General features: G+C 65.8%; 53 protein-coding genes (2 of these 53 running past the window's edge). 31 read left to right on the top strand and 22 right to left on the bottom strand.

Annotation, left to right across the window (positions count from 1 at the left end):
* The 5 genes from CH273_RS16350 to CH273_RS16330 all read left to right on the top strand — a co-directional run.
* Nucleotides 1-855, top strand: partial view of a PPE domain-containing protein gene (locus CH273_RS16350; protein WP_052049947.1) — the 3' portion only. Its footprint begins 528 nt before the window's first position; 855 of the gene's 1,383 nt are visible here — the last part of the coding sequence; its start codon lies off the left edge, out of view; its stop codon occupies nt 853-855.
* Nucleotides 856-857: 2 nt separating this feature from the next.
* Nucleotides 858-1,604: an ESX secretion-associated protein EspG gene (locus CH273_RS16345; RefSeq protein WP_032396934.1), complete on the top strand. Its 747-nt coding sequence runs from the start codon at nt 858-860 to the stop codon at nt 1,602-1,604.
* An 81-nt stretch (nt 1,605-1,685) separates the two neighbouring features.
* Nucleotides 1,686-2,285 carry a hypothetical protein gene (locus CH273_RS16340; RefSeq protein ID WP_230596950.1) on the top strand — a complete coding sequence of 200 codons (600 nt, stop codon included), beginning with the start codon at nt 1,686-1,688 and terminating at the stop codon, nt 2,283-2,285.
* Nucleotides 2,285-2,512 (top strand): helix-turn-helix domain-containing protein, encoded by a 228-nt coding sequence (locus tag CH273_RS16335; RefSeq protein WP_032396935.1) that lies wholly within the window; start codon nt 2,285-2,287, stop codon nt 2,510-2,512. The genes CH273_RS16340 and CH273_RS16335 overlap by 1 nt, the downstream gene beginning before the upstream one ends.
* 90 nt (nt 2,513-2,602) lie before the next feature.
* Complete coding sequence (locus tag CH273_RS16330) at nt 2,603-3,826, top strand: TerD family protein (protein WP_230596952.1); 1,224 nt, start codon at nt 2,603-2,605, stop codon at nt 3,824-3,826.
* On the opposite strand, the gene CH273_RS16325 is transcribed toward CH273_RS16330, so the two are convergent.
* The 3 genes from CH273_RS16325 to CH273_RS16310 all read right to left on the bottom strand — a co-directional run bounded on the left by CH273_RS16325 (nt 3,801) and on the right by CH273_RS16310 (nt 8,620).
* On the bottom strand, nt 3,801-5,264 hold the full coding sequence (locus tag CH273_RS16325) for a glycosyltransferase family 87 protein (protein WP_052050053.1): 1,464 nt from the start codon (nt 5,262-5,264) through the stop codon (nt 3,801-3,803). The genes CH273_RS16330 and CH273_RS16325 overlap by 26 nt on opposite strands.
* 113 nt (nt 5,265-5,377) lie before the next feature.
* The gene (locus CH273_RS16320; protein ID WP_371828386.1) at nt 5,378-7,873 is read right to left on the bottom strand and encodes a transglycosylase domain-containing protein; all 2,496 of its coding nucleotides are present in this window, start codon (nt 7,871-7,873) and stop codon (nt 5,378-5,380) included.
* A 315-nt stretch (nt 7,874-8,188) separates the two neighbouring features.
* Complete coding sequence (locus CH273_RS16310) at nt 8,189-8,620, bottom strand: DUF5318 domain-containing protein (RefSeq protein ID WP_179273674.1); 432 nt, start codon at nt 8,618-8,620, stop codon at nt 8,189-8,191.
* Between the two features lie 189 nt (nt 8,621-8,809).
* Here CH273_RS16310 and CH273_RS16305 point away from each other — a divergent pair, with 189 nt between their 5' ends.
* Nucleotides 8,810-9,340, top strand: a complete 531-nt coding sequence (locus CH273_RS16305; RefSeq protein ID WP_082322595.1) for a GNAT family N-acetyltransferase — start codon at nt 8,810-8,812, stop codon at nt 9,338-9,340.
* Between the two features lie 34 nt (nt 9,341-9,374).
* Here CH273_RS16305 and CH273_RS16300 read toward each other — a convergent pair whose 3' ends face one another.
* Nucleotides 9,375-9,782, bottom strand: a complete 408-nt coding sequence (locus CH273_RS16300; protein ID WP_032396937.1) for a hypothetical protein — start codon at nt 9,780-9,782, stop codon at nt 9,375-9,377.
* A 121-nt stretch (nt 9,783-9,903) separates the two neighbouring features.
* On the opposite strand from CH273_RS16300, the gene CH273_RS16295 reads away from it, so the two are divergent.
* Together CH273_RS16295 and CH273_RS16290 are read left to right on the top strand one after the other, a co-directional pair.
* Nucleotides 9,904-10,494 (top strand): PadR family transcriptional regulator, encoded by a 591-nt coding sequence (locus tag CH273_RS16295; protein ID WP_032396938.1) that lies wholly within the window; start codon nt 9,904-9,906, stop codon nt 10,492-10,494.
* Nucleotides 10,487-11,569, top strand: coding sequence for an inositol-3-phosphate synthase (locus tag CH273_RS16290; RefSeq protein WP_032396939.1), 1,083 nt, complete (start codon nt 10,487-10,489; stop codon nt 11,567-11,569). Before CH273_RS16295 ends, CH273_RS16290 begins: the two co-directional genes overlap by 8 nt.
* A gap of 103 nt (nt 11,570-11,672) precedes the next feature.
* On the opposite strand, the gene CH273_RS16285 is transcribed toward CH273_RS16290, so the two are convergent.
* A complete protein-coding gene (locus CH273_RS16285; RefSeq protein ID WP_032396940.1) occupies nt 11,673-12,023 on the bottom strand; it encodes a nuclear transport factor 2 family protein in 351 nt (116 codons plus the stop codon).
* A gap of 108 nt (nt 12,024-12,131) precedes the next feature.
* Between CH273_RS16285 and CH273_RS16280 the strand changes: the two genes are divergently transcribed.
* Complete coding sequence (locus CH273_RS16280; RefSeq protein WP_032397338.1) at nt 12,132-12,551, top strand: MmcQ/YjbR family DNA-binding protein; 420 nt, start codon at nt 12,132-12,134, stop codon at nt 12,549-12,551.
* A complete protein-coding gene (locus CH273_RS16275) occupies nt 12,542-13,426 on the top strand; it encodes a LysR family transcriptional regulator (RefSeq protein ID WP_032396941.1) in 885 nt (294 codons plus the stop codon). The genes CH273_RS16280 and CH273_RS16275 overlap by 10 nt, the downstream gene beginning before the upstream one ends.
* On the opposite strand, the gene CH273_RS27745 is transcribed toward CH273_RS16275, so the two are convergent.
* Genes CH273_RS27745 through CH273_RS16260 form a run of 4 tightly spaced genes read right to left on the bottom strand, consistent with a single transcriptional unit; the run spans nt 13,410 to nt 16,740 of the window.
* On the bottom strand, nt 13,410-13,583 hold the full coding sequence (locus CH273_RS27745; RefSeq protein ID WP_179272810.1) for a hypothetical protein: 174 nt from the start codon (nt 13,581-13,583) through the stop codon (nt 13,410-13,412). The two genes, CH273_RS16275 and CH273_RS27745, sit on opposite strands and share 17 nt — an antisense overlap.
* Nucleotides 13,580-14,401 carry a carbohydrate ABC transporter permease gene (locus tag CH273_RS16270; protein WP_032396942.1) on the bottom strand — a complete coding sequence of 274 codons (822 nt, stop codon included), beginning with the start codon at nt 14,399-14,401 and terminating at the stop codon, nt 13,580-13,582. Before CH273_RS16270 ends, CH273_RS27745 begins: the two co-directional genes overlap by 4 nt.
* Nucleotides 14,398-15,444, bottom strand: a complete 1,047-nt coding sequence (locus CH273_RS16265; RefSeq protein ID WP_179275492.1) for a carbohydrate ABC transporter permease — start codon at nt 15,442-15,444, stop codon at nt 14,398-14,400. Before CH273_RS16265 ends, CH273_RS16270 begins: the two co-directional genes overlap by 4 nt.
* A 15-nt stretch (nt 15,445-15,459) precedes the next feature.
* On the bottom strand, nt 15,460-16,740 hold the full coding sequence (locus CH273_RS16260) for an ABC transporter substrate-binding protein (RefSeq protein WP_032396943.1): 1,281 nt from the start codon (nt 16,738-16,740) through the stop codon (nt 15,460-15,462).
* Between the two features lie 189 nt (nt 16,741-16,929).
* On the opposite strand from CH273_RS16260, the gene CH273_RS16255 reads away from it, so the two are divergent.
* Nucleotides 16,930-17,748 carry a DUF2786 domain-containing protein gene (locus tag CH273_RS16255; RefSeq protein ID WP_032396944.1) on the top strand — a complete coding sequence of 273 codons (819 nt, stop codon included), beginning with the start codon at nt 16,930-16,932 and terminating at the stop codon, nt 17,746-17,748.
* A gap of 475 nt (nt 17,749-18,223) precedes the next feature.
* Here CH273_RS16255 and CH273_RS16250 read toward each other — a convergent pair whose 3' ends face one another.
* The 5 genes from CH273_RS16250 to CH273_RS16230 are packed head-to-tail and all read right to left on the bottom strand — an operon-like array spanning nt 18,224 to nt 24,205.
* Nucleotides 18,224-19,489 carry an MDR family MFS transporter gene (locus CH273_RS16250; protein ID WP_032396946.1) on the bottom strand — a complete coding sequence of 422 codons (1,266 nt, stop codon included), beginning with the start codon at nt 19,487-19,489 and terminating at the stop codon, nt 18,224-18,226.
* Nucleotides 19,486-21,237, bottom strand: a complete 1,752-nt coding sequence (locus CH273_RS16245; protein ID WP_052049955.1) for an ABC transporter permease subunit — start codon at nt 21,235-21,237, stop codon at nt 19,486-19,488. The genes CH273_RS16250 and CH273_RS16245 overlap by 4 nt, the downstream gene beginning before the upstream one ends.
* A gap of 3 nt (nt 21,238-21,240) precedes the next feature.
* Nucleotides 21,241-22,719 carry an ABC transporter substrate-binding protein gene (locus CH273_RS16240; RefSeq protein ID WP_032396947.1) on the bottom strand — a complete coding sequence of 493 codons (1,479 nt, stop codon included), beginning with the start codon at nt 22,717-22,719 and terminating at the stop codon, nt 21,241-21,243.
* The gene (locus CH273_RS16235; protein ID WP_032396948.1) at nt 22,716-23,483 is read right to left on the bottom strand and encodes an ABC transporter ATP-binding protein; all 768 of its coding nucleotides are present in this window, start codon (nt 23,481-23,483) and stop codon (nt 22,716-22,718) included. Before CH273_RS16235 ends, CH273_RS16240 begins: the two co-directional genes overlap by 4 nt.
* Nucleotides 23,480-24,205, bottom strand: coding sequence for an ATP-binding cassette domain-containing protein (locus tag CH273_RS16230; RefSeq protein ID WP_032396949.1), 726 nt, complete (start codon nt 24,203-24,205; stop codon nt 23,480-23,482). The genes CH273_RS16235 and CH273_RS16230 overlap by 4 nt, the downstream gene beginning before the upstream one ends.
* A 98-nt stretch (nt 24,206-24,303) precedes the next feature.
* Between CH273_RS16230 and CH273_RS16225 the strand changes: the two genes are divergently transcribed.
* The 5 genes from CH273_RS16225 (at nt 24,304) to CH273_RS16205 (ending at nt 30,393) form a co-directional block, all read left to right on the top strand.
* Nucleotides 24,304-24,813 carry a TIGR04338 family metallohydrolase gene (locus CH273_RS16225; protein WP_032396950.1) on the top strand — a complete coding sequence of 170 codons (510 nt, stop codon included), beginning with the start codon at nt 24,304-24,306 and terminating at the stop codon, nt 24,811-24,813.
* A gap of 46 nt (nt 24,814-24,859) precedes the next feature.
* Nucleotides 24,860-25,630: an LLM class F420-dependent oxidoreductase gene (locus tag CH273_RS16220; RefSeq protein ID WP_179275491.1), complete on the top strand. Its 771-nt coding sequence runs from the start codon at nt 24,860-24,862 to the stop codon at nt 25,628-25,630.
* 86 nt (nt 25,631-25,716) lie between these two features.
* On the top strand, nt 25,717-27,525 hold the full coding sequence (locus CH273_RS16215; protein WP_032396951.1) for an ABC transporter substrate-binding protein/permease: 1,809 nt from the start codon (nt 25,717-25,719) through the stop codon (nt 27,523-27,525).
* Nucleotide 27,526: 1 nt separating this feature from the next.
* A complete protein-coding gene (locus tag CH273_RS16210; RefSeq protein WP_032396952.1) occupies nt 27,527-28,255 on the top strand; it encodes an amino acid ABC transporter ATP-binding protein in 729 nt (242 codons plus the stop codon).
* A gap of 80 nt (nt 28,256-28,335) precedes the next feature.
* Nucleotides 28,336-30,393 carry a PhoX family protein gene (locus CH273_RS16205; RefSeq protein WP_032396953.1) on the top strand — a complete coding sequence of 686 codons (2,058 nt, stop codon included), beginning with the start codon at nt 28,336-28,338 and terminating at the stop codon, nt 30,391-30,393.
* Between the two features lie 105 nt (nt 30,394-30,498).
* Here CH273_RS16205 and CH273_RS16200 read toward each other — a convergent pair whose 3' ends face one another.
* The gene (locus CH273_RS16200) at nt 30,499-31,209 is read right to left on the bottom strand and encodes a glycoside hydrolase family 25 protein (protein ID WP_032396954.1); all 711 of its coding nucleotides are present in this window, start codon (nt 31,207-31,209) and stop codon (nt 30,499-30,501) included.
* Nucleotides 31,210-31,404: 195 nt separating this feature from the next.
* Between CH273_RS16200 and CH273_RS16195 the strand changes: the two genes are divergently transcribed.
* A complete protein-coding gene (locus tag CH273_RS16195; RefSeq protein WP_032396955.1) occupies nt 31,405-32,091 on the top strand; it encodes a thioesterase domain-containing protein in 687 nt (228 codons plus the stop codon).
* 9 nt (nt 32,092-32,100) lie between these two features.
* Here the strand turns inward: CH273_RS16195 and ggh are convergent, their stop codons facing one another.
* On the bottom strand, nt 32,101-33,438 hold the full coding sequence (ggh, locus tag CH273_RS16190; protein ID WP_032396956.1) for a glucosylglycerate hydrolase: 1,338 nt from the start codon (nt 33,436-33,438) through the stop codon (nt 32,101-32,103).
* Between the two features lie 109 nt (nt 33,439-33,547).
* Between ggh and CH273_RS16185 the strand changes: the two genes are divergently transcribed.
* Together CH273_RS16185 and CH273_RS16180 are read left to right on the top strand one after the other, a co-directional pair.
* On the top strand, nt 33,548-34,063 hold the full coding sequence (locus tag CH273_RS16185; RefSeq protein WP_032396957.1) for a DinB family protein: 516 nt from the start codon (nt 33,548-33,550) through the stop codon (nt 34,061-34,063).
* A gap of 13 nt (nt 34,064-34,076) precedes the next feature.
* Entirely contained in the window at nt 34,077-34,748 is a 672-nt protein-coding gene (locus CH273_RS16180; protein WP_032396958.1) for an SDR family oxidoreductase, read from the top strand.
* A gap of 72 nt (nt 34,749-34,820) precedes the next feature.
* Here the strand turns inward: CH273_RS16180 and CH273_RS28210 are convergent, their stop codons facing one another.
* Entirely contained in the window at nt 34,821-35,054 is a 234-nt protein-coding gene (locus CH273_RS28210; RefSeq protein ID WP_371828381.1) for a LuxR C-terminal-related transcriptional regulator, read from the bottom strand.
* 354 nt (nt 35,055-35,408) lie between these two features.
* Here CH273_RS28210 and CH273_RS16170 point away from each other — a divergent pair, with 354 nt between their 5' ends.
* A complete protein-coding gene (locus tag CH273_RS16170) occupies nt 35,409-36,668 on the top strand; it encodes a TetR/AcrR family transcriptional regulator (RefSeq protein ID WP_032396959.1) in 1,260 nt (419 codons plus the stop codon).
* A gap of 66 nt (nt 36,669-36,734) precedes the next feature.
* The gene (locus CH273_RS16165; RefSeq protein ID WP_032396960.1) at nt 36,735-37,160 is read left to right on the top strand and encodes a pyridoxamine 5'-phosphate oxidase family protein; all 426 of its coding nucleotides are present in this window, start codon (nt 36,735-36,737) and stop codon (nt 37,158-37,160) included.
* Nucleotides 37,161-37,188: 28 nt separating this feature from the next.
* On the opposite strand, the gene CH273_RS16160 is transcribed toward CH273_RS16165, so the two are convergent.
* Both CH273_RS16160 and leuS read right to left on the bottom strand, forming a co-directional pair.
* On the bottom strand, nt 37,189-38,427 hold the full coding sequence (locus CH273_RS16160) for a lipase family protein (RefSeq protein ID WP_179275490.1): 1,239 nt from the start codon (nt 38,425-38,427) through the stop codon (nt 37,189-37,191).
* A 117-nt stretch (nt 38,428-38,544) separates the two neighbouring features.
* Complete coding sequence (gene leuS, locus CH273_RS16155; RefSeq protein ID WP_032396962.1) at nt 38,545-41,367, bottom strand: leucine--tRNA ligase; 2,823 nt, start codon at nt 41,365-41,367, stop codon at nt 38,545-38,547.
* 68 nt (nt 41,368-41,435) lie between these two features.
* On the opposite strand from leuS, the gene CH273_RS16150 reads away from it, so the two are divergent.
* The 4 genes from CH273_RS16150 to CH273_RS16135 are packed head-to-tail and all read left to right on the top strand — an operon-like array spanning nt 41,436 to nt 45,236.
* On the top strand, nt 41,436-41,840 hold the full coding sequence (locus CH273_RS16150; protein WP_032397343.1) for an SdpI family protein: 405 nt from the start codon (nt 41,436-41,438) through the stop codon (nt 41,838-41,840).
* A gap of 9 nt (nt 41,841-41,849) precedes the next feature.
* Nucleotides 41,850-42,830, top strand: a complete 981-nt coding sequence (locus CH273_RS16145) for a DUF1648 domain-containing protein (protein WP_032396963.1) — start codon at nt 41,850-41,852, stop codon at nt 42,828-42,830.
* A 9-nt stretch (nt 42,831-42,839) separates the two neighbouring features.
* Nucleotides 42,840-43,841, top strand: a complete 1,002-nt coding sequence (locus CH273_RS16140; protein WP_032396964.1) for a bile acid:sodium symporter family protein — start codon at nt 42,840-42,842, stop codon at nt 43,839-43,841.
* Nucleotides 43,842-43,874: 33 nt separating this feature from the next.
* Nucleotides 43,875-45,236: a glutamate decarboxylase gene (locus CH273_RS16135; RefSeq protein ID WP_032396965.1), complete on the top strand. Its 1,362-nt coding sequence runs from the start codon at nt 43,875-43,877 to the stop codon at nt 45,234-45,236.
* A 64-nt stretch (nt 45,237-45,300) separates the two neighbouring features.
* Here the strand turns inward: CH273_RS16135 and CH273_RS16130 are convergent, their stop codons facing one another.
* Nucleotides 45,301-45,918: a YqgE/AlgH family protein gene (locus CH273_RS16130; RefSeq protein ID WP_032396966.1), complete on the bottom strand. Its 618-nt coding sequence runs from the start codon at nt 45,916-45,918 to the stop codon at nt 45,301-45,303.
* Between the two features lie 86 nt (nt 45,919-46,004).
* Complete coding sequence (locus tag CH273_RS16125) at nt 46,005-46,694, bottom strand: TetR/AcrR family transcriptional regulator (RefSeq protein WP_032396967.1); 690 nt, start codon at nt 46,692-46,694, stop codon at nt 46,005-46,007.
* A 117-nt stretch (nt 46,695-46,811) separates the two neighbouring features.
* Between CH273_RS16125 and CH273_RS16120 the strand changes: the two genes are divergently transcribed.
* The 3 genes from CH273_RS16120 to CH273_RS16110 are packed head-to-tail and all read left to right on the top strand — an operon-like array spanning nt 46,812 to nt 50,608.
* Complete coding sequence (locus CH273_RS16120; protein WP_032396968.1) at nt 46,812-47,741, top strand: NAD-dependent epimerase/dehydratase family protein; 930 nt, start codon at nt 46,812-46,814, stop codon at nt 47,739-47,741.
* A 24-nt stretch (nt 47,742-47,765) separates the two neighbouring features.
* Complete coding sequence (locus CH273_RS16115) at nt 47,766-49,052, top strand: MFS transporter (RefSeq protein WP_032396969.1); 1,287 nt, start codon at nt 47,766-47,768, stop codon at nt 49,050-49,052.
* Between the two features lie 59 nt (nt 49,053-49,111).
* Nucleotides 49,112-50,608 carry a DUF4185 domain-containing protein gene (locus CH273_RS16110; RefSeq protein ID WP_032396970.1) on the top strand — a complete coding sequence of 499 codons (1,497 nt, stop codon included), beginning with the start codon at nt 49,112-49,114 and terminating at the stop codon, nt 50,606-50,608.
* Between the two features lie 51 nt (nt 50,609-50,659).
* Here CH273_RS16110 and CH273_RS16105 read toward each other — a convergent pair whose 3' ends face one another.
* Entirely contained in the window at nt 50,660-52,126 is a 1,467-nt protein-coding gene (locus CH273_RS16105) for a CCA tRNA nucleotidyltransferase (RefSeq protein ID WP_032396971.1), read from the bottom strand.
* Nucleotides 52,127-52,227: 101 nt separating this feature from the next.
* On the opposite strand from CH273_RS16105, the gene CH273_RS16100 reads away from it, so the two are divergent.
* The 3 genes in view from CH273_RS16100 to CH273_RS16090 are tightly spaced (at most 2 nt apart) and all read left to right on the top strand, a layout consistent with a single transcriptional unit that may run on beyond the window.
* Nucleotides 52,228-52,788: an NUDIX hydrolase gene (locus CH273_RS16100; protein WP_032396972.1), complete on the top strand. Its 561-nt coding sequence runs from the start codon at nt 52,228-52,230 to the stop codon at nt 52,786-52,788.
* A gap of 2 nt (nt 52,789-52,790) precedes the next feature.
* Nucleotides 52,791-55,196 carry a glycoprotein gene (locus CH273_RS16095; RefSeq protein WP_094638036.1) on the top strand — a complete coding sequence of 802 codons (2,406 nt, stop codon included), beginning with the start codon at nt 52,791-52,793 and terminating at the stop codon, nt 55,194-55,196.
* Nucleotides 55,193-57,671 carry the 5' portion of a lipid II flippase MurJ gene (locus CH273_RS16090; protein WP_032396974.1) on the top strand. It continues 1,694 nt past the right edge of the window, so the window shows 2,479 of its 4,173 coding nt (coding positions 1-2,479); it begins with the start codon at nt 55,193-55,195; its stop codon lies off the right edge, out of view. The genes CH273_RS16095 and CH273_RS16090 overlap by 4 nt, the downstream gene beginning before the upstream one ends.

The raw sequence follows: 57,671 nt of genomic DNA, 5'->3' as shown, positions 1-57,671 counted from the left end.
CTGCCCATTCCCTTCGCCGCGAAGGACGCAGCGTCCGCCCGCGAGGAGCAGCAGGAAGAAGCTCGTCGAATCATGCGCTCGGTCTACGTACCAGGGGTGTTGCAGTCCGATTCCGAGGTGCCGGTGCTACCGGCAGCGCACAACCCGGTCGCAGACAGTGCCCCCTCCAACGGAGGCTGGGGACTCGGGAACTCCGCGGGGGACGGCAGCCTCGGTTCGAGTTCCGGAAACCGGAGCGCGAACGGAACAGATTCGGCGGCCCCGACGGCTGCAGGACAGGCACCACCCGGCGGCACCGAAGGTGCCGATACGGGTCGGACCGGTACGCCGTCGGAGCAGGCGGGGGCCGGCGGTTCGGGTTCCTTGCCTCCTGCCGACAACTCCGGTGACACTCGGGCCGCATCGGCGACCGGGCCCGGCACTTCCGGTGGTGCGGGTTCCGGGCTGGGCGCAGGTCCCGGCGGCGGCTACGGCGGAACAGGACCGGGCAGTGGCGGCTTCGCAGGATCCACTGGATCGGGCTACGGCGGCAGCGCCGGATATGCAGGCGCAGGCGGTTCCGGTGCCGGATCAGGTTATGGCAGCTCGGTTCTCGGCCCTCCGATCGGCGGCGGGACGGGCGGCGGCGGGGCAGGCAGCAATGGGGCGGGCGGCGGACTCGGCAGCGCAGCAGCGGCCGGCCGCGCGGGAGCGCACGGTATGCCGGGAATGGGTGCCGTGGGCGCACCGGGCACACGGGGAGCGGGCGACAACGACGGCGAACACGCGACTCCCGGTTACCTGGTGGACGTGAGCAACGGCAGCGAACTGATCGGCGATCTACCCCTCGTCGCACCTCCGGTGCTCGGCGGCTGACGATGACGACCTGGACCATGCCCGGCATCGATTTCATGATGCTGTGCAGTCGATTCGGACGCGACCGACTGCCGTACCCCCTGGCGGTCACCATCGACGTCGATACCGTGGACGAACTGCGACAACTGCGGCTCGAGGCGTCGGCAAGGATCGACGCGATTATGGACGAGGAGCTCGGCGCAGCTGTTCGGAGCGTCGTCGACCCGATGGTTCGTATCGAATGTCGCTGCGAGACAACCGATTCCCCCAACGCAATCGTGCGCAGCCACGCAGCGATTCGCCACGACACGGCCGCGGTGCTGACTCAGCAACCGGGGCCCGACGCCTCCTGCGGTGGTGCCGTCACCATCGAACTGACCGGCCCGGCCCGTGCCCCCGCCCTGGTTCTCGGGCCCGTGCCGAGTATCACGGCCGGCCACCGACCGGCCGAGCGACTCGAACGTGCCACTGCCGCAGCGACATCGGGTGGCACGCATCTGTCCACCGCAACGCGAGGCGCGACGGCGGACGAGCAGTTCCGGTCGTTCTTCGACCGCCCACGGTCGGCAGTCGGCGAGATCATCGTCGCGCGCGGCAAGACCTACGACAACCGCCGCGACACCGACGCCGTCTCGTTCTTCTGGATGGACTTCGATCGGGACGGCCGGTACATCGTGCACTCCGGAGAGTCGATCGAGATAGCGCCTGTCGATACCGCCGGCTTGGCGTCGGAGATCGAAGGGCATGTGGCGGTCGCGCTGAGGCAATGACTGCGCGCCCTTGACACCGTATCGATTTTCGATAGGTTATCGATATTCGTTGTTATCGACTATCGATATGGAGGCGGCGGGATGGCATACGGACTGGGCTCGGCACGGGCCAACAAATGGGCGATGGCGTTCTACGCGGCTGCGGCTGTGGTGTGGTCGGGAAGGAGGCTGTGGCAGTACCACTCGTCTGAGGACGTCCTCGCGCGGTTGGAACTGCAATCGGGCACACCACCAGCGGAGTTGTTCGGCGGTCGGTTGGAACCGGGCAACTCGATCGAGCTCAGCGTGCCCAAAGCGGACCTGACCCGACTGATGGGCATCATCGACTTCATGCGCTACGGGTCCATCGTCGTAGGGATGGTCATCATTCTGGTCGGGCTGCTGTTCGTCTACCGATTCTGCGACCGCGTCATCATGGGCAACCCGTTCACCAACGCCGCCCGCACCGACGTGGTGATGATCGGCGTCTGCATCGCCGTCTATCCCGCCATCACCGGCTTCATGAATCTGCTGGGCACGAACAGTGTCGTCGGCGCACTGGAGCTATCGGACGTCGCAACGTCGTCGATATCGACCGTCGGCCTCTACGTTGCAGTCGTAGTAGCGGTGTTTCTCCAGTTCGTCTACGCCACCATCACCCAGGGCACCAAGCTCGCTCGCGATGCCGAGGGCCTGGTCTGATGGTGGAGGAGTTCGTCGACCATCTGGTCGTCTGCCATCTTGGCGAGATTCTCGACGCCCGCGGGATGACGCTCGCCGAGCTCTCGCGTCTGGCCGGAGTCAGCGTCGTCAATCTGTCGGTGCTCAAGAACGACCGCGCCAAGGCAATCCGATTCTCGACCCTCACCGCCGTGTGCCGCGCCCTCGACTGCACACCCGGCGACCTGTTCACCCTGCGGCAGATCTGACGGCCGCCGAATCCCAGTGACGCCAGTCGGACAAATCGAACAAGTACATTGGATGACGGTAACCAGCACTACGAGAGAGAGTCCATCACATTGTCTGCTCCGGCCGGTCAACCGTTGTCCAAGGGTCAGAACGGCCCACTCACCGTCGGTGACGTCGTCGTCTCCATCTCGCTGGCCGTACCCGCGGACCTGTCCGCGCTACTGGTCACCGACGCCGGAAAAGTGCGCACCGACGCCGATTTCGTGTTCTTCAACCAGCCCACCGGCCCCGGCGTACGCCTCGAGCCCGGCCAGGGCGGACCGGCCCGGCTCGCCGTATCGCTCGCCGCAGTTCCCGCCGACATCGAGCAGATCCGCGCTGTCATCACCCTCGACGACGCGTCGAGCAACTTCGGGCGATCCGCCGCTCCCGTCGCCCGAGTGAGCGACGCGACCGGAAATGTGTTGTACGAGTACACGATCGACGGCTTGAGCTCGGAGTCGATCGTGATCGCACTGGAGATCTACCGACGTCAGGGCAGCTGGAAGGTGCGAGCCGTCGGGCAGGGTTACGCAGGTGGCTTCGCCGCACTGGTGACCGACCACGGTGTGTCCGTGGACGACGCCCCCGCTCCCGCACCGACGCCTCCTCCCGCACCCGCGACTCCACCGCCGCCCGCTGCGCCTCCCGCACCACCCGCCGCCCCGGTACGTACCGAGGCACCGGAAGTCAGCCTCACCAAGTCCAAGCCCGTCAGCCTCACCAAGGGCCAGAAGGTCACCCTGCGCAAGGACGGCGGGGTGGCTCTGACGGTCATCCGCATGGGCCTCGGCTGGGACCCGGTGACCACTCCGAAGAAGGGCGGACTGTTCGGTGGCGGAGGCCGAGCCGCGAACATCGACCTGGACGCGTCGGCGATCATGCTCGCCGACCGTAGCGTCAACGATGTCGTCTACTACGGGCAGCTCAAGGCCAAGGACGGCTCGATCGTGCACCAGGGCGACAACCTCACCGGCGAAGGCGAGGGCGACGACGAGGTCATCGTGGTCGACCTGACGCGGGTACCCAAGCACGTGACCGGCATCGTCTTCACCGTCACCTCGTACCGCGGTCAGACGTTCGAGCAGGTCGCGAACGCATTCTGCCGTCTGGTCGACAACACCACCAACACCGAACTCGCCCGCTTCACCCTGCAGGGCGGCATGCCGTTCACCGGTCTGGTGATGGCCAAGGTGTATCGCCAGGGCAGTGAGTGGAAGCTCCAGGCGATCGGCGACGGCATCCAGGCCAAGCACGCCGGTGAAGCCGTCAAACAGCTCGGCCGCTATATGTGACCTTTCGGGCACCGGTCCGATCTGCGATTGTCCGATCTGCAGCGCCGTCGAGCACGCCACCGAGCGGGTCGGCGGCGCTGCCGTTTCTGATGAGATCCTCGGCCGGTCGGTAGATCTGCCGAACTATCAACGCGCACAATCCGATCACGGCGACATCGCGCACCACGACGGTCGCGGTGAACCACTGTTCGGGTAGGCCCTTGTTCTCCACACCCAGGTAGTAGTACATCCGCGGGAACCAGACGAATGCGTCGATCGTCATCCACGCCAACAGAATTCGCCGATGCGGCAGCGCCAGCACGGCCAACGGAACCAGCCACAGCGAATACTGCGGGCTCCATACCTTGTTGGTGAGCAGGAACCCGGCCACCACCAGGAACACCAGTTGCGCGAGACGCGGCCGCGTCGGTGCCGTCGTACCGATGTATGCGATCAGCGCACACACGATGGCGAACAACACGAGTGTCACGGCGTTGAGGACCAACGGTTTGTCGCCCGGGTAGAGGGGGCCGTCGAAACCGGTCCAGCCGGTGAACGAGGTGACGACGTTGTACAGCGAATCCGGGTCGGCACCGCGCTCGGAATTGAGCCGGAAGAATTCGTACCATCCGGACGGATACAGCAGCGCGAGAGGGAGATTGACCGCCAGCCAGGCACCGAGCGCCGCGCAGGCGGTGATGCCCCACTCGCGCATCTTTCCGGTGCGCCAGCACAGCACCAGCAGGGGTCCGAGGAACAGCAGGGGATAGAGCTTGGTGGCACCGCCGAGACCGATCAGAACTCCGGCCAGAACCGGCCGCTTCCTGGCCCACGCCAGCAATCCGGTGAGAGCGAAAGCCGTTGCGAGAGCGTCGAAATTGGTGAATCCGTGCACGATCACCAGCGGCGAGGCCGCCACGAGCGCGGCATCCCAGATGCGGCGTCCGGCAGCTATCGCGGTGGCCCACACGGTGACCAGCCAGGCGACGGCCAATCCCAGGGCAACCACGTTGAAGTAGACCACGACCGGCAGCGCCTGCGGCAGGAAACTCAGTGAGTTCCAGGCTTTTCCGACGACCATCGAGCCGTACTGGTACAACCCCGCGAGCACCGGGTACTCCATGTACCTGATCTGACTGGACCCGTCCGCCTTGGTTTCTTCCCAGGACTTCTTGTACGGGAAAGCACCTTGATCGAGTCGCTCCGCCCCGTAGAGCGGCACGGTGTCGGAGTAGCACATCGCCACGTACTGACGACTGCCACTCCAGTCGAGTCCGAGCTCGCCGCCCGGTCCCACCGGTGCCTGCTGGATACAAGCTGCCTTGGCGAACCAACCGAAGCACAGGAAGACCACCGCCAGCAGCAGAATCACCCGTAGTGCGGTGAACCAGCGCTGCCGACCGATCAGCGCGTGCTTGCCGACCGGCCCGCCGATGACCGAGGACAGTTCCTCGGTCATCGGATCGGTACGACTGGGCAGATCGCGGTCTGCTGCGCTCGCGGGGTCGAGGCGACCGGGGCTGGCCACTGCTCGACCCTTGCGCTCGGGTTCGGTCGTCACCGCTGGAGTCGTTACTGCCCGGGTGCCACTGGTTCGGGCGCTGCGGGTTCGGGTGCCGCCGGTTCGGGTTCCGCGGGCTGCGCCGGTGCCAGCCCTGGCAGCGGGATGGTGACGCCGGGCAGAATCTCGACCTGCCGCGGAGTGATGACCACCGGCGGCGAGATCTCCGTCGGAATCGGCAAGGTCACCTGCGGCGGAGCTGTCGACGGTGCCACCGTCGCCGTCGGGGCCGGTGCCGAGTACTGCGGCACCCCGGCCTGACCTGCGATGGCCTCCGGCGTCGGGAAGGTCTCGTTCGAGGTGCCCTCCAACGTGCCGTCCATCGTGTCTTTCCAGATGTCCGACGGTATGCCCGATCCGTAGATCGGTCCGCCGTAACTGTTCTCGAGCGGCAGACCCTGCTCGGTGCCGACCCACACGGCCGTGGACAGTGACGGCGTGTAACCGACCATCCAGGCGTCCTTGTTCTGCCCGGTGTCTCCGAGCTGAGCGGTACCGGTCTTGGCCGCCGACTGGCGACCGCCGGCGAGGTTGTGACCGTTGGAGTAGCCGGCGATCGGACGCATCGCCGAGGTCACGTTGTCCGCGACCGCGGCCGAGACGACCTGCTGGCCCGCTTCGGGAGCGCGGTCGAGAAGGACTGTGCCGTCGGCCGTGACGACCTTCTGCACGAAGTGCGGGGTGTGATAGACGCCCGACGCAGCCAAGGTCGCGTAGGCCGAAGCCATGTCGATGACGCGAGACTGGTACTGGCCGAGCACGACTCCGTAGTTGGGGCCTGCGTTGTCGGGCTCGGTGAGGGTGGGTCCGACGCCGTCGATCTCCTGCGGGATGCCGAGCTTGTGCGCCATGTCCGCGATGGCCTGCGGACCGTTGTCCATGCCGAGCATCATGCGATAGAAGCTCGTGTTGAGTGAGCGCTTGAGTGCTTCGGCGATGGTGCACGTTCCACAGGAGGCACCCTCGACGTTGCTGATCTCGATGCCGTTGACGTCGAGCGGCGAGCTGTCGTACATCTTCGAGAGAGGAATGCCCTGATCCAGCGCAGCGGCCAGACCGAACACCTTGAACGAGGACCCGGTCTGCAAGCCGGACTGCGCGAAGTCGAATCCTCGTCCGTCCGCGCCGCCGTAGTACGAGCGGACCGCACCGGTACGGGGATCGATGGACACCGAGGCCGTGCGCAGCTCGGACGGTTCGTTCTCGAGATTGCTGTTCACGGCATCGACCGCAGCCGCCTGGGCTTTCGGATCGATGGTTGTCGTGATCTGCAGTCCCTCGGTGTTGAGGTCCTGCTCACTGACCCCGGCAGCGGACAGCTCGCGCAGCACCTGGGCCTTGATCAGACCGTTCGGACCGGCGTCGTCGGCGTCACCGGAGTCCACCTGTGACGTAGGGACCACCACCGGGAACATCATCGCGGCCCGCTGGGTCGCGTCGAGCTGACCCTGCGAGACCATGCCGTCGAGCACGTAGTCCCAACGAGCTTGCGCGCCGGTGGGGTTGGTTTCGGGATCGAGATTGGAAGGCTGCTGAATGACCGCCGCGAGGACGGCACCCTCCTCGACGGAGAGCTGATCGACGGACTTACCGAAGTACGCCGTCGACGCGGCAGCGATACCGTACGCACCACGGCCGAAGTAGATGGTGTTGAGATACGCAGCGAGGATGTCGTCCTTCGACCACTGACGCGCCATCTTCGAGGAGATGACGAGCTCACGCATCTTGCGGGTCAGCGTCCGATCGTTTCCGACCAACGCGTTCTTCACGTACTGCTGGGTGATGGTCGAACCGCCGCCTGCGCTGTCGCGTCCGAGCACGTTGTCGCGGAGCGCTCGACCGAAGCCGGTCACCGAGAATCCGGGATTGGAGTAGAAATCGCGATCCTCGGCCGAGAGCACGGCATTGCGCACGTGCTCCGGAATCTGGTCGATCGTCACGTCGGTGCGGTTGCCCTCGGGCGGCACCACCTTGCCGAGCACACTCGCGCCGTCCGCGGCGAAGATCGTGGCGACCTGGTTGGTCCTGATGTCGCCGGGACGCGGCACGTCCTCGACGGTGTACGCCACCATGAAGGCCAGGATCGGCACGATCAGACCCAGGGCGATCAGCGCGTACATCGTGCGTCGAACGACCCGCCACTTGGACTTCTTCTTCGTTTTCGCGGCGGGACCTCTTTCGGGCGGCTCGGGCGGTTCGCTGCCCGAGGAGAGAACTGATGGATCGTTCGGTTCGTAGGGCGGTGGCACGGAGCCGGACCGAGTGACGGCCGTCGGGGCAGCGGACCGAACAGGAGGCGCGATGGGCGGCTCTCCGTAGCGACGTTCTCCGTAAGGACGCTCACCTGCGGGACGTCCACTGACCGGATCGACCGGCGGCCTGCCCTGAAAGGGTCGGCTCTGCGGCGGCATCGGTCGCTGGCTTGGTGGGGGTCCGGGTCGCTGCCCGGGAGGAGGTCCAGGACGTTGGCCGGGAGGAGGCATCGGGGGACGACCCTGCGGCGGCATCGGACGCTGCCCGGGAGGAGGCCCGGGTCGCTGCCCGGGAGGAGGTACCGGACGCTGACCGGCAGGGGGCATCGGGGGACGACCCTGCGGCGGCATCGGACGCGGGCCGGGAGGAGGCACCGGGCGACGACCGGGAGGATCGGAATGTCGACTGCCGCGCGGCGGCCCGGGCACGTCGGGACGCCGTCCGGAGTCGCTACGGCCCGGTTCGTTGCTACCCGGGTTGTTGTCGTAGGGGGAACTCACGTACGAATCTCCAGTAATTTCGGCGGCCGCGTCGAACTCTCGGTGGATGGGATCAGCGGAGCGATTGTGTCACTCACTCGCTGTTCGACGGTTCGGTTGTCGGGAACCCGATCGCGGACGACGGGGTTGTTTGGGCGCGGGAACGGCCCCGAGGACATAGGACTGGACGAGGTGGTTCCAACTGCACGACCTACACACCTCGACCACATGGACCGAGAACTCCTCCTGGGTCGCCGCGAGGCGGACGAGTTCGTCCGCAGTTCTCGCCGACCCGGACAGCGCCCCGAGCTTCTCGCCGAACACCCAGGACACCAGCGTGAGCTGCTCCTTGCGGCAGATGGGGCACACCACGTCGCTGCCGCGCCCGTGGAACTTGGCAGCGCGCAGCAGGTACGGATCTGCATCACAGACCGCTGCGACACCCGTCTTACCGGAGTAGACCTCGGCCAGCAGCGACCGACGCTGAAGGGCGTAGTCCACCACCTGTCGCTGAAGTCGCACGAGGACCAGAGTACGTGCGGCCCCTCCGATGCGGACCTGCGAACCCCGCCTCGGCGATGAGCAGGTCCCATTTCGGCCTCGAGACACAGTGCTCCACCTGTTGCGACGCGATGATCCGTCGTTCGTGATCATGAACACTGTGCCGATCCTCGCCGTGGGCATCACCGTCCGGTCCCTACACTCGCCCACATGTTCGCCACATCGGGAATACACGTGCGGCCCCGACGGGACGGCGACCTGAGCACCCTCCTACCCATCCTGCAACGTACGCACGAAACACAGCGCTATCCCATGCGCGCAGCCGCGGTGCGCGGCGACTGGCTTGCCGCACCCAACGAACTCGCAGCCTGGGTCGCCGAGCACGAGGGCACCGTCGTCGGACACATAGCGCTGCATCCGACGGCGTCACCGGAGCAGGATCCCGGTGCGGACGATGCGAGCGCGCAGTGGCAGCGAGCAACCGGGGTGGCTGCCGATCGACTCGCCGTCGTGTCGCGGTTGATGACCGACGGCTCCGTGCCGGGCAGCGGAACGGCGTTGCTCGCACACGCAGTGAATGCGGCACGGAGCGAGGGACGGGCACCGGTGCTGCTCGTCGATCCGAGTAGCACCGCTCTCGGCTTCTACCGCCGGCGAGGCTGGCACCGAATCGGGACGGCTGCGCAGCAGTGGGGCGAGTACCGAGTCGACGCGGTGCTCATGGTGGCTCCGGTTCGCTGAACCGATAAGCCACTCCACGTTCACCCGCGCTCGGTCACGCCAACAGAGCAAACAGGGCACACACCACTGCACCGCAGAGACGTACGCGGTCTGCTGATCGCAGTCGACTCATCAAGTGTCCGTTGCGTCCCGCACGCCCTAGTTCGCCATGGACTGGAGCAGCCACGAATGCAGTCGCGAGCGCGGAGATCACTGCGCCGGCAACGCTGATCAGGGCAGCAAGGTGGGTCGAACCGGACACCAACACCCACAGACACGCAGCAGCGAGTAGTCCGTAGACCAGCCCGACTACGAGGGTGATGCGCCGCGAGTGAGCGTCATGGGCACGCTGCCAGTCGTCGTCCGGCACCTCCGCCAACGCCGGGTAGACGACGGCGGTCACCACCAACTGAAAGCCCAGGTGGAGGGCGGCAGCGGCGGCGAGCGCGTCGACCGGGGTCATGTGTCGCAGGATACGTTCACGGCAGAGTTGTCAGAATATGTATCGGCGCGATACATTCTTCGATAGTGCGGTCAATCGCATCGCCATGATGTGATCGTTGGATTCGAGAAGGGGGAGTTGCATGCTCGAGCTCGCAATTCTCGGACTGCTTCTCGAATCACCCATGCACGGTTACGAGCTCCGCAAGCGGCTGACCGGCCTGCTCGGAGCTTTTCGAGCGTTTTCGTACGGATCGCTGTACCCGGCACTCCGTCGACTTCAAACCGACGGACTCATCGCCGAGGACGCCGGTCCCGACTTGCTCGTGAAGAGACGAGCGAAACGGGTGTATCAGCTCACCCCGCTCGGCAGGGAACGATTTGCCGAACTGGTGGCCGACACCGGACCGCAGAACTACACCGACGACGGTTTCGGCGTACATCTTGCCTTCTTCAGTCGGACTCCCGCGGAAGCTCGAGTCCGCATTCTCGAAGGCAGACGTCGCCAGGTCGAGGAGCGCCGAGAAGGGCTCCGCGACGCTGTGGCCAAGGCGAACGGGACACTCGACCGCTACACCAGGCAGCTACACCAGCTCGGACTCGAATCGAGCGAACGCGAGGTGCGCTGGCTCAACGAAGTCATCGCAGCCGAGCAGGCCGACCCCAACCCAGCACCGTCCCACACAGCACCAAACAGGACAGTCAAGACAGAAGGAGAACCCGACCATGGGTGAGAACAACAACGCAATCCGCGTGGCCATTGTGGGTGTGGGCAACTGCGCCTCATCCCTGGTCCAGGGTGTCGAGTACTACAAGGACGCGGACGAGAACGCCACCGTCCCCGGCCTCATGCACGTCATGTTCGGCAAGTACCACGTCCGCGACGTCGAATTCGTCGCCGCGTTCGACGTGGACGCCAAGAAGGTCGGCTTCGACCTCTCCGAAGCCATCTTCTCCAGCGAGAACAACACCATCAAGATCGCCGACGTACCCCCGAAGGACGTCCACGTCCTCCGCGGACCGACCCTCGACGGCCTCGGCAAGTACTACCGCGAGACCATCACCGAGGCCGACGGCGACGCCGTCGACGTAGCGCAGGCCCTGCGCGACGCCAAGGTGGACGTGCTCGTGTCCTACCTCCCCGTCGGATCCGAAGAAGCCGACAAGTTCTACGCACAGGCCGCCATCGACGCAGGCGTCGCCTTCGTCAACGCACTGCCCGTCTTCATCGCCAGCGATCCCGTCTGGGCCAAGAAGTTCGAGGACGCAGGCGTCCCCATCGTCGGCGACGACATCAAGAGCCAGGTCGGTGCCACCATCACCCACCGCGTCATGGCGAAGCTCTTCGAAGACCGCGGCGTGCAGCTCGACCGCACCATGCAGCTCAACGTCGGCGGCAACATGGACTTCCTCAACATGCTCGAGCGCACCCGCCTCGAGTCGAAGAAGATCTCCAAGACCCAGGCCGTCACGTCGAACCTGCAGAAGGAATTCAACGCCAAGGACGTCCACATCGGACCGTCCGACCACGTCGGCTGGCTCGACGACCGCAAGTGGGCCTACGTCCGCCTCGAAGGCCGCGCCTTCGGTGACGTACCCCTGAGCCTCGAGTACAAGCTCGAAGTATGGGACTCGCCCAACTCCGCAGGCGTCATCATCGACGCAGTCCGCGCCGCGAAAATCGCCAAGGACCGCGGCATCGGTGGACCCGTCATCCCCGCTTCGGCCTACCTGATGAAGAGCCCGCCGAAGCAACTCGCCGACGACGTCGCTCGCGAACAACTCGAAGCGTTCATCATCGACGCGTAGGGCCCGCAGCTAGACGCGAACTTCCGCCCGCCGGTCCACTCGATGTGACATTGACCCCCGAAAAGGCCACTGAATGTCACATTGAGTACCGGCGGGCGTTCGTCTATCCGGCCGCGGTGATTTCTCGTGGATCGAAGGTCACCTTGATATCCATGATTTTTCCGTCCTCGATTCGCTGCCAGTTGGCGGTGCTCGCCGGGGATGCGATGGACGTATGCAGGTCGAACCACGTCAGTACGTTCGGGCCGTCCACGAAGACATGGGCGATGTCGATATCGGTGACGATTTCCGACATTCCTTTCAATCCGGCCACACATTCCGCACCGTTGTCTGCTGTGCCGAGTGGTCCCCGGAACGTCGCGTCCTCGTGCAGGATCGACGCGAGCGTGTCGAAATCCTTCGCCTTCCAGGCCTCGAAGTAGGTTGCTGCAACTTCTTTCGGTGTCTGTGTCATGACATCGAGTCTCGAACGCACCGGACCAGAAGTCCAACAGTTGATAGCGATGATCGTCAGAAGTTCTACTCATAGCCGCAGCTGGAGTTCGCGCGCTATCGTGTGCTCGTGGCCATCGACCCCACTTCGAAGCATCTGGTCCTCGAACGTGTTCGCGCGCTGGCGTTCGCCTATCCCGAGGTGTCCGAGAAGATCTCCCATGGCCGGCCGACCTTCCGCACCACCTCGGTGTTCGTCTACTTCGGCGGCGGTGTCAAAGGCGGCGACCAATACGACCTCTCGATCCTGGTCAAATGCGAGAGTGCCGAGGAGCAGCGCGCCTGCGAACTCGAACCCCGCTACTTCCACCCCGCGTACCTCGGCCCGGCGGGCTGGGTGGGCTTCGACCTGAGCGACGCCGACGACGACGTCTGGGCCGAGGCAGCCGAATTGATCGACTGCAGCTACCGCGTCACGGCCCCGAAGCGGAACATCGCCAGACTCGACGCCGGTGAGGGCCCGAATCTGGGAGTGCAGCAGTGGAATTGAGACAGCTGGAGTACTTCGTCGCAGTGGCCGAGGAAGCGAACTTCACTCGCGCCGCAGCCAGAGTGCACATCAGCCAATCAGGCGTCAGCGCACAGATCCGCGCGCTCGAACGCGAACTCGGTGCCGAATTGATCGACAGATCCGGTGGCACAGCAACATTGACCACCGCAGGTCAGGCCGCGCTGACACAAGCCCGCGCGACGCTGGCCGCCGCCGGCTCGGTCAGACAATCCGTCGACGACATTGCCGGACTCCTGCGCGGTTCGCTTCGCGTCGGGATGGTCACCGCCTGCACCGTCCCACAACTGTTCGACGCGTTGGCCCGCTTCCATTCGGCGCACCCCGGCGTCGAACTTGCTCTGCAGGAGGGTAATTCCGATCGTCTGGTGGCCGATGTGCGCGCAGGAGAACTCGACATCGCACTCGTAGGTGTCGCAGCTCGGGTCCCGGACGGATTGGAATCGATGGTGGTGATCGACGAACGCATCGTCGCAGCCGTTCCACCGCAGCATCCTCTGGCAGCACAGGGCGAGGCGACGTTGGCGCAGGTGTGCGAGCACCCGATCATCGCCCTTCCTCCCGGCACCGGAATCCGTGCGGTCTTCGACAGGGACTGTGCCGGAGTAGGACTCGCGCCGACGATCGCGTTGCAGGCCACCGCCCCCGACGCCGTGGCCGACCTCGCCGCCCGCGGCCTGGGGGTGGCGATCCTCAGCGCATCGATGACGACGTCCTACGACGACACACTCGTTGCCGTGGAGCTCACGGACTCGCACACCGCCGCACTGCTGGCCCTGGTCTGGCGGCCCAGGATGAACGCGGCACTGACCGAATTGGTTTCGGTGGCAACGCGCAGCTTCAACGAATCTTTTTGACGCAGAACCACAGTGCGATCAACAGACCCAGCAGGGCCACCGACGGCAGCACGCCGGGATTGCCCCCGATGATCCCGGCTACCGCAACGATCAGCGCCACGAGCGCGAAGAATCCCAGAATGCCCGCCAGCAACTGAAGATGGTCCTGAGCGGTCACGATTTGACGCCGCCCGCCGTCAGTCCGGAGATGATGCGACGCTGGAACAGCAGCACCATGATCACCAGTGGAATCGCCACGATGGTGCCCGCGGCCATGATCGCGGCATACGGCACCACCAACGGATCGTTGCCGGTGAACCGCGCGATGGCCACGGTGACCGGTTCGGTCCTGTCACTCGAGAGCTGACTGGCCAGCAGGTACTCGTTCACGGCTGCGATGAACGCGAGGATCGCGGTGGTGAACAGGGCAGGTGCGGCAAGTGGGAGCATCACCAGGCGGAATGCTTGGAAACGCCCGGCACCGTCGATCCTTGCGGCTTCTTCGAGCTCCCAGGGCAATTCGGCGAAGAACGCGGCCAAAGTGTAGATCGTCAACGGCAGCACGAACGAGATGTTGGGGATGACCATCGCCTGGTAGCTGCCGATCCACCCGATGTTGGTGAAGAATTGGAACAGCGGGGTCACCAATGCGACGACGGGGAACATCGACGCACCCAGGATGATGCCTGTCACCACGTACTTGAAGCGGAAGTCGATGCGGGACAGCGCGTATGCCGTGAAGACGCCGATGACCAACGCGATCAGCGTGGTCGCGCCGCCCACGATCAGACTGTTCCCTACCGCACGCAGGAAATTGTTGCCGTTCGCCGTCGACAACGCGTTCTCGAAATTCTCCCACGTGACGTGCGTCGGCCACGGCGTCGTGTCGAAGGTGTAACGCGGGTCGCGGAATGCGGTGACGACCATCCAATAGAACGGTGCCAGTCCCCAGACGAGGATGACGACGACACCGAGATAGATGCGGGCCTGTTTCATCGCCCGGCCCCCTTGCGCTGATTCTCCTGGGTGGCAACGGCATTGGCACCGAGAAACTTCACCAGGATGAAGGCCACGATGAAGATCATGACGAACGAGATGGTCGACAGCGACGCAGCGCTGTTGAACCCCTGCCGGATCTGCTCCACCACCAGGATGGAGATGGTTCGCGTGGCGGGGTTGCCCTCGGTGAGGATGGCCGGCAAGTCGTACATGCGCAGTGCGTCCATCGTGCGGAACAGAATTGCCACCATGAGCGCCGGCTTGACCAGCGGCAGTGTGATCTTGGTGAACCGCTGCCACGCCGACGCCCCGTCGACACGAGCAGCCTCGTAGACGTCGGCGGGAATCATCTGCAGCCCGGCCAGAATCAACAGCGCCATGAACGGCGTCGTCTTCCACACGTCGGCGATGATCACTGCAAAACGAGCGGGCCAGGCGTCGCCGGTCCACAGAATGTTCGTTCCCAGAATGCGATTGGCGATGCCGTCGTACGCGAAGATGAAGTACCAGAGCTTGGCGGTGACAGCCGTCGGGATGGCCCAGGGGATCAGGATCGCGGCGCGGAGCAGGGCGCGTCCGGCGAAGGTCTTGCCCATGATCACGGCCATCGCGAAGCCGATGACGACCTCGATGGACACCGTCACGACGGTGAAGAACGCCGTGTTACCGACCGCGCCCCAGAACTGGGACCCGAGAGTTCCCGGCGGGCAGGGCACCGACGTGCCCGAGGCCGAGGTGCACTGCTGCAGAATCCAATGCGTGTAGTTGTCGAAGCCGGCCGATCCGCCGGTGACGAACATTCCGGTAGCGGGATCGAGACCTGGGTCCTTGGAGAAAGACATCACCAGCGCGCGAATCACCGGGTAGACGATGACGATCGCGAGGATCACCATCGTCGGTGCGATCAGCAGCCAGGCCCGACCAGGCGTCAGGCCGAAGCGCTTGTTCTTGGACCGCACATGCCGACCGCGGCCGGGGGACGAGCCCCCGGCCGCGGTGGTTGCGCCGGCCCCACTGGTCACACCAGCAGGTACAGCCATTGGTTCTCCCGAAAATCAGTTGGCGCCGGCGGTTTCGATACCGGCCTGCATGTCGGTGATCGCCTGGTCCACGCTCTTCTCGCCCTTGATGGCGGCAGACACGTTGTCCTGCACGGCCTTCGAGACGGCCGGGTAGAACGGGGTGACAGGGCGCGGGACGGCATTCTCGATGGATGCCTTCAATGCGGGAAGGTACGGCATCGCAGCGATCAGTGCGGGATCGTCGTACAGCGACGAGAGCACGGGCGGCAGAGCGCCCTCGGCGATGATGCGCTGAGCCTTCTCGCCCTGCATGAATCGCAGGAAGTCGGCAGCCGTGGCCTTGTTCTCGGAGTAGGCGCTGATCGCGGCGTTGTATCCACCGAGCGTCGACGTGCCGACGCCGGTGACCCCGGGAAGCGGTGCGACCGCGTACTTGCCGGCCACAGCGGAACCCTCCTCTGCGGCGGTGCCGTAAACGTACGGCCAGTTGCGCAGGAACAGTGTCTTTCCGTCCTGGAACGCCTGCTGGCTCTCGGACTCCTTGAATGTGGTGTCCTGGGCCGGGATGACGCCTGTCTCGAACGCGGTGACCAGGGTCTGCAGTCCGGCCTTGGCCTCCGGGCTGTCGACGGTGGGGGTCTTGCCGTCTTCGCCGACAATCGATCCGCCGTGCGCGTTGATGATCTCCGACGCGTTGGCCGTCAGACCCTCGTAGGGGGCGAATTGCCCTGCGTAGCAGTCGATGTTGTTGTCGCGCGCGACCTGGCAATCCTCGGTGAGCTCGGCCCAGGTGGTTGGTGCCTCGGGGAGCAGATCACTGCGGTAGTAGAGCAGTCCGCCGTTGGTGTTCTTCGGGGCGGCGTACTGCTTGCCGTTGTAGGTCGCACTCGCGACGGTCGCGGGCAGAACGCCTGCGTTGTCGAGTGCGAATTCGCCCTCGAGCGGCACGAGCCAGCCCTTGGCAGCGAACTCGGCGGTCCAGACGACGTCGAGTGCCATCACGTCGTAGTCGCTCTGCTGGGCCTGGAGCTGTTGAACGAAGTCGTCGTGGGCCTGATCGGCGTCGGCGGACTGCTCCTTGAAGGTGACCTGCTCATCGGGGTTGGCGGCGTTCCACTCCGAGATGATCTGCTGGACGACACCGGTCTCGGTGGTGTCCTGTCCCTCTACATAGGTGATAGGTCCACGGCCGTCGGCATTTTCGGACGCAGCGCCCGAATCGCCGCTCGATCCGCTGTCGCTCGAACATCCGGTGAGCGTCAGCAGCGTAGCTGCTGTCGCAACCACTGCCACCTTCGTGATCAAAGACGCCATTGTTCTCTCCACTTACTTCTACGCGGTGGTATGTGCCCGGAGTTGGGCACGCAGAATCTCGCTGTGATGCTCCCCCTGACACATATGTCGATGGGTACTGTGGCACACATCGCACCGCGCAGTGGTCATTTTTGCCTTCCTGAATCGGTCAACCCGGAGGTGTCGGAGAGGGCCGGTAGCCTCTCGCTCATGAGTTCGGACAAGATGCTGACGCGGATCGGTGGGCTGCTTCGCCAAGCCGAGTCCACCGACAACCCACACGAGGCCGAGGCCTTCATGGAGGCAGCTCAGCGTTTGGCGACGTCGGCATCGGTCGATCTGGCGGTGGCGCGCTCGCACAGTGCGTCCAGGGAGCGACAGGCGACGCCGACCCAGAAGGTCATCCCCATCGGAGAACCGGGCAAGCGTGGACTCAAGACCTACGTGCATCTGTTCGTGGCCATCGCGCACGCCAACGACGTTCAGTGCGACGTGTCTCGATCGTCGACGCAGGTGTTCGCCTACGGTTTCGACTCCGACATCGAGACCACCGAGGCGCTGTATTCCTCACTGTTGATCCAGATGGTGCGAGCATCGGACGCGTACATCAAATCCGGCGCGTACCGGTCCGAGACGGCCATCCGCACCGTCACCGAGATCAAGAATCGCCGACGCTACACCCGACGCGAGGAAGTGCCGGTCGCTGCGGTGACGGCTCGGCTGAACTTCCAGACCGCATTCGCGTCGCGCATCGGTCAACGGCTCGGCGACGTGAAGAAGGAGACCGAGGCCAAAGCCATCGAACAAGAACAACAGGGCGCTGGGACAGCACTGGTGTTGCGCAACAAAGAGATCGAGCTCCGAGACTACTACCGGCAGACCTCGACTGCTCGGGGACACTGGCGAGGCCAGAGCGCGAACGCCGGGTACTCCGAGGGTGCACGAAAGGCCGGCGACCGCGCGGGGCGAAACGCAAAGATCGGCGGTCATGCCGAAATAGACGCAGCAAGCAGGCAGCTGGGACGCTGACCACTGCGTTCGCGGTGAAGCACCGGGCAGTACCTCGCCCGGTGGTCCGGTGGTGTCGGTAACGGTCGCATCGATCTCGGCTATCGACGTACTGAACAATCGGAGCACCACGGCTGTATCGACCGTTTCGAAAACCGCTACGACCGAACCATGTTCGGTGAGTACAGCAGCACAGTCGAGTTCTGCGCGTCCCCGCAGCCGGCGAACCACCGAGCTTCAGGTCTCGCGGGTCGCCGGTCGTTCGCGCAAACGCGCGCGCATTCGCCAGGTGCGCACCGATTCGCGTCGAATTCAGGGCGAATCTGCGCGCGGATGACAAACGCGCGCGCGTTTGCGGGAACCGGGGGCGCGGCGGGAACTGGGGCGGAGCGGCGGGAACTGGGGCGGAGCGGCGGAACTCGGGCGGAGCGGCGGAACTCGGGCGGAGCGGCGGAAACTGGGGCGGAGCGGCGGAAACTGGGGCGGAGCGGCGGGGTCAGTCGAGGCGGGAGAGCACCACGCGCAGGCCGATGACACTGGCGATGGGGAACAGGGCCGCGACCAGCCACGGGATGGCTGCGCCCCAACCGGTGGCGGGGGATGCATCGATCACCACGCCGAGTGCGGTCGATCCGATGAGCACTCCGATGCCCCCGAGCGAGGCCATGAAACCGTAGTACGAACCGAGTCGACGTTCGGCGGCCATGCGCGGCACCAGATCCCGCGCTTGGGGCATGGCGATCATCTGCCCCAGCGCGAGCAACAGGACGAAGAGCGCAGCCGGGATCAGCCCGAGCAGACCTTCCAACTCCAGAGGACTGAATACCGCAACGAGCGCGAACGATGCTGCCATGACGGCGAATCCGATCGGCAGCGTGATTCGCGGTGATACCCCGGCGACGCGTCGAGTGATGGGCAGTTGCGCCGCCACCACGAGAACTGCCGAGATCGCGAAGAACCAGCCCAGCACGGTCTGCGAGCCCCAGGCGCGTTCGACCTCGAGTGGCAGCAGCAGGTACAGCTGGTTGTAGGCCACCAACTGCGCGCTCATCGCCACCGCGAACAGCACGAAGGTCCGATTGCGCACCACGTCGGTCCAACCCGAGAGCCATGGGTCGTCGCGATGTTCGCCGCGCTCACGCGGCAGCCACCGCACGTGAGCGGCGATGACCAGAACGAAGATGGCCGCAGCCACGAGGCACGCGATCCTGAAATCGACGAGCAACAGTACCGATCCGACGAGCGGGCCGGTGAAGGAGCCGATCTGGCTGCACACCGACATCAGTGCGAAGCTCTCGACGCGCGTGGCTCCGCTGTCGCGTTCGCTCTTGCCCGCCTCGATCGCCACTGCGGATTCGACTGCAGGGGAGAACAATGCGGCTGCGAATCCCACCAGCACCGTGGCGATCAGCACAGCAGGCAGCGAATCGGCGAAGGCGAGACCGACGAATCCCAGCACCCGCAACACACACCCGACGAGTACGACCGGCTTGATTCCCCACCGATCGGCGAGGGTGCCACCGACGAAGAACAGTCCCTGTTGCGAGAAGGTCCTGATCCCGAGGACCACACCGACGAGCGCGGCCCCGAGACCGAGATCACTCGTCAGGTGCACCGACAGATACGGCAACACCATGAAAAAGCCGATGTTGAAGGTCATTTGAGTCAGGACGAGCAAGCGGACGGTAGGCGTGGCTCGCCGCAGATCGACCAGAAACGACCACCGCCACCGCGTCGGAGATCCGTCGGTCCTCGTGCTCACGTACTGCGTCCTCCTGCGTCGACTTTCTCGATGACGCTACCGGTCTTGCGCACCCGCCCCGAGGTGGCACCGGCGAGCGAGACTGCAAGAACGGCGAGTGCGATCAAGGACGCGAGTGGAGCAGCAGTGACCCACGGTGCCCGCTCGACGGCGGCGACCCCGTCGGACAGTATCAATCCCCAATCCGCAGTCGGCGGTTGCGGACCGAGGCCGAGGAATCCGAGAGCGGCCAGAGCGAGGGCGACACCGGGGAGCCGAATCATGGCGTGTCGCAGCACTACCGGAACGACGCTGGGCACGATGGACCCGAACAGGATTCGCGCAGTGCCTGCCCCGAGTGTCGGCAGGATGGAAATGTAGGGCCGAGCGCGGGTCTCCTCGACGAGAGCGGCTGTGTGCGCGGCCAGCGGAGCCCACGTCACGATGAGAACGGCAACGGCCGCTCCGCCTGCACTCGGACCCCAGATCGCTGCGATCAGAATGCCGGTGACGACGGGTGGTGCCGCATTGGTCACCTCGACCAGCCCACGGGAGGCCCGCGGAATCAGTCCCATCAGCACCCCGACCACCAGCGCCGCGAGCGTCACGGCAAGCGAGAGACCGATGGAGCGCAGTGCGCCGTCGGCGACGCGGGCCAACAGATCTCGACCCGAGGCGTCAGTTCCGAACGGGTGGGCCGGCGACGGAGCCGCGAACTTCTCCCGCGTCGTCGCCTGGCCGTCGCGCGGGAGTCCGGCAAGCACCATGACCAGCAGGACCGACGCCGCAGCGATCGGCACCAGCCACCGCCGCGGCGACGGGTGAAAGACGCCGGACGGGATGGGCATCGCCTTCTCGTGCAGTGCGCTACCGAGCAGCAACCGTCGGGCCAGTTCGGCGGAAATCCCCAGAACGGCACTGACGGCCAGCAGTAACAGGATGTCGATCTGCAGGGCGGGAAGATCCTGCGATTGTGCATCGCCGAGGGTGGTGCGACCCAATCCCGGTATGGCGAATACTTTTTCGACGGCCACAGCCCCGCCGGTCATCGCGACCATGATCAGGCCGATCTGCGATGCGAGGCCGGGAAGGGCCCGTCGCAGAACCGCACCGGCGATCTGTGGCCGCGAGAAGCCTGCGACCGTCCACGTGATGACCCAACCCTCGGTGAAGGTGACGGCGATCGCGTCGGCGAGCAGTCGCCCGATCAGCCCGCCCGCAGGCAAACCGAGTGCGAGCGCAGGCAGCACCGCGTACTCGGGACCGTTCCAGCCGTAGGCCGGAAACGACAACCACACGGCACCGAGAACGACGAGTACCGACGCGAGCAGAAACTCCGGCATCGACGTGAGTGCGGCCGCGACGCCGCCCCCGGTCCGTCTCGGTGTACCGCGGAGCCCGGCCCGAACGCTGGGAACGACCACGAGGGCGGCAGTGGCGATCGCGACGACCATCGCGAAGCCCATCAGTGTCAGCGACACCAGCAGCGCATCGAGGGCCCCGGGTAGCACCGGTTCACCTGTGTTCCGAGATGTTCCGGGATTGCCCGACGCGACGCCGGTGAGCCAGTCCCAGAACATCCGCAGCGGCCCGGCATCGAGGCCGAGGTCGCGGCGAATGGCTGCCAGGGCCTCGGGGGTTGCTTCCTGCTCGGCCGAGCGGGCCCGCAGAATGCTCAGTGCCGGATCGCGATCGGACAGCCACGGCAGCATTCCGACGAGGAGGACGACACCGGCGACGGCAACCAGCCTCGAGGCGGTTGTTCTCACTGCTTACTCGAAGGCGGTCTGGTTGGTGATGAGCGTGCGTTCCCTCGGATCGCGGGCGACGCCGGTGATGCCTTCGGATTCGCCCTGAATGACGCGTTCGTGCAGCATCGGCACGGCCGCATCCTTCTCCAGGATCAGCTTCTCGGCGTCCAGGATCGCGGCGCGGCGGTCGTCTCCGGGTTCGGTGGCCGAGGCGTCTGCCAACGCCGCGTCGACCTGCGGGTCGCAGAACTGGGAGATGTTGAACGATCCCTCGCAAGCGAAGTCGGAGAACATGTATGCCACGGGGTCACCGGAATCGAGCACGGTGGCGCGGGAGAGGATGAAGGCATCGAATGCGCCACTGAGCGCGTCGGTTTCGATGAACTGGTATTCGCGCACCACCTGCTCGACGACGAAGCCCTTCGCCTCGAGTTCCTGCTGCAGCAGCACGGCGACCTCGGGAAGTTCGGCACGGTCGGTGAACGTGGCGAGGGTGATCTTCTTGCCCGTGGCATCACCCGCCGGTGTCTCGGCGCGCGCGGGACGGTCCGCCGCCCACGGCAGCGCGGGGCCGAGCAGCCCGTTCGCGGCGTCCGCGCGGCCCTCGTAGACCTGCTCGACCAGACGATCCTTGTCCACCGACTCCCGTGCGGCGGCGCGCATGGCCGGATCGGCGAACACGCCAGACGACGTGTTCAGGTACAGGGTGTTGGTACGCGGCATCGGAACCTCGTGCACCAGCGACGGGTCGATGTTGGCGGCCTGCGATACCGGAATCGCCTCCACCACATCGGCGGTGCCGTTGCGGAGCGCCGCTGCGCGGGCCGTACCGTCGGGCACGAAGTCGACGTCGATGCCGGCGAGCGCCGCGGTCTCACCCCAGTAGTTCTCGTTGCGATCCAGCGTGGCACTGGATGTGCCGTTCACAGCGGTCAACACGAACGGTCCGGTGCCGGTTCCGACGGGGTCGCTGCCGCCTGCGGAGTACGCCGCGGGTGCCAGGATGGCGAGCTGAGGGCTCGAGAGTCGTTGCGGCACCAGTGGATCGACGTCCTCGGTGGTCACCTCCACCGAATCGTCGTCGGTGGCGGTCACCGTCAGCTCGACGCCGTCGAGGATGCGCGGCTTCGGCGCGGCGGTGGTGGCAGCGGTCAGTGCGGTGACGACGGCGGCGGAGTCGAGCGGCGCACCGTTGTGGAACCTAACATCGGGTCGGAGGTCGAAACTCCAGGTGCGCTCGTCGACGCGGTTCCAGGCGGTGGCCAGAGCTGGCTGCGCATCACCGAGATCGTCGAGCGTGACCAGGGTTTCGGCGGTGGACCAGCGCGAGAGTTTGAAGGCGTCGTCGCTGAACTGCGAGAGCCCCGAGCGTGGCGGCTGCAGCATTGCAACGCGGGCCCTGTCCGTGGTGTCGTCGGTAGGGGCCGAAGAAAAGCAGCCGGTCAGCGTGAGGGTTCCTACCGCTGCCAGGGTGCCGAGGCGGAAGACGTTGGTGGTCAATGGATCTCCTGTGGTGGTGCGAGCCGGGGTACGGCGTCGATCAGGTCTCGGGTGTGCGGGTGCTGTGGGTCGGTGAGAATGTCTCGTACACTGCCGGTTTCGACGATCCGGCCGTCGTGCATCACCGATACCTCGCGGCAGAGTCGTGCGACCGCAGACAGGTCGTGGCTCACGATCAGCAGGGCGCTCGGTAGGCCGGCCAGCACCGAGAGGACCTGCTCACGCAGTTCGGGGTCCAGTCCGCTGACCGGCTCGTCCGCCAGCAGGTACCGCGGTTCGCATGCCACCGCACGCGCAATGGCGACGCGTTGATTCTGGCCACCGGACAGTTCCGTCGGGCGGCGCTGCAGATAGCGCTGGTCCAGCCCGACGGCAGCGAGTGCGGCACCTGCCTTGGCTCGATGATCGCCGTCGATGCCGAGCAGTCGCAGCGGCGTAGCCACCAGATCCAGGACACTGCGGCGTGGGTCGAGACTGGTGGCGGGGTCCTGGGGTACGTACTGCACCAATCGGCGAAACCACCGCAGCGATCTCGCGGAACCCGGACGGACGTTGCGCCCCTCCAGTTCCACGGTGCCCGCATCGGGGGAGTCCAGTGCCAGCAGCATGCGCAGCACAGTGGTTTTCCCCGAACCGGATTCGCCGACAACAGCGACGCGACCGGCAGGCGGTAGAGAGAGCGAGACAGCGCCCAGCGCGGTACGAGACGAGCCGTGTCGAACGTAGGTGCGCGTGATGTTCGTAGCCGCCAATCCCGCAGTCATCGCGCTACCAGCTGACGAAACGGATCGGCGGCGCGAGCTCGATCGAGCATGCGCACCACGAGATCGGAACTGGGGCTGTCGAGAATCTCTGCCGTGGAACCCGATTCGACGATGCGTCCCGAGTCGAGAACCATCAGGTGATCGCACAGCTGTGCGGCGACGGCGATGTCGTGCGTGATCAGCAGCAGCGAGGCCACCTCACGAAGAGCGTCGAGTACCCGCGCCTGGCTGACCACATCGAGGGCCGTCGTCGGTTCGTCCGCGATCACCAGCGGGCTCTCGCGCGCCAATGCGACTGCGATACAGACGCGTTGACGCTGACCACCGGACAGCTCGAGCGGGTGCGCGGCCAGGATGCGTTCGGTGTCGCGCAGACCCACACGCTCGAGCAGCGCGGAGGCGTCGGGCGTGCGGAGTTGCCTGCCGACGGTGACCATCGGGTTCAGTGCGGTGGCCGAATCCTGGAACACCATCGCCGGACGGGCAGTGCGCGGTCGCCGGGGCGTCGAAACCCCGGTGACGTCGTGGCCGTCGACGAGAATGCTGCCGCTGCAGGTGATGCCCGGCGGCAGCGCTCCGACCAACGCCGAAGCGATCATCGACTTTCCCGATCCCGACGCACCCAGAAGGCCGAGGCGTCGACCGGCGGGGATCTCGAAGGACACGTGCCGGACGATGCGCGAGTGTCCGGCGTCGATGCAGAGGTCATCGACGGCGAGCACGGTTTCTCCTGGGCTTGAAGGTGTTTATGAATGCGACAATCGTTGTCGATAGAGGACTGTAGGCGAATCGGGAAGGCGACACAAATTAGGCTGATCCGATGAGCAGGGCGAGGGACGCGCAGCGAGCGGCCGTCTACGACGCCGAGCAACTGGTCCGCACCATGTTCGATCGCGCCGAGGAGCGAGGTCTTCGCATGGTGGAGGTGATGGGTTCACAGATCACGCTGCCGATCGAGCGCAAATTCGCCTCCATCGAGTCGGTGCAGGCGTACGTCGATGCGGTGCTCGGGCTGGATTGGGTCGCCGCCAGCTGGCCCGAGGCCGGTCGTGTGATCACCGTCCGGGCCCGTTCGGGTTCGGCTGCGGCGCATTACGAATCGGACACCGCCACCATTGCCGTGCCCCTGCATCGGGGCAACAGGGCATGGGCGCTGCGGGAGCTGGTGGTGTTGCACGAGCTCGCGCACCATTTCGCCGAGGAGAACGAGCAGCAGCACGGCGGCGCATTCGTCGACCGCTACATCACCCTCGTCGGCGAGATCGTCGGCTCCGAGGCCGGGTTCGTACTGCGCGCGATGATGGCCGAGAGCGGCGTCCGCATCGGCTGATCGCATTCGGGTGCATCATGGGAGACGCAGCCCACACGACGAGGAGATGTACATGACCGTCAAGATCGGTGTTCAGCTTCAGCCCCAGCACGCTCCCGACTATCAGTTAATCCGCGACGCGGTGTTGCGATCGGAGGATGCGGGTGTCGACATCGTCTTCAACTGGGATCACTTCTATCCGCTGTACGGCGACCTCGACGGCGCGCATTTCGAGTGCTGGACGATGCTCGGTGCCTGGGCCGAGCAGACGTCGAACGTCGAGATCGGTGCGCTCGTCACCGGCGGCGGCTACCGCAATCCGGACCTGTTGGCCGACATGGCGCGCACCGTCGACCACATCAGCGGCGGCCGGCTGATTCTCGGCATCGGCGCTGGGTGGAACGAGAAGGATTACGACAACTTCGGCTACGAATTCGGCACGGCCGGTTCGCGTCTGGCCTTGCTGAAGGAGAGCCTGGCCAGAATCCGACACCGACTCGATGTCGGAAACCCGGCTCCCACCCGCGACATCCCGATTCTCATCGGCGGTGGCGGTGAGAAGAAGACCCTGAAGATGGTCGCCGAGTACGCGCACATCTGGCACAGCTTCGCCGACCTCGAGGCGTTGAAGCGCAAGTCCGAGATCCTCGCCGAGCACGGCACCACCGTCGGGCGCGACGTCTCGGGCATCACTCGATCGGTCTCGTGGCCGGGCGCGGACACCGCCCAGGACTTCGTCGACGCCGGAGCCACCCTGTTCACCGTGGGTACCGGAGGCCCCGAATACGACCTCACGGAACTGGGCGAAGCCATCGCGTGGCGGGACGCGCACCGGTAGTCACACGTCACGGCAGTTCGTTGAGCGAAACCCTTGCGCGTCGGCCGTTTGGGTGAGTGGGCCCTGGTCCGCTTAGGGTTTTGTCCATGGTTGCCGTACGCGCTTCACGCGCGCTCGTGGTTCTCGTTCTCGGACTGTTGATGGCCCTCACGCTCGCCGCGTGTGGAACCTCGAACTCCGATGATCAGGCGGCCGCAGGTCCCACCGACCTGTGCGCCCCTCCCGGAGTCGACAGTGCGTCGTCCACGCCGACGAACTTCGACGCTGCCGCAGCGGCCGCGACGGAGGACAGGTACACGACGGACAACGTCACCCCGCTGGACCGCATCGACACGAACGCCTTGGGATTGGCGACGCCGGGAGTGTTGACCGTCGGCACTCTCTCCGACGCCCCGCCGAGCATCTGCCTCGACTCGGCCGGCCAGTACACCGGCTACGACAACGAACTGCTGAAGGCCGTCGCGGACAAGCTCGGGCTGCAGATCAACTTCTCGGGCACCGAGTTCTCGGGCCTGCTCGCCCAGGTTGCGGGCCGCCGCTTCGACGTCGGGTCGTCCTCGATCACGACGACGGACGAGCGACGCAACACCGTCGGATTCACCAACGGATACGACTTCGGCTACTTCTCCCTCGTCGCTCGGACCGGCGGTCCGATCAGCCGCTTCGAGGACCTGAACGCGAGCACCAGGATCGGCGTGGTGCAGGGCACCGTGCAGGACGACTACGTGGTGAACACGCTCGGCCTCGATCCGGTGAAGTTCCCGGACTACAACACCGCCTACGCGAACCTGCGGACCGGTCAGATCGACGCCTGGGTGGCTCCGTCGCAGCAGGCCGAGGGCTTGGTCAAGCCCGAGGACGGCACCGCGATCACACAGAACACGTTCTCGCTGAACAACTTCGTCGGCTGGGCCGTCGCCCGTGACAATCAACCACTGATCGATGCGCTGAACTCCGGGCTCGACGCGGTGATCGCCGACGGCACCTGGGCCACGCTCTACTCCGACTGGGTTCCTCGCGAGCTGCCCGACGGCTTCAAGCCCGGCAGCAAGGCAGCACCGGAGCCGGAGTTACCCGACTTCGCCGCCATCGCAGCGCAGAACGACGCTAACGCTCCCGAAGCGGTTGCGGTCCAGCCGAAGTCGACGCTGGCGCAGTTGGGCGACACGTTCTTCGACTGGTCGCTTTACAAGTCCGCCATCCCCGACCTGTTCAAGGTTGGCCTGCCCAACACGCTGATTCTGGCGTTGGCGTCGGGCATCATCGGTACGGTCCTGGGCATGTTGCTGGCTCTGGCCGGCCTCTCCCGCACGCGCTGGCTGCGCTGGCCCGCCCGCGTCTACACCGACATCTTCCGCGGACTGCCCGCCGTGGTCATCATTCTGATCATCGGACTGGGCATCGGACCGGTGGTGCAAGGTGTGACCGGCGGCAATCCGTACTGGCTCGGCGCTGCCGCCCTCTCGCTGCTCGCCGCCGCGTACATCGGCGAGATCTTCCGATCCGGCATCCAGAGCGTCGAAGCCGGTCAGATGGAAGCAGCCCGGGCACTCGGATTCAGCCGTCGTCGTTCGATGAACCTGGTGGTCGTCCCGCAGGGTGTCCGACGCGTCCTGCCGGCGCTGATGAACCAGTTCATCTCGCTGATCAAGGACTCGTCGCTGATCTACTTCCTCGGACTGCTCGCCACCCAACGTGAGCTGTTCGCGGTCGGTCGAGATCTCAACGCACAGACCGGAAATCTGTCCCCGCTCGTCGCGGCCGGATTGTTCTACCTGGTGCTGACCGTGCCGCTCACCCATCTCGTGAACTACATCGACAAGCGACTGCGCACCGGCAAGGCCGAGCAGACGCTGGACCCGGTCGAGCAGGCCGTCGTCGTGGAAAGAGGCTGACATGACTTCTGTTTCGCTCGTAGGCAAGGACATCCACCTGTCCTTCGGTACCAACAAGGTGCTTCGCGGGGTGAGCATCGACGTCCCGGCCGGCACGACCACCACGGTCATCGGCCCGTCGGGCTCGGGCAAGTCGACGCTGCTGCGTGCTCTCAATCGGCTGCACGAACCCGAACAGGGCGACATCCTGCTCGACGGCAAGTCGGTGCTCGAGGACAACCCCGACCAGTTGCGTCAACGTATCGGCATGGTGTTCCAGCAGTTCAACCTGTTCCCGCACAAGAGCGTTGCCGACAACATCGCGCTCGGCCCGCAGAAGCTGCTCGGCCTGTCCAAGGAGGCTGCTCGCGCGGCCGCGATGGATCAGCTCGAGTTGGTCGGCCTGGCCAACAAGGCGGATTCGCGTCCGGGCAATCTCTCCGGCGGACAGCAGCAGCGCGTCGCCATCGCGCGAGCACTGGCCATGAAGCCGGAGGTGATGTTCTTCGACGAGGCCACTTCCGCTCTCGACCCCGAGTTGGTCAAGGGCGTGCTGGCGCTGATGGCCGACCTCGCGAAGGGCGGCATGACGATGGTGGTGGTGACCCACGAGATGGGCTTCGCGCGATCGGTGTCCAACAGGGTGCTGTTCATGGATCACGGCAGCGCCGTCGAAACCGGAACGCCGGAGCAGTTGTTCGACGATCCGCACACCGATCGACTGAAAGCGTTTCTGTCGCAGGTGCTGTAGCACGTTAGGGCAACCTCGTTGTCCGCGACTTCACCTGAACGTTCCTTTACTTTCGCTTTTGGGTGACAGCGTGCCCACTCATGAAGCCACTACCCTTGTTCGCGGTTCACGACGGAAGCTCCAAGCGATCGGCATTGACGTGCAAGTACAAGTGCGGCGATGCGTGTTTCCACGAGGTTCCCAACACCTCGAAGGGTGAATACTTCGGCGACATCGTCAAGACCGCGATGTCGCGGCGCGGAGTGATCAAGGGCGGTGCGATGGCGGTGCTCGCGGTCGGTGCCGGTAGCGCTCTCGCCGCGTGCTCGACCGACGAGCCCGCCGCCACCGGAAGCGCAACCTCCAGCGCGTCGGGTGCCGACACCCCGCCGGTCGACGGCGTGGATTTCGTTGCGGTGGAACCGAACACCGAGGACGCCGTCGTGATACCCGAGGGCCACGAGCAGGCCGTCGTGATCCGCTGGGGCGATCCGGTCGTCGAGGGCGCTCCCGCGTTCGACTTCGACAACCAGACCGCTGCTGCGCAGGCGATGCAGTTCGGCTTCAACAACGACTTCGCCGGCCTGCTTCCGGTGGAGGGCACACCGAACGCGTTCCTGCTGGCGGTCAATCACGAGTACACCACCGAGCCGGCGATGTTCAAGGGCTACGACGCGGAGAAGCCGACGCGCGAGCAGTTCGACATTGCACTCGCCGCACACGGCCTGACGGTGGTTCAGGTTCAGGGCGAGGCTGATTCGGGCAAGCTGACGCCGACGATGGGCCGATACAACCGTCGCATCACCGGGACGACGGAGTTCGTCGTCACCGGCCCGGCCGCGGGCAGCGACTTCCTCAAGACCAGCGCCGACCCGACGGGTACCCGCGTGCTCGGCACGTTCAACAACTGCTCGGGTGGTCTGACGCCGTGGGGCACGGTGCTTTCCGGTGAGGAGAACTTCAACCAGTACTTCGGCAACGCGGAGTCGGTCACCGAGACCGTCGCCGCCGATCGCCTCGCCCGCTACGGCATCGAGGGTGCCGCCAGCGATCGCAAGTGGGAAACCTTCGACAAGCGCTTCGATCTCGCTCAGGAACCCAACGAGGCCAACCGATTCGGGTACATCGTCGAGGTGAACCCGTGGGATCCGCAGTCGGCTCCGATCAAGCACACCGCGCTGGGACGCTTCAAGCACGAGGCCGCCACCATCCACGTCACCGACGACGGCACCGTCGTCGCCTACAGCGGTGACGACGAGCGCTTCGACTACATGTACAAGTTCGTCTCGAGCCGCACGATGATGCCCGGCACCGGTGCGGCCGCGATGCGCAACAACCTGACGCTGCTGGACGCAGGCACGCTGTACGTCGCGACCCTCACCGGCGACACTCCCGACGAGATCGACGGCTCGGGCACCCTGCCCGCCAACGGCGAGTTCCGCGGCACCGGAACGTGGATCCCTCTGCTCGAGACCGGCGAGGACGGCCGCGGCACGTCACTCGTCGACGGCATGTCGGCCGAGGAGGTCGCGGTGTTCACCCGCCAGGCGGGCGACAAGGTGGGCGCAACCAAGATGGACCGTCCGGAGGACTTCGAGCCCAACCCGGTGACCGGCAAGGTCTACGTCGCGCTGACCAACAACACCAACCGAGGCACCGAGGGCAAGGCCGCGGCCGACGAGGCCAACCCTCGCAACGCCAACAAGAACGGCCAGGTGCTCGAGCTCGACGACGACCACGCGGGCACGTCGTTCACCTGGAACCTGTTGCTGGTGTGCGGTGACCCGAACGAGGCCGACACGTACTTCGGCGGCTTCGACAAGAGTCAGGTCAGCCCCATCTCGTGCCCCGACAACCTCGCCTTCGACTCGAAGGGCAACCTGTGGGTCTCCACCGACGGCAACGCGCTCGACTCCAACGACGGCCTGTTCGCCGTGGTGCTCGACGGCCCACGTCGTGGTGAGACTCGTCAGTTCCTGACGGTTCCCGCGGGCGGCGAGACCTGTGGTCCCATCGTCTCCGACGAACGGGTGGTGGTGTGCGTGCAGCACCCGGGCGAAAGCGACGACGCCACCGCCGACGCACCGATCTCGCATTGGCCCGACGGCGGCGACACCCAGCCGCGGCCCTCCGTCGTCGCAGTGTGGAAGTCGGCGTAGCAGTTCGGGATCGACAGTGAACCGAAGGGGCCCGCAGTCGAGACAATCGACTGCGGGCTCTTTCGCACTACCGGTGTGGTTGCGAAGCCGACAGGTGGACGGGCGTCACCACCGAGCGAGTGCCCGCAGCGATTCCGGTGTGCCCGCGTAGTGATTGATGTCGGTACGTCCATCGATTCCGGGAATGGTGCCGCGGTCGGTGAACTGCCAGAACAGCCAGTTCGTCCAGCCGCCGGGCAGCGGCCCCAGCTCGTCGTTGTAGTCGGCGATCCACAGCGGATAGTCGGCGAACTCGTGGGTGTCGGCCATCGCCGTCCGCCAGAAGTTCGGATACGTGTAGATGATCGGCTGACGGCCGGTCAGCGTCTGGACGGTATCGAGGTACCGGTGCGTCCAGTCGATGACCTCGGCAGGCGACCTCCCCTTCGCGTCCTCGAGGTCGAGCACAGGCGGCAGATCACCCGGGCCGTTGATGCCCAGCACCAGTGCCGAGTAGTACGCGCCCTGCAACTCGGGTGAGAGCGTCACATCGGCGTAGTGGTACGCCCCGCGCGCCACGTTCGCCGTGCGCATGACGATGGAATCCTCGACGAAGTACGGGTTGACGTAATCCAGACCTTCGGTGGCCTTGACCATCGCGAATCCGTGGCCCGCCGCCTTGACGGCATGCCAATCGATCGCGGTGCCGTCGATGTGTTGCCACGACGAGACGTCCGGGCCCTGCGGAACTGCCGACGCGATCCCGGGAGCAGCACAGGCGATGACACCGGCCGAGAACAATACGAACAGAGCACGTGACGTGCGGGAGAAGACCACCCGGGTGAGAGTAGGGGGCCGGGACCTGGGCACTCAATGGTGAACAGTCACTAATGCGATCGGTCCACAGACATGGTTGAGTCCTCGGTAATGAGACGTGGGTAACACTCACGCCGCCGACAGCGACATACCCAGAGTCGGCACGAACAAACCAATGCAAACACGAACTACATCTCTTGGCTCGGAGGCGCACCCATGACTGTCGTGAACGATCTATCGCATCTGGCTCTCACGGATCTCGACCCGTCCGACTATGCGGTGCCGACCATCGCGCCGATCCGAACCACCGGACACCTCGACCCCGTGTTCTGCATCCACCCGCTGGTGGGTCTGGTCGATTGCTACGCAGGCCTGGCACCTCACGTCGACGACGACCGCCCCATCTACGGCGTCCAGGTACCAGCGTCCGGTGAGCGCGCCGAATCCCTCGCGGCACTGGCGGCGCAGTACGCCGACGACATCGTTCGCATCCAGACCGACGGCACCGTCCACCTCCTCGGCATGTCGTTCGGTGGCGTTCTCGCCCACGCCATCGCCGTCGAACTGCAGAACCGGGGCGTCACCGTCGGCGCACTGACGCTGCTGGACAGTGACCCTGTCCGGGCCCGCGCGGAGGGCGCAGATCTGCTCGGAGCCATGGGTGACGAGATCGATCGCAGCCACGTCGAGGAATTGCTCGCCGTCGCGTCGCACAACGACGAACTCGTCCAGCGCCACCTGCCCGGCATCTACTTCGGCAACGTCCTGGCCGTCTCGTCCCTCGGTACCGACTCCGGTTCCGCGTGGCACCCCTTCGTCTGCGGCACCGTCGCCAAGTACCTCGTGCCCGACGCCACCTCGTTCGACGTCGTCGGCCCTCTGGTCGACAGCTACCTCGGCTGATCCTTCTCGCTACCCCAGCCAGTCCAGCACGGCCGCGGCCGTCCAGGATTGCTGCATGCTGCCGAGCGGCTTTCCGGTGAACGGCTCGTAGTACTCGGCGAAGCTGCCGTCGCTGGCCTGACGCAAGCCTTCGTCTCGCAACGACAGTGACCGCTCCGACCACCCACGACGCGCGAACGCCCACGAGAACAGCCACGTCATCACCGGCCACACCGGCCCGCGCCAGTACTCACGGGCACGGAAATCCTTCGACACCGGGGACGTGGACGGCGGAACGGCATAGCGCAGATCCGGGTGCCCGCAGAACCGCGTGCCCTCGAAGATGCGGATCAAGTTTCGTTCCTGTTCGCGGGGCAGTCCGCCGCACAGCAACGGGGCGAACATCGCGATCGTCTCGGTGCCGATCCACTGGCCCGTCCGCAGATCGAAGTCACGGGCCCCACCGGAGCGCGCATCCGTCGTCGCGATGACGCCCTTGCGGAACTTCTCCGCCCACGACCGCAACTCCCGAACATCGGAGTGGGGACGTGAATGGTCCTCGCCGATGGTCGCGAGCACATCGCATGCCACCGCGAAGATGGCGCTGACGAACACGTCCTCGACGGCGAAGCTCATCTTCGTCTTCAATGCATCGTCGTCGTACCCGACCTGCTTCATCTCCTCCACCAGCCAGATGTAGCGGTCGTACTCAAGATTGCTCGGCCGCTGGGAGGCGTCGGAGATCACCGCCTTGTCCTCTCGGAAGTACGGATCCATCTCTCCGGGAACCACATTCGCATAGGCCGAATCCCAACGAGGCGAATTGTCCATCCCCGACTCCCAGCCGTGGAAGACCGCGATCCGTCCGTTGTCGTCGACATCGCGGGCCTGAGCGAGCCAGCGATGCCACCGCACCAGATCACCCCAGCGGCGGTCGAGGAACTCCTCGGCGACGGCACGCGTCGTACGGCCGTGGCGCTTGGAATGATCGAGGATGCGCTGCACCGCGATCGCATGCACCGGCGGTTGAGTGATCCCCGAGGTCTGCGGGCTCATCGGTGCGTGCGACGCGAGCGTGCCCGTCGCCCACCGCGCAGGACCGGGGAAGTAGCCGTCGACACCGTTGGCGAAGACGATGTGCGGGATCATCCCGTTCTTCCACTGCGCGGAGAGCAAGGTGTCCATCTCCACCACGGCCCGCTCCACGCTCAGCGGAGCCAACCCGACCGAGACGAACGCCGCATCCCAGCTCCACATGTGCGGATACAGTCGCGGGGCCGCGCTGGTCATGGTGCCCAGGTCGTTGCCCCTGAGCAGATATGCCGCGCGCGCCGCCAACTGCGTGGAAGTGAAACCTCGATCGCCCATGCAGACAGTTTGCGTCCGCGCGCGTGATTCCGCTCGTTTGAAATCGAGGACCGAACCTGTCCTCGATTGTTTCTAGTGTGGGATTCACCAGCCCATCCAGGAGGAAACGATGACCACCGAGAACACCGACATCACCAGAATGCTCGACGAACAGCGCGCGAACTTTCTCATCACCGTCCGCGGCATCAGCGACGAGCAGGCGCGTACCCGCACGACCGCCAGCGAACTCACCCTCGGCGGACTGCTGCATCACGTGATCAGCAACGAACGGCACTGGATGAAGGTGATCGCCGAACTCGACGACACGGCCGAGTTCGACATGGAGTCCGCCGGCGGCGAATACGTCATGGCGGACGACGAGACTGTCGCAGGGCTCATCACCGAGTGGGAAGAGGTGGCGCGCTCCACCACCGATGCCTTGGCGACGTTGGATCTGAATCTGTCCGTCCCGGTCCCGACGGCACCCTGGGCACCCGAACGCATCTGGCAGAGCGCACGATTCACGGTGCTGCACATCCTGCGCGAAATCTCGCAGCATGCGGGGCACGCGGACATCATTCGCGAGGAACTCGACGGAGCGAACACCACCCGGACCTGGGCATCCGAGGCGGGTATGAGCTTCTAGATAGTCTGGCTTCATGACTCCTACTGCGCTGGTGACCGGGGCAAGCCGTGGCCTCGGGGCCCACATCGCCCGATTGCTCGCCCCGGATCACCACGTCCTGCTCGGCGGACGATCGGCCGAGTCTCTCGAGGCCGTCTCGTCGGAACTGTCGGGAGCCACCCCGTGGCCGGTGGAACTGACCGATCCCGACGCGGTGGCCGCAGCCGCGTCGGGCATCGATTCTCTCGACGTGTTGGTGCACAACGCCGGAGTCGCAGCGCTGGGCACCGTCGAGGAGTCGACGGCGGAGGACTGGCGGCGACAGTACGAGGTGAACGTCGTCGCCGTCGTCGAGCTGACTCGGCTGCTCCTACCGGCGCTGCGGAAGGCCAACGGCCATGTGGTGCTGATCAATTCGGGTGCCGGCATTCGCGCGAACCCGGGGTGGGGCGGCTACGCGGCGAGCAAGTTCGCCTTGCGCGCATTCGGTGATGCACTGCGACAGGAGGAGCCGACGCTTCGTGTGACCTCGGTTCATCCCGGACGTATCGACACCGAGATGCAGCGCGAGATCGTCGCACACGAGGGTGGGGAGTACGACGGCTCGAAGTTCCTGCAACCCAGTACCGTCGCCCTCGCGGTGCGCAACGCCATCGATACCCCCGCCGATGCTCACCCCACGGAACTGGTGCTGCGCACCAGGTGAGCAGAAGTGCCCTCGGCCGTTGCGCAGGCTCCACTCCGGCCTCGTAGGAGGGGATGAAATCTCCGATCGCGTTCAGAGGTCGTCGAGCGTCACGATGCCGTCCTGCAGTGCCCGGGCGACCAGTGCAGCCTTCGTCGGAGCCGCTCTACCCACGCGGGAGTACTTGTCGCGGATTCGCGTCAGGTGCGTGTTGACGGTTCCCAGTGCGATGTGAAGACGGGCCCCGACGTCGACTTTGGAGTCGCAGTCCAGCCAAGCCTTCAGGACGGTGACCTCACGCTCTGTCAATCCGGGAGATGCGTACACCGGCACCGCCTGCGGCGGTGTCCTCTGCACTCGCACCGGAGGGTGCGTGGAACGTGTCAGGGGCTGCCTGGTGCCGAGTGGTGCCAGAGCTCGCGGCTGTGTGGGGGGTCGATGACCGATCACCACCATGTGTGCCTCCTCGCGATATCGGCCGTCACCCGAACTCTCGGCCCGTGTGCATCTGATCACGGCGCGTGAATCCCCTGCAACACAAACCAATTCGACTCAGGTCTCCATCAGAGTGTTCCAACTAACCTCACGTGTAGTTGGTTGTAAACCATGCGGGCGACACACTCGGATTGCTATGGTTCGAGGTCCATTCCGGAGCTGTGCAGTCTGTAGAGGCGGTAGTCGTTGAACACCAGGCCGACCCCGCGCGAGCAGTTCCTTCGGACCGGCTACCGGCTTCTGGACGAACTCGACACCACCGATCTGGCGCGATCGCTCTCCATCGCGGCCGTCGTGGACGGTGCCGGTCTGTCCCATCAGACCTTCCACAACGCCTACCCCGGCAACTCACGCAGCGGTGGCTCCGGCGGCAAAGAGGCGTTCGTCGCGGATCTGCTGGACAACCTGACCGTCAATTACAGCGGAACCGTCTCACCCACCGACCCGCCGACGGGATGGCGCGACGCGGCTGCCCCGGTGTCGGCCCTGTTCGACGACCTGACGTCGGGATTGATGCGGCGCCGACTCATCGCCGTCCTGTTCGCAGCCGACCACGACGGAGCCCGCAAGGCAGTCACCCCGGAATTCGAACGGCTCGATGCAGACCTCCGCACAGTGGTGGGTCAGGCGATCCAGGCCCAGGGTGGGTCCGTGCGTCGGCCGTTGTCCTTGACGTCCCTGTCCACTGCCCTGGGCGCACTCCTCGACGGCTACGCGCTCCGTGAGATGCTCACGCCCGGTTCGGTTGCCACGGACGAGGTATCCGACGCAGTCACCTCGATCCTGCGGTGGGCCATCGACCCGGTGCACTCCGATCGGATTGCACCCGAACCCGACCCCGTCGATGCGCTCGAGGGTGCCGCTTCCCTTCGCCCGGATCTGGAGGCCGACGTCATCGCGGCTACGGAAACGCTCTTCCTCGACAACGGCTACTTCCTGGTCACGCTCGCCGACATCGCCGCAGCGGCGAAGATCCGGGTCGACGATCTTCGCCGCCTGTTTCCCAGCAAGGTCGACATCATCGTCGCCGCACTGAAACCCGAGTTCGATCGCGTCCTACGGTTGCGCCGCGCCGACGAACGCCTCGGAATCGAGCCCGCAGTCGCACTGCAACGGACCCTGATCTCGCTGGGAGACTTCGTGATCGACAACCGCGCGATGAGCTCGGGGATGCTCCTCGCCCTGAGCTTCGAGCAGTTCCAGCATCCGAGCACGATCACGACCGTCATCGAGAACCTCTACCTCCCCGCTGCCGTCGTCCCCATCCTCGAACGCGGACGCGAAACCGGTGTGTTCAGCGACGAGGCACCCGCACCCGAGGTGGCGATCATGCTGACCAACAACGTTCTCTTCCGATGCCTGACGCGTCCCACCGAAACGGCGTCGGACGTCGTCGCCGGTGTGCTGCGAGTACTGATGCCGGGCGTCTCGACCAGGACGCCCTGACATCACCCGGCCCGAGGGTGCGTCGTAGGTCTGGAACTCGGTCTGCGAAAGTCCTACGGTTGTGTCATGGCACTGTCGAAGGCAGAACGCGAAGAATTTCTGGCCGAGTCTCACGTCGCCGCGCTGTCCGTCTCCGCGGGCCCGGATCGTGGTCCGTTGACCGTCCCCATCTGGTACGACTACACACCTGGCGGCCAGGCCTGGGTTCTCACCGGAAAGACGTCCAGGAAAGCCGAATCGATCAGGGCTGCACAGCGTTTCACGCTCATGATCGAGCAGACGAATCCGACCATCAAATACGTGTCCGTCGAGGGACCGGTTGCGCGGGAAGAGCCGAGTACGTCGGAGCTACTACGCGCCATGGCTGCGCGCTACCTACCGCCGGAGAAGGTCGACGGCTATCTCGAAATGGCCGCCAGCGAGCACGAAGAGAACGTGGTGTTCTACCTGCAGCCGGAGCATTGGCTGTCGGCCGATCTGGGCGCGATCTGAGGTAGCGTGCCGGTAGCGACTTCCCGAATCAGGTGGTCGGTGTCAGGGCGTTGCCGGGCGGGACGGTCGCACAGTTGCTGTGCGTCGGCCCACCGCCGAACCGCTCGGTCAGGAACTGCAGGCTCTGCGCCTCGAACACCGGGAACGCATCGCTGTGCGTCAGGCCGTCGTACTGTGCGTACTGTACATCGACGCCCCGCCCGCAGTATGCGTACGCCAGCCCCTGCACGTCGCCGGTGATCATGATCGTGTCGCCGATCGGATCGGCGTGCCCGACAGCGAGGAACATCGGCGTTCGCGGAGTGCCCTGACTGCCCATGATGTTGTCGTCGATCGCCGCCACGACCTCGGGTACGTCCAGCAGTGAGGTGTACGGGGCCTTGACCATCGACGCGTCGGTGAGCGTCGGATAGTCGTCGGCGAACTGCGCGATGCACTCCTGGTCGACCTGATCGATGACCTCGAGGCCGTAGTCGGAGATGAAACTGTTCAGGTCGAGGCCGTATGCACGTTCGTAGGCGACGACCAGTGCCGGGATGACACCCGCCCACTGCTTGTTTCCGCTGACGTACGGCAGGTTGTGAGCCAGGTCGACCGGCAGCCCGCCGGCCGCCGCACCGACGAGGTTCAGCTCGGGGGCGTACTCGGGAGCAATCTCGGCACCCCACTGCGTCGGCACCGATCCGCCGGAGTACCCGACCATGCCGACGGGCGTGCTCGACGGAAGCCCCAGGAAGGACTGGGCCGCACGAACGCCGTCCAGCGCTGCGTAGCCCGACTGCCGCCCGATCGTCCACTCGAGCTCCTCACCCTCGTAATCCGGTACGACGACGGTGTAGCCGGCTGCGAGGTAGCCGGCAATGACTGTCTGTTCCGCGCCGGCAATGGGACTCGTCGACCCGCCGCTGAGCGTGTACGAGGGATTGCACTGAGAGCCGAGCGCGTCGTAGGCCATGTGGTACGAGACGATCCGCGTCGGCCCGGGAACCAAGGGCCGCAGCACAGTTACGACCGTGACGACGCCGTCACCCTGCTGGTCGGTGGTTCGGTACAGAACCTGGCTACCCGTGATCGGCGTCGGCTGGCTGGGGGTACGGAACGTCATGGGCCTCGACCGAAGGACCGTTCCCGGGGAGACGTCCAGCCCGCCGTCCCACTCGTAGAACGGATCATCGGCCGGAGCCGGTGAGCCGGGTCCCGGATCTGCTTGTGCCACAGGGACACTGACGAATGACGCGGACCCGAGGAGTAGAACGACCGAGGCCATCAGCCTCATTGCAAAGCCTCTACCAGCCAGTGACATGGAACAATTAAACCTCCGCGAACTCGAAGTCATGGACGGAATCACCGCGATTTTCGTCCATAACTTCGAGCTGGGCGGGGACTACTTCAGGACGATGTTCACCATGCGACCCGGGATCACGATGATCTTGGTCGGGGCCTTGCCGTCGAGCAGGGCCACGATTTTCTCGTCGGCCAGCGCAGTCTTCTCGACGTCGTCCTTCGTCGCATCTGCGGGAACGGTAATGCGGCTGCGGACCTTGCCGTTGACCTGGATGGGGTAGTCGACGGTATCGGCGACGAGCCACTTCTTCTCCACGCGCGGGAAAGGCCCGTGCGCCAACGACTTCTCGTGACCGAGCTTGCTCCACAGTTCCTCGGACAGGTGCGGTGCCAGCGGAGCGAGCATCAGGATCAGCGGCTCGACGACCCCGCGCGGCGCACCGTCGGGGTACGCCTTGGTGATGTGGTTGGTCAGCTCGATCAGCTTGGCGCCGGCCGTATTGTCGCGCAGCGCAGCGTAATCCGCGTGCACACCGTCGATCACGCGGTTGAGTACCCGCAACGTGTCCTCGGTGGGCTTGGCGTCGGTGACGCGGACCTCGCCGGTCACCTCGTCGAGCACCAGTCGCCACACCCGCTGCAGGAAGCGCTGCGCGCCGACGACATCCTTGGTCGCCCACGGCCGCGAGGTGTACAGCGGTCCCATCGACATCTCGTAGAAGCGCAGGGTGTCGGCACCGTACTCGGCGAAGATCTCGTCGGGGGAGACCGAGTTCTTCAGCGACTTACCCATCTTTCCGTACTCACGGTTGACGGGCTGGTCCTGATAGAAGTAGCCACCGTCGCGCTCGATCACCTCGGCCGCGGGCACGTAGACGCCGCGAGCGTCGGTGAAAGCGTAGGCCTGGATGTAGCCCTGGTTGTAGAGGCGACGGTACGGCTCGCTCGAGCTGACGTGGCCCAGATCGAACAACACCTTGTGCCAGAAGCGCGAGTACAGCAGGTGCAGCACCGCATGCTCGACGCCACCGACGTAGAGATCGACTCCGCCGGGATCGTGGGGTCCGTGGATCTCCGGACGCGGTCCGACCCAGTACTTCTCGTTCTCCGGGTCGGCGAAGGCCTCGGAGTTGGTGGGGTCGATGTAGCGCAGCTGGTACCAGGAGCTGCCGGCCCACTGCGGCATCACGTTGGTGTCGCGGGTGTAGGTCTGCAGCCCGTCGCCCAGATCGAGTTCTACCTCGACCCATTCGCTGGCCTTGGCCAGGGGCGGGGACGGCTCGGAGCCCGCGTCGTCGGGATCGAACGACACAGGTGCGTAGTTCTCGACCTCCGGAAGTTCCACCGGCAGAGCAGAATCCGGCAGCCCGTGCGGGTTGCCCTCTGCGTCCCAGACGATCGGGAAGGGCTCGCCCCAGTAACGCTGGCGAGCGAACAGCCAGTCGCGCAGCTTGTACTGAATGGTGCCGCGGCCGGTGCCGTCGGCTTTAAGTCGCGCGATGACGGCGGCCTTGGCCTCGTCCACCGGCAGTCCGTCCAGGAACTCGGAGTTCACCAGCTCACCGTCGCCGACGTATGCGGCCTCGGTGACGTCTCCGCCCGAGATGACCTCGCGCACAGGCAGATCGAACGCGGTGGCGAACTCCCAGTCGCGTGCGTCGTGTCCGGGGACGGCCATGATCGCGCCGGTGCCGTAGCCGGTCAGCACGTAGTCGGCGATGAACACCGGCACCTGCTCACCGTTGACCGGGTTCTTCACGTAGGCACCGATGAAGACGCCGGTCTTCTCCTTGTTCTCCTGCCGCTCCAGATCGGACTTGGCCGCGATCGAACCGCGATATGCGGCAACGGCTTCCGCGGGGGTTGCGGCTCCGCCGGTCCACTTGTCGGAGACGTCCGCCGGCCACTCGGGAGCAACCAACTCGTCGACCAGTTCGTGCTCGGGGGCGAGCACCACGTAAGTGGCACCGAACAGCGTGTCCGGTCGAGTGGTGAACACCTCGATGTTCGAGAAGGAGACCTGCGCACCGCGGGAGCGCCCGATCCAGTTGCGCTGCATGGTCTTGACCTTCTCGGGCCAATCCAGGTACTCGAGATCGTCGACCAAGCGGTCCGAGTACGCGGTGATCCGCATCATCCACTGCCGCAGGTTCTTTCGGAACACCGGGAAGTTTCCACGATCGCTGCGTCCGTCGGCGGTGACCTCCTCGTTGGCGAGCACCGTACCCAGACCGGGGCACCAGTTGACCATCGAGTTGGACTCGTACACCAGACGGAAACCGTCGATCACCTCGCGGCGTTCACCGACGGTCAGCGACTCCCAGGAGCGGCCGTCGTCGAGGGTCCGCTCGCCCGAGGCGAAGGCCGCCTCCAGCTCGGAGATCGGACGCGCCTTGTTCTGATCGACGTCGAACCAGGCATTGAAGATCTGCAGGAAGATCCACTGCGTCCAGTGGTAGAAGTCGACGTCCGTCGTCGCCAGGGACCGTCGGCGATCGTGCCCGAGACCCAGCCGACGCAGTTGGCGTCGCATGTTGGTGATGTTGTCCTCGGTGGTGCTGCGCGGGTGCGTGCCCGTCTGCACGGCGTACTGCTCGGCCGGCAGACCGAATGCGTCGTAACCCAGCGCGTGCAGCACGTTGCGGCCCTGCATGCGGTGATAGCGCGCGAAGACGTCGGTGGCGATGTAGCCGAGGGGGTGACCGACATGCAGCCCACTGCCCGAGGGGTACGGGAACATGTCCTGGACGAACAGCTTGTCCTTCGGGACGTCTCCGGCGAGGCTTCCGACCGGATTGGGCGCGTCGAAAGTGCCCTGCGTCTCCCACAGGTCCTGCCACTGCTCCTCGATGTGCCCGGCGAGTTCGGCCGTGTAGCGGTACTCGGGGGCGGACTCGGTGGGTGCTTCAACGGAATCGGTCACACCTACCAGCCTAAAGTGTGACGCGGCCCGCCTGGTACCAGGACCTCGCTGCGCCGTATCCTGGCCAGGTGGTCATCGTCTCGGTTGTGTTGTTCGTGCTCGCCCTCGTCGTCGGCGCTGTCGCTGTCGCGTCACTGCTGGGCCGGCTGCCACGCAACCGTTTCGCGGGTGTCCGCACCGCCGAGGCCATGCGTGACGACGAGACGTTCACCCTCGCCAACCGCGTCGCAGGCCCCACCACCGCCGCATCGGCCCTGGTACTGGCCATCGGCGCCGTGGCCGCTCTCGCACTGAGCGGCATCGCCGCTGTCGTCGGCGTCGTCGTTGCCCTCGTGGCCGCGCTGTTCATCGCCGCAGCCGGCGGGACCATCGGGGCCCGCGCAGCAGCGGCCGTTCCGCCACCCGCCGAGGCCGACGGATGCGGAAGCTCGTGCATCTCGTGCAGCCTCAAGGACGCCTGCCAGCCGAGCTGAGCCGAGCAGATGAAATCGAGGGCTGCCCGCACGTTCGATCCCGCCGGGGTCGTCTTCGGTGTCCTCGGACCTCTGGTCGTCGCTGCTCTCGGTCTCGTCCTCGCGTACCTGTGGCAGGACCGTCTGCCGGAGCAGGTCGCCACGCACTTCAGCGGCACCGAACCCGACGACTTCGCCGACCCGCTCTCCAACGCCTGGACCCTCGCCATCGTGATCGTGCTGGTGGGCGGCGGGTGCAGTGCCGTCGCATCATTGGCTCGGGTGCTGCTGATCATGCGTCGCACGATGCTGATCATCGGGCTGACCGTCGTCGGGACCATCGGTGTTCTGCAGATCGCGACCCTCGTCCGTGAACTGGACATGGCCACCGCGCAGAGCGTCACCATCCCCGGTTGGGCCATGGCGGTGGGAACCGTCGCCGGCTTCGCGGCCGGACTGTTCGGCGCATCGCGGCTGCGCGACCACCGCGAGCGCGTTCTCGCCACCTCGCCGCCGCACTCCGATCTGCCGCGGTGCAGTCCCGAATTGCCCCTGGTCGTCCATGTCGGTGCCAGTCGAATCGCCGGCACGACCGTCGCGGCGGTATCTCTGGCAGGCGCTGCTCTGACGTGCTACCTGTCCAGCTCGCTGTGGCCGATCTTCCTGTTCGCCCCGCTGACGATTCTCATCCTGTCTCTGCTGCGCTTCACCGTGCACGTCGACAGCGACGGCCTGTACGTATCGAGTCTGGGAATGGCCGCGTTCGACTACGACATCGACGAGATCACCGGCTCGTCCGTTCGGACGGTGGACCCGTCGAAGGAGTTCGGTGGTTGGGGTCTACGGGCCAAGGGACGCGGCAACTACGCCGTCGCCACCGAAGCCGGGCCCGCAGCCTTCGTCACGTTCGCGAACGGGGACCGGCTCACCATCGGGTCTGCCGACGCGGCGATCATCGCGGGAACCCTCAACACCCTCACCGATCGGACCCGCAGCGCCACGATGGATTAAGTTAGCCGAGTGAAGTTGTTGCGGGATACCGTGCTGGATCCCTTCCTGCTGGGCATCTTCGCGGTCGCCGCGCTGGCAAGCCTCTTCCCTGCCACCGGCACGGCGGAGGACGTCCTTGGCTGGATCACGCGCATCGCCATCGCACTGCTGTTCCTCATCTACGGAGCGCGGCTCTCGCCGCGCGACGCCTGGGACGGCGTCAAACACTGGCGGCTGCACTCGGTGATCCTGGCGTGCACGTACCTGCTGTTCCCCGCGCTCGGGCTTGCGCTGCGGATTCTCGTTCCCGGCGTGATCAGTGACGACCTCTACACCGGAATCCTGTTTCTGTGTCTGGTCCCCTCGACCGTCCAATCCTCGATCGCCTTCACCTCCATCGCCCGCGGCAACGTCGCCGGAGCTGTCGTGAGTGCATCGTTCTCCAACATCATCGGCGTGTTCGTCACCCCACTGCTGGTGATCGCCCTGATGACCACCACGGGTTCCGTGACCATCGACCCCGGCTCGGTACTCGATATCGCTCTGCAACTGCTGCTTCCGTTCGCCGTCGGTCAGCTGATCCGGCCCTGGGTGACCGGATGGCTCACCCGACACAGCGCGCCGACGAAACTCGTCGACCGCGGTTCGATCCTGCTGGTGGTCTTCGCCGCCTTCAGCGAATCGATGAACCAGAACGTGTGGTCGTCGGTAGCGGTGTGGCGCATCGGCTTCGTCGTCGCCGTGTGCGCCGCGTTGCTCGCCCTGGTGCTCACGATCACCTGGTACGGAGGCAAGTTGTTGGGCTTCACGTTCGAGGATCGGTTGGTGCTGCTGTTCTGCGGATCCAAGAAGAGTCTGGCCAGCGGGCTACCGATGGCGGCGGTGCTGTTCGTCGGCCAACCCGTCGGACTGATCGTGCTGCCGCTGTTGATCTTCCACCAGATTCAGCTGATGGTGTGCACCGTGATCGCGCAGCATTTCGCGCGACGGCCGGAATCGGAACTGGGCCCCGTGGCCCGCGTCGCGGACTAGATTGAGTACCAGTCGAGAAATCGGGAGAAGACGATGACCAGGAAACTGCACACCGACGGCGTCGTCTCTGCCGCCTACACCGGCCGCCTCGCCACCAATCCCGTACCCGCACTGCGACTTCCCGAGGACCAACTCGACCCGGAAGCCGCATACCGCTACATCCACGACGAACTGATGCTCGACGGCAGCTCGCGCCTGAATCTGGCGACGTTCGTCACCACGTGGATGGATCCGCAGGCCGAGAAGCTCATGGCGGAGACGTTCGACAAGAACATGATCGACAAGGACGAATACCCGTCCACCGCGGCCATCGAGGAGCGCTGCGTCAACATCGTCGCCGATCTGTTCCACGCGCCCGGACTCGACCGAAAGGACCCGTCGTCGGCCACCGGCGTGTCGACCATCGGGTCCAGTGAGGCCGTCATGCTGGCCGGGTTGGCACTCAAGTGGCGCTGGCGAGCCAAGGGCACCGGAACGGCCGCGCCGAATCTGGTGTTGGGCAGCAACGTTCAGGTGGTGTGGGAGAAGTTCTGCCGCTACTTCGACGTCGAGCCCAAGTACCTGCCCGTCGAACGTGGACGCTACGTCATCACCCCCGAGCAGGTTCGGGATGCAGTGGACGAGAACACCATCGGCGTCGTCGCGATTCTCGGCACCACGTTCACCGGCGAACTCGAACCGGTGCAGGAGATCTGTGCGGAACTGGACAGGATCGCGTCGAGCGGAGGCCCGGACGTCCCGGTCCATGTCGATGCGGCCAGCGGCGGCTTCGTCGTTCCGTTCCTCGACCCGGAACTCGAATGGGACTTCCGGTTGCCGCGGGTCAAGTCGATCAATGCCAGCGGCCACAAGTACGGATTGACCTATCCGGGAATCGGATTCGCAGTCTGGCGCACCAAGCAAGATCTTCCCGAGGACCTCGTGTTCCGGGTCAACTATCTCGGCGGAGACATGCCCACCTTCACCCTGAATTTCTCCAGGCCGGGAAATCAGGTGATCGGGCAGTACTACAACTTCCTGCGACTCGGCAGATCCGGATACACCGACATCATGAAAGCACTGCGCGACACGGCCGTTCGTGTGAGCAGGCATCTCGACGAACATCCCGACGTCAAGGTCGTCACCGACGGATCTGCGCTCCCGGTGCTGTCGTTCATGCTGAAGGATCATTGCAACTTCACGGTCTTCGACGTCTCCCACGAACTACGCGCCCGTGGATGGCAGGTGCCGGCATACACGATGCCCGACCACGCCACCGACGTCGCAGTTCTCAGAGTCGTTGTCCGAGAAGGATTCAGCGCGGATCTGGGCAGAATGCTGTGCAGCGCCATCGACGAAGTGATCGACGGACTGAAATCAGGCGGGCACTCGAACGCGAGGGCCTTCTCCCACTGAGTGCCTGCGGCAGTGGTGCGGTTGAGTGCCCTGGGTGGCACCTGACCGCACCACTGCGTAGCACTCAGTTCCGGTCGACGTCTATCGGATGGGATGCCAGCAGCGCCAACGGCATCGGCTGCCGACGCAACACATGGGCCCACAGGTCGATGCGTGGTGGACCGATCACATCGGATGGCAAGGCAGACAACACCATCCAGTCTTCCCGGTCCAGTTCACCTTCGAGCTGGCCGAACGTCCACCCCGAGTACCCGGCGAAGATGCGGACACCTTCGACCAGTGGGGCGATATCGGCAGGATCGGAATCGAGATCGACCATCACCACTCGGCCGTCGACGCGTCGTAGACCGGCAACACCGTCGAGCGACACGCCGGTCCGCAGCGTCGCCAGGCACAGCGCCGAATCGCGCTTGACCGGGCCACCGACGTACAGCGCCTGCGGCTTGGCGGCCAGCTCGGACCAGTTGGGCAGCACGTTCTGCACCGCGGTGTCGCTGGGACGGTTGATCACGACACCGAGGCTGCCCGCATCGTTGTGTTCGATGATGTAGATGACGGTGCGCCGAAACGTGGGCTCCACCAGTTCGATGGACGACACCAACAGGCTACCTGGGCGGACATCGCGCAAGGCCGATGTCGTCTGGTCCTCGGGTTCCTCCGCATGCGATGCCACGCTAGCCATTGTGGCACCGCGCACCCGCCGATGTGGCACAAGCACCGCGGCCAGTTTCCATGGGTCGTTCCGCGGGCTCCACTCCCGCCTCGGCCCTACCGGAGCCCGGCGATCTCGGTGAGAAGTCCCAACTGATACTCGAACAAGTCGTCCCTGTTGGCGAACGTCGTGGCACCGTACTGATCGAACACGTCGAAGCTGATGGCCCCGAACAGCGACGCCCACACCATGACTCCCAGTGCGATCAGCCCGTCGGGCAGATCCGTCTCCATCTGCGCACGGATGTCCTCGAAGCTTCCGTGCAGTGACGCCAGCTCCGGCGGATCGGCCTCGACGTCCGGTCGACGTGTCTGCCACGCCGAGTGCAGGACTGCCACCAACGTGGTGATCACGCGCGTGCCCGGCCCGGTGGTCTGCTCCGCGGGCGCGTGATAGCCGGGCACCGGGCTGCCGAACAGCAACGCGTAGCGCGCCGGCTCCCGCAGTCCCCACTGTCGAACCGTCCGGCCGAGCGCGAGGAACTTCTCCCTGGGAGTGTCCACCGCGTCCACCGCCGCGTCGACAGCGTCCCCGAGCTCGGTGTATCCGTCGACGACGAGCAGGGTCAGCAGCTCGTCACGGCTGGCGACGTACCGGTAGACGGCGGAGGACACGACGCCGAGGTCCCGGGCGACTGCCCGCAGCGACAGGGCCGCGGCACCGTCGGCGGCCAGGTGCTCGCGTCCGATCCGCGTGATGTCGGCCAAGGTCTGCGCACGGGCTCGGGTGCGGGGGGTGCTCGCCATGGCTCTCACAGTAACTGCCGCTCTTTTTGGAGAGCACTGCTCTTGCTTTATTGCCGCCGCGGGTGCACACTCGATACATCAGAGAGCACCGCTCTCGTTTACCGAATTGGAGCAGTCATGACCGAACTACACGTCGTCACCGGAGCCGGGCCCGTCGGCTGGACCGTCGCCGAACAACTTGCTGCACAAGGCCACTCGGTGCGCGTCCTCACCCGGTCGGGTAGCGGACCGGATCATCCGATGATCGAACGCCGCGCCGTCGACATCGAATCCGACGATCTTCGACCCCATCTGAGCGGTGCCACCGCGATCTACCACTGCACCCACGTCGCCTACGAGGACAAGGTGTGGCGGGACAAGCTCGAATCGATGGAAAAGCGGGTGCTCGACGCGGCCGCGGGCACCGTCGTCGCGTTCCCCGAAAGTCTCTACGCCTACGGCCGGGTCGACGGACCGATCCGCGAGGACTCGCCCCGAGACGCGACGTTCCGGAAATTGGGAGTACGTACCGAGCTCCTCGCTGCGCGTGATGCGCACGCGACCCCCACCGTCAGCGTCGCCGCCTCGGATTTTTACGGACCGCGCGTGCTGACCTCCCACATGGGGGAGCGGGTGATTGCGCCCATCCTGGCCGGCAAGCCGATCCGCGTCGTCGCCTCCGCCGATCTACCCCACTCGTTCACCTACGTCCCGGATCTGGCAGCCGCGATGATCACCGCCGCGGCGTCGCCATCGCTGTGGAACACCGTCCTGCATGCCCCGACAGCTCCCGCGGTATCGCAGCGATCCATGATCGAGATGTTCTCCGCTGCAGCTGGACTCACCGCACCGAAGGTCGGCGTCATTCCGGCCTGGGTGATGCGCGCGCTGAGGCTGGTGCCGGGCCCGATGAAGGAACTCGGCGACACGCTGTATCAGTTCCGCTACCCCTATGTCCTCGACTCGAGCCGCAGCGAGAGCATCCTGGGGCAGCAGCCCACCTCACTCGTCGACGGTACGGCCGCCACGATGGCGTGGTGGGCCTCGACTCCCGCTGTCTCCGTATGACGCGCGGGGGCTAGAGTCCCGTCGGTGAGCGACGCGTCCTTCCGTACCCGACTGCGCCGGTCCCCGGGAGTCGGCAAGCTGACCACAGTTCGGTTCGCCGGTCAGTTCGGCGACGGGTTGTTCCAGGCCGCGCTCAGCGGTGCCATTCTGTTCAACCCGGAGCGTGCGACGAACCCGGCCGAGATCGCGGCCGGATTCGCGGTGTTGCTCGTCCCGTATTCAGTGATCGGACCGTTCGCCGGGGCATTGCTCGACCGCTGGGATCGCCGCTCGGTCCTGCTGTGGGCCAACTTGATTCGCATCGTTCTGATCATGGCCACGGCAGGACTGCTGTGCAGTGGGGTCGATTCCACACCACTGCTTCTGCTGGCGCTGGCCACCGTGGGGCTCAGCCGGTTCGTGCTCGCCGGAGCGTCGGCGTCGCTTCCTCACGTGGTTCGGCAGTCGTGGCTGGTGCCGATGAACTCGGTCCTTGCAACCGTCGGCTCCGGTTTCGCCGCCGCGGGTGCCGGCCTGGCTGTCGCGGTGATCGGCGTCGTCGGTGCCGGCGATGTCGGCTCGGGGATCGCCGTGGGTCTGGCGGCCACCGGCTCGGTCGCAGGCGCTCTCGCGGCGGCACGGTTTCGGCCCCGATCACTGGGACCGGGAACCCCGAGCCGAACCGACAGTACTGTGAAAGACGTTGCGACAGGATTGAAATCGGGCGCACAGGCAGTCTGGCGCTCGGCCGGCGTCACGACCGCGATGATCGGCATCGGTGCACACCGCATCGTGTTCGGCATCAACACCCTGATCATGGTGTTGATTCTTCGCGAGACGACAGCGAGCAGCTTGCCCGGCGGACTCGCCGGCTTCGGCATAGCCGTGGGTGCCACCGCCACCGGCATGTTCCTCGCTGCTGTCATCACCCCCTTCGTCGTTCCCCGGTTGGGGCGCACCCGCACGATTGCCGCCGCTCTCGTGCTCGCCATCGCGGCGCAGCTCGGAGCCGTCTCCGCCCTGACGCAGACCAGCTTGCTGATCGGAGCCTTCCTCCTGGGCATCGCCGGGCAGACCGTCAAGCTCAGCGGGGACGCCGCCATGCAGATCGAGATCGACGACGCCCACCGCGGACGCGTCTTCGCGTTGCAGGACACCGTGTTCAACGTGGCATTCGTCTCTGCCCTCGCCGCTGCGGCCTTCGCCGTCGGCCCCGACACGACCGATCTGAGCCAGGACCCCAGCGCACACACGCTGGTGTTCGTCGGGGCGGGAATCTATACCCTCGGCCTGGCCGCAGCGGTGATCGACACCAGGCGCGCACGCCTCTGACGTGGTGTATCTTCTCGTACCGGACCGATGAGTATCGTCGGAGATCACGGGGGCAACACATGCAGGGCCGTACGACATCGCTCGGCTGCATACTGGCAGTTGCTGCAGGTACGGCCGTCCTTGCTGCGCCCCCGGCGTTCGCAGCCCCGCCGCCGCCGGTGAACTCTTGTGGGGAAACCGGTTTCGACCCCAAGGACTACCCACCCGCGCCCATCGGACCCGGCAATCCACCGCAGTTGCCGCCGTTGCCGGACCGCGTGGTGATCCCCGTGCCGTACCCGTCGATCGAACTCGTGCCGGTGCCCGACCCGGCCCCGAACAACACCCGCGTACCGGCCGATGTGCTGACCGACCCGTGTGCGGACCCGTGCCCCGATCTCACCGACGACACCGATTCACCGGCATCGGGCTCCGCAGACCATCTGCCGTTCCCCCGCATCGAGGTCGACCCGCAACCCGAAACCATTCCCATCCCGATCCCCGGCCCCGGCGGTACCCCGGGAACCCCGCCGCCCGCTCCCGCCGTTTCCCCAGCAGAGCCCGGACCCACGACGATGCCACCCGCGGCACCTGCCGTCGGACACGTCGAGGTCGTCTCGCAGGTGACCGGACCGGGATCGGAGAACCGCACCGACAAGCGCTGGCAGGTCGACGGCACCGATCTCGGCATCATGTGGGAGAGCAAGCCCGGCGAGATCGCAGTGGCATTCGGCGATTCGTTCGGCAAAGGGTGGGAATTCGGCGTCGTCGGCGGCGACGACTGGCGATCCAACGCACTGGGACACAGCACCGACACCGACCTGTCCGACGGCATGACCCTGGACTCGATGGTGCAGGACTCGCGTTGCCACGCAGCCGAACTGCTGCCCTCGCGCAAGATCGAGAACTGGGAGACCACGGTCATCCCCACCTCCGGGTTCGCGATCGCCGATCGGCAGTACATGTCCTACATGTCCATTCGACGCTGGAGCACGATCCCCGGCATGTGGTGGACCAACTACGGCGGTATCGCCTACTCGGACGACAACGGGTCCACCTGGGTCAAGGACGAGCATGCCAAGTGGGACAACGTCTTCGGCTTCTCGAAGTTCCAGGTTTCGACGATGGTCCCGGCGGGGGAGTACGTGTACATGTTCGGCACCGTCAACGGTCGCGTCGGACAGGTCGGGCTCGCGCGCGTCCCGAAGGCGGACGTGCTGAACAAGACGGCCTACCAGTACTGGGTGAACGGCACCTGGGCTCCCGTCGGCTCGAACGAGGCCACCCCCATCGCCGACGGTATGGCCGGGGAACTGTCGGTCCATCACGACGAGGCCCGTGACCTCTGGCGGATGACGTATCTCGATCCACTGCGCGGCGATATCGTTCTGCGCGAGGCGAATTCGCCGCAGGGACAGTGGACCGCGCCGGCCACCCTGATCGACACCGCCGAGTACCCGAAGACCTATGGCGGCTTCGTTCACCCGTGGTCGACGGCGGACGAGCTGTACTTCACCGTCTCGGAGTGGGACAGCTACAACGTCTATCTGGTCAAGGCCGAGCTGCGCTCGTCGTGAGCGGAAATTCGTAGTGGGCTAAGAACTTTCGCGCACGTGCGCGGGACGCGCCTAGTGGGTGGGCCACCACTCGAGCAGCGCGGCCTCGGCCTCCTCGCGAGAGAGCGGTCCCCGATCCAGGCGCAGTTCTTTCAGGTACTTCCAGGCCTTGCCCACATCAGGTCCGGCCGGGATGTTCAGCAACTCCATGATCGCGTTGCCGTCGAGGTCGGGCCGCACCCGAGCCAGGTCCTCCTGCTCGGCGATACGGGCGATGCGTTCTTCCAGGTCGTCGTAGGTGGCCTGGAGCGCCGCAGCTCGTCGCTTGTTTCTCGTCGTCGAATCCGCGCGAACCAGCTTGTGCAGCTTGGGAAGTAGCTCGCCGGCATCGGTGGCGTAGCGGCGGACGGCAGAGTCGGTCCACTGACCCTTGCCGTAGCCGTGGAACCGCAGGTGCAGGAACACCAGATGCGAGACGTCCTCGATCATCTTCTTCGAATACTTCAAGGCGCGCATACGCTTTCGCACCAGCTTGGCACCCACGACCTCGTGGTGATGGAAGCTGACTCCGCCGCCCGGCTCGTTGCGTTTGGTGTCGGGCTTGCCGATGTCGTGCAGCAGAGCAGCCCAACGCAATACGAGATCCGGATCGCCGTCCTCCAGGTCGATCGCCTGCTTCAGCACGGTCAACGAGTGCGAGTACACGTCCTTGTGCTGGTGGTGCTCGTCGATCTCGAGCTTCATGTTGGGCACCTCGGGAAGGATGCGCTGCGCCAGACCCGTCTCGCACATCACGTCGATGCCGTCGATCGGGTGCGCGCCGAGGATCAGCTTGTCCAGCTCCACCTGGATTCGCTCGGCGGTGATGCGATCGATCTGATCCGCCAAGTCCTCGATGGCTCGGTGCACCCGAGGCATCAGCGAGAAGCCCAGCTGGGAGACGAACCGCGCAGCCCGCAGCATCCGCAACGGATCGTCGCCGAACGAGACCTCCGGTGCCGACGGGGTATCGAGAACGCCCTCGAGCAGCGCATCCATCCCGCCGAGCGGATCGACGAATTCCTGGGCGCCGTCGGCTCCGAGACGCACCGCCATGGCGTTGACCGTGAAATCGCGGCGCACGAGATCCTCTTCGAGGCTGTTGCCGTACTGCACCTCGGGATTACGGGAGACCTGATCGTAGGAGTCGGTGCGATAGGTGGTGATCTCGATCGTCTGACCGTCCTTGGCCGCACTGATCGTCCCGAACGCGATGCCGGTGTCCCACTGATGGTCCGCCCAGCCCGACAGCAACGCCTGAACGTCCTCGGGCCTGGCGTCGGTGGTGAAATCCAGATCGGTTCCGAGTCGGCCGAGAACTGCGTCGCGCACCGTGCCGCCCACGAGGTACAGCTCGTGCCCGGCTGCGGCGAACAAGGTACCGAGCGGAGTCAACACCGGAGCGAGTTCGCGCAGCGTCACAGCAGCTCCCGCCAGCAACCTCTCCCGGCGGGCATCGGTGTGCTCGGCGGAAACGGAGGACAGGGACTGATCGGCCACGGTGGAAGAGCCTACTTGCGCCGAGCCCATCGATTGTCCCGGCCTTCACCGCGCGGTGCGGCACGGTAGAAGAGTGCGCACAGGCAACTAGTATTGATTGGGTGTCTGCTGCCGAACGTGCGAACAGGAGCCGCCGCAACCCGCGGCGGCGTCAGGCACGCGCCGACACCGAAGCACCCAAGCTGAGGACCGTCCGCGAAACCTCGGCAGGAGGCCTGGTGGTCGACGGCCTCGACGGGCCACCCGCCAAACGCTGCGCCGCCCTGATCGGCCGCACCGACCGTCGCGGACGCCTCCTCTGGTCCCTACCCAAGGGACACATCGAGCAGGGCGAAACGGCCGAACAGACCGCCATGCGCGAGGTCGCCGAGGAAACCGGCATCCGCGGTACCGTCCTGGCCTCGCTGGGCAGCATCGACTACTGGTTCGTCACCGAGGGCCGACGCGTCCACAAGACCGTCCACCACTACCTGCTCCGCTTCCTGGGCGGCGAACTCTCGGACGAGGACCTCGAGGTGACCGAGGTCGCGTGGGTTCCGCTGACCGAACTACCGTCCAGGCTCGCCTACGCCGACGAACGCAAACTCGCCGCCATCGCCACCCGCCTGATCGACGACATGAGCAGCGGCAACTCGGGCGCACCCATCCCCGGCGGGAAGTGATCGTGCGGGCCCGGAAGGTCGCTGCCGCCGCATTGACCACGTTCGTTCTCGCGGTGGCACCGTCGGTCGGCACCGCGGCACTGATCCCGGCACAACTTCCCGACGCCGGAGCCCAACCCGACTCGTCCGTCGGCGATACGAGCGGTACCACCAGCGCCGTTCCGGACACCCCGATGACGCAGGACGGCAACCCCTTCCTGACGCTGAGTATCGAAACCGTCGCCCCCTCGACCGTCACCACCAGCAGCGATCCGTTCGTGACGGTGCGCGCCACCGTGAAGAACACCGGGGACCGCCGCGTCGACGACGTCAGTGTCCGGATGCAGGCCGCGGACGCCGTCGACACCACGGCCGGACTGCGGACCTCGCTGACCCTCGACCAGGACCGATTCGAGCGTGTCGGCGATTTCGTCACCGTGGCCGAGTCCCTGGAGAAGGACGAGAGCCGCCAGTTCGACATGTCGATGCAGCTGCGCAGCACCACCGAACCCTCCTTGGGAATCGAGACCCCTGGCGTCTATCCGCTTCTGCTCAACGTCAACGGCACTCCCGAATACGGCGGAACCGCACGACTCGACGACGCCCGCTTTCTGCTCCCGGTCGTCGGACTGCCCCGCAACCCCGGTGAGATGGACCCCACCGCTCCCGACGCGATGCCGCTGCCTCCCAACACCCGCAACCCCGTCGCCATGACGGTTCTGTGGCCGCTGGCCGACATTCCACGACTCGCTGCCGGGATACCCGGTTCGGTCGACGAGCGCGTTCGGCTGATCGACGACGAACTCGCCGGCGAGCTGGCCACCGGTGGCCGACTCGACACCCTCCTCAAGGCCGTCGAGTTCGCGACACAACCCGGCCTCGATCCTGACGGCCGCCTGGCGTCGAGCCTGTGTATCGGCCTCGACCCCGACCTGCTCGTCACCGTCTCGAACATGACCCGCGGTTACCTCGTCGTCGACAACCCGGCCGATCCTGCCGGCACGACCCGCGAGGGCACCGGAAGCGCAGCCGCAGCTCAGTGGCTGTCCCGACTGGAAACGATCGCATCGAGCACCTGCGTGACGGCGATGCCGTTCGCCCAGACCGATCTGGGCGCCGTGGCCGACATCGGCGATCCCACACTGCTCAGCAGTGCCGTCAGCGCCCCGGCCGACATCGTCGACGGCATCCTCGGCATCACCTCGACACGCGGCTTCACCTGGAGCACCACCGGTGGGGTGGACGCGAACACCGCCGACGCCCTGCGAGCGGCAGGCACCGGCACCGTCCTGGTCGCCGACAACAGCATCAGCCCGCCGACCTCGGCACTGACCTCCCTGCTGGCGACGACCGACAGTGCATCGACCGGAACCGAGCAGACCCAACCGCTGGCCGCCACCCACTACGACGCCGCCACCGCAGCGGCACTGGCCGGCGTCGGAGCCACGCCGTCCACGCCTGCCCTCACTCCCTCCGAGCAACGCTTCGACCTCGCCACGGACTCGCGCACCGCACGCCTGCAGGACGCGCTCGGAGCCGTCAACTTCCACGCCCTCGTCGGTGCCGATCGGCCCGGACGCACCGTCACCGTCGCGCCCCCGCAGTACTGGACCGCGGGCGGAGACGAACCGTCGGCGATTCTGTCGACGGTGTCCTCGCTGCTGCGGTCCGGACTGGCGACGCCGCGGCCTCTGGCCGAGTTGCTCACCGAGCCCACGACCGGAACTCCGGTGACCGGCATCGACGCGGCCACCGAACTCGATACCGGCACCATCGACCTGGTGCGATCGCAGAGCGCCCGAGTCGACACCCTGATGCAATCGCTCGTCGAGGATCCGCAGTCGGCGCTGACTCCACGCCTGTACACCGCTCCGCTGCGCGAGGACATGCTCCGCGCGCTGTCGACGGCAGGTCGCGCGAGCGCCGCCAGCGAACGAACCGGCACCATGGCACGCGACCGACTCGCGGCAATCCGCATCGGACTGGACACCATCTACGGATCGGTGACCGTGCTGGCCCCCGGCGGCGTCTACACCCTCGCCTCGGAACAGAGCCCGCTGCTGCTCGTCGCCCGCAACGACCTCCCCGTCCCGGTCAACGTGCTGCTCCAGGTCGACGCACCACCGGAGATGACGATCAGTGACGTCGGCGTCACCCAACTTCCGGCCCGGGGATCACGGACCATCACCGTCCCGGCCGAGGTCGACGACACGCGCAACCTGTCCGTCGACTTCTCCGTCACCACGCTCGACGGGTCCCGGCTCGGCGAAGTGTCCACGGTGTCCGTGCGATCGAACGCATACGGCCAGGCACTGGCGATAATTACCGCCTGCGCCGGAGCTCTCCTACTGTTACTTGCAGGTCGACGCCTCTGGCATCGATTCAGAGGTCAACCAGACCCGGCCGACGAAGGGTACGAGAGACCATGACTGGCAACGTCCCGTACGACGGCGACCTGCCGCGGTCACGCCTGCCAGCGTCGCAGGTGTTCCGACGAACGACGCCACCGCGGTCCGCGCCCTGGGAGCGGCAGGCGCGGCCGGAGCTGCGCTCGTACCCGGCACCGCCGCCGCTCGACGGGCAGCCCGCCGCCGACGACACCGTCACCCAACTCATCCCGCGCTTCCGCGAGGAGGATTACCCGCAGGCACCCTCCGGAACGGTCCCGCCGACAGAGCTTCCGCCGAAGGGGTCCGACTCGGCACCGCAACCCGAGCCGAAACCGCAGAAGTCACTGCTGGCTGCGTCGGGTTCGATCGCGGTGGCGACCCTGGTCAGCCGAATCACCGGATTCGCCAAGCAGGTCGCCATGACGGCCACCCTCGGGGCAGGGCTGGCCAGTGCGTTCACCGTCTCGACGATCCTGCCGAACATGATCTCCGAGCTGGTCCTCGGTGCGGTACTCGGAGCCATCGTCGTTCCGGTGTTGGTCCGGGCCGAGCAGGAGGACGCCGATGGCGGGCGAGCATTCGTTCGACGGCTGTTCACCATCGCGGTGGCGCTGCTCGGAACCGTGGCGCTGGCCGCAACGATCGCGGCCCCGCTGCTGGCGCGGCTGATGCTCGACGGCGATCCGAAGGTCAACGAGGACCTGACCATCGCGTTCACCTACCTGGTGTTGCCCGCGCTGATGTTCTACGGATTGTCCGGCCTGCTCACGGCGGTGCTCAACACCCGGCAGAACTTCAAGCCCGGGGCCTGGGCACCGGTGTACAACAACCTGATCGTGCTCGGCGTCTTCGCGCTGTACTTCTTCATGCCGGGCGAAATCAGCGTGAACCCGGTCGAGATGGGCAACCCCAAACTCCTCGTTCTCGGCCTCGGAGTCACTGCCGGTGTCATCACCCAGGTCGTCGCGCTGATCCCGGCACTGCGCCGTGAACGCATCGACCTGCGCCCGCTCTGGGGATTCGACGAGCGCCTGAAGAAGTTCGGCGCGATGGCCGCCGCGATCGTCCTCTATGTCGTCATCAGCCAGATCGGGCTGATCGTGGCCACCAGGATCGCGTCGGGCACCGACGACGCGAGCAACGTGATCTACTCGCAGGCCTGGATCGTCCTGCAGTTGCCCTACGGCATCCTCGGCGTGACGGTCCTGACGGCCATCATGCCCAGACTCAGCCGCAACGCCGCCAACGGTGACACCCCGTCCGTCGTCGACGATCTCTCGGTAGCAACCCGCCTGACGATGGTCGCTCTGGTGCCGATCGTGGTGTTCCTGACCTTCGCGGGCCCGTGGGTGGGCGAGGCGCTGTACGGCTTCGGTCGGTTCGCCGATGTCGCACCCCGACTCGGCGAGGCCGTGAGCTGGTCGGCGTTCTCCCTCATCCCGTACGCCCTCGTCCTGATCCATCTCCGCGTGTTCTACGCCCGCGAGAAGGCCTGGACGCCGACGTGGATCATCCTCGGCATCACCGCCGTCAAGATCGGACTGTCTCTGCTCGCCCCGATCGTCGCGTCCGACCCGGATCAGGTGGTGCTGCTCCTCGGCGCAGCGACCGGCCTCGGGTACACGGTCGGCGCGATCATCGGCGGATTCCTGCTACACAAGAGCCTGGGCCGCCTGCGGATGGCCAACGTCGGCAAGACGGTCTGGCTGGTCCTCATCGCCTCACTGGCCGGCGGTGCGGCCATGCTCGCGATCGACCGGATCCTGGGTCTCGACGCCATGACGAACGGCTGGATCGGCAACTTCGTCCGCGTCGCGATCGACGCCGTCATCATGCTCGGCATCACCTTCTCGATACTCTGGTTCGGCAAGATTCCCGAAGTCCTGGCAGTCACCGTGGCCCTGAGCCGCGTCGTTCGGAAATTGCGCGGCACAACTGCTCCGACGGACACCGATCCGGCCGCCGCAGAAACCGGCGTGATTCCGGTTATTCGAACCGAGCCCACATGGGACACTGCGCGGGATCGGCTCCCGTACCCTGGTCATCGGCACCCGGGGGCAGAAGCCAACGCAGGTCGACCTTTTGCAGGACAACACGGGGCATATTCGCCTGAAGGAGTGACAGTGACCGACGACGAAGTTGCTGGGGGGCCGGCACAATCTCCAGCAAGCGAAGCCGACCGAACGAGCGGCGGCGTCGAGGTCGACACCCAGGACCGCACCGAACCCGTGAAGGCCGACGCTGCCTCGCCATCGAAGAGTGCGAAGCCCGCCGAGACACCGAAGCCGGCCGAGACACCGGCCGAGCCGAAGGCTGCACCCGAAGCGAAGAAGTCGGCCGCAGCTCCCGAGCCGGACGCAGAGAAGGCAGCCGACAAGCCTGCCCCGAAGCCGGCCGACAAGACGGTCTCCATCTCCAAGGCCGCTCTCGCGGCGCGTCCGACCGACAAGACCGTCTCCATCTCGAAGGCCGATCTCCCGGTCGAAGCCGACAGCGACAAGAAGGCCACACAGG

This window comes from Rhodococcus sp. 05-339-2 (assembly GCF_002258965.1).
GTDB lineage: Bacteria > Actinomycetota > Actinomycetes > Mycobacteriales > Mycobacteriaceae > Rhodococcoides.
The sequence above is the reverse complement of the archived record's forward strand: the minus strand, read 5'-3'. Positions and strand labels throughout refer to the sequence as shown.

Bases quoted from the DNA above. Each gene is read 5' to 3' on its own strand.
- CH273_RS16345 (WP_032396934.1), top strand. From the start codon at position 858: ATGACGACCTGGACCATGCCCGGCATCGATTTCATGATGCTGTGCAGT.
- CH273_RS16340 (WP_230596950.1), top strand. From the start codon at position 1,686: ATGGCATACGGACTGGGCTCGGCACGGGCCAACAAATGGGCGATGGCG.
- CH273_RS16335 (WP_032396935.1), top strand. From the start codon at position 2,285: ATGGTGGAGGAGTTCGTCGACCATCTGGTCGTCTGCCATCTTGGCGAG.
- CH273_RS16325 (WP_052050053.1), bottom strand. From the start codon at position 5,264: ATGACCGAGGAACTGTCCTCGGTCATCGGCGGGCCGGTCGGCAAGCAC.
- CH273_RS16320 (WP_371828386.1), bottom strand. From the start codon at position 7,873: ATGCCGCCGCAGGGTCGTCCCCCGATGCCTCCTCCCGGCCAACGTCCT.
- CH273_RS16305 (WP_082322595.1), top strand. From the start codon at position 8,810: ATGTTCGCCACATCGGGAATACACGTGCGGCCCCGACGGGACGGCGAC.
- CH273_RS16300 (WP_032396937.1), bottom strand. From the start codon at position 9,782: ATGACCCCGGTCGACGCGCTCGCCGCCGCTGCCGCCCTCCACCTGGGC.
- CH273_RS16295 (WP_032396938.1), top strand. From the start codon at position 9,904: ATGCTCGAGCTCGCAATTCTCGGACTGCTTCTCGAATCACCCATGCAC.
- CH273_RS16290 (WP_032396939.1), top strand. From the start codon at position 10,487: ATGGGTGAGAACAACAACGCAATCCGCGTGGCCATTGTGGGTGTGGGC.
- CH273_RS16285 (WP_032396940.1), bottom strand. From the start codon at position 12,023: ATGACACAGACACCGAAAGAAGTTGCAGCAACCTACTTCGAGGCCTGG.
- CH273_RS16270 (WP_032396942.1), bottom strand. From the start codon at position 14,401: ATGAAACAGGCCCGCATCTATCTCGGTGTCGTCGTCATCCTCGTCTGG.
- CH273_RS16265 (WP_179275492.1), bottom strand. From the start codon at position 15,444: ATGGCTGTACCTGCTGGTGTGACCAGTGGGGCCGGCGCAACCACCGCG.
- CH273_RS16260 (WP_032396943.1), bottom strand. From the start codon at position 16,740: ATGGCGTCTTTGATCACGAAGGTGGCAGTGGTTGCGACAGCAGCTACG.
- CH273_RS16255 (WP_032396944.1), top strand. From the start codon at position 16,930: ATGAGTTCGGACAAGATGCTGACGCGGATCGGTGGGCTGCTTCGCCAA.
- CH273_RS16235 (WP_032396948.1), bottom strand. From the start codon at position 23,483: ATGACTGCGGGATTGGCGGCTACGAACATCACGCGCACCTACGTTCGA.
- CH273_RS16225 (WP_032396950.1), top strand. From the start codon at position 24,304: ATGAGCAGGGCGAGGGACGCGCAGCGAGCGGCCGTCTACGACGCCGAG.
- CH273_RS16220 (WP_179275491.1), top strand. From the start codon at position 24,860: ATGTACATGACCGTCAAGATCGGTGTTCAGCTTCAGCCCCAGCACGCT.
- CH273_RS16215 (WP_032396951.1), top strand. From the start codon at position 25,717: ATGGTTGCCGTACGCGCTTCACGCGCGCTCGTGGTTCTCGTTCTCGGA.
- CH273_RS16210 (WP_032396952.1), top strand. From the start codon at position 27,527: ATGACTTCTGTTTCGCTCGTAGGCAAGGACATCCACCTGTCCTTCGGT.
- CH273_RS16205 (WP_032396953.1), top strand. From the start codon at position 28,336: ATGAAGCCACTACCCTTGTTCGCGGTTCACGACGGAAGCTCCAAGCGA.
- CH273_RS16195 (WP_032396955.1), top strand. From the start codon at position 31,405: ATGACTGTCGTGAACGATCTATCGCATCTGGCTCTCACGGATCTCGAC.
- ggh (WP_032396956.1), bottom strand. From the start codon at position 33,438: ATGGGCGATCGAGGTTTCACTTCCACGCAGTTGGCGGCGCGCGCGGCA.
- CH273_RS16185 (WP_032396957.1), top strand. From the start codon at position 33,548: ATGACCACCGAGAACACCGACATCACCAGAATGCTCGACGAACAGCGC.
- CH273_RS16180 (WP_032396958.1), top strand. From the start codon at position 34,077: ATGACTCCTACTGCGCTGGTGACCGGGGCAAGCCGTGGCCTCGGGGCC.
- CH273_RS16165 (WP_032396960.1), top strand. From the start codon at position 36,735: ATGGCACTGTCGAAGGCAGAACGCGAAGAATTTCTGGCCGAGTCTCAC.
- CH273_RS16160 (WP_179275490.1), bottom strand. From the start codon at position 38,427: ATGGCCTCGGTCGTTCTACTCCTCGGGTCCGCGTCATTCGTCAGTGTC.
- CH273_RS16145 (WP_032396963.1), top strand. From the start codon at position 41,850: ATGAAATCGAGGGCTGCCCGCACGTTCGATCCCGCCGGGGTCGTCTTC.
- CH273_RS16135 (WP_032396965.1), top strand. From the start codon at position 43,875: ATGACCAGGAAACTGCACACCGACGGCGTCGTCTCTGCCGCCTACACC.
- CH273_RS16130 (WP_032396966.1), bottom strand. From the start codon at position 45,918: ATGGCTAGCGTGGCATCGCATGCGGAGGAACCCGAGGACCAGACGACA.
- CH273_RS16125 (WP_032396967.1), bottom strand. From the start codon at position 46,694: ATGGCGAGCACCCCCCGCACCCGAGCCCGTGCGCAGACCTTGGCCGAC.
- CH273_RS16120 (WP_032396968.1), top strand. From the start codon at position 46,812: ATGACCGAACTACACGTCGTCACCGGAGCCGGGCCCGTCGGCTGGACC.
- CH273_RS16110 (WP_032396970.1), top strand. From the start codon at position 49,112: ATGCAGGGCCGTACGACATCGCTCGGCTGCATACTGGCAGTTGCTGCA.